Genomic DNA, 45,958 nt, shown 5'->3' with positions numbered 1-45,958 from the left:
GCGGAGTGCTTAATGCGTTTGCTGCAGCACTGAAGGGCGGAAACCCTCCAACACTTAGCACTCATCGTTTACGGCATGGACTACCAGGGTATCTAATCCTGTTCGCTCCCCACGCTTTCGAGCCTCAGCGTCAGTTACAGACCAGAGAGCCGCCTTCGCCACTGGTGTTCCTCCATATATCTACGCATTTCACCGCTACACATGGAATTCCACTCTCCTCTTCTGCACTCAAGTCTCCCAGTTTCCAATGACCCTCCCCGGTTGAGCCGGGGGCTTTCACATCAGACTTAAGAAACCGCCTGCGCTCGCTTTACGCCCAATAAATCCGGACAACGCTTGCCACCTACGTATTACCGCGGCTGCTGGCACGTAGTTAGCCGTGGCTTTCTGGTTAGATACCGTCAAGGGATGAACGTTTTACTCTCATCCTTGTTCTTCTCTAACAACAGAGTTTTACGATCCGAAAACCTTCTTCACTCACGCGGCGTTGCTCGGTCAGACTTCCGTCCATTGCCGAAGATTCCCTACTGCTGCCTCCCGTAGGAGTCTGGGCCGTGTCTCAGTCCCAGTGTGGCCGATCACCCTCTCAGGTCGGCTATGCATCGTTGCCTTGGTGAGCCGTTACCTCACCAACTAGCTAATGCACCGCGGGTCCATCCATCAGTGACGCAAAAGCGCCTTTCAACTTTCTTCCATGCGGAAAATAGTGTTATACGGTATTAGCACCTGTTTCCAAGTGTTATCCCCTTCTGATGGGCAGGTTACCCACGTGTTACTCACCCGTTCGCCACTCTTTTTCTTTCGGTGGAGCAAGCTCCGGTGAAAGAAAAAGCGTTCGACTTGCATGTATTAGGCACGCCGCCAGCGTTCGTCCTGAGCCAGGATCAAACTCTCATAATGATTTGTTTGAATGACCATACGGTCATTAAGCTCATAAAAATTAACTTTGCTAGCTATTGCTTGCATGTATTTGTTTCAATAAATTGAAACGTCCTACACATTGGTTCGTTTGCTTGCTTTGTTCAGTTTTCAAAGGTCTACAGTGCTGTGTTAGCAACTTTTATATCATATCAGAGCGACGTTTGATTGTCAACTCTTTTTTAAAAGTTTTTTTCGCTCGTTGTTTTTCAACTTCGCAGCGGCTGTCTCAGCGACTTCATTAGAATAACAAATGATTTGTTATTTGTCAACAACTTTTTTTAATTAATTTTGTTGATTTATCAACATCGATTAACTATTTTAAAATTGCGACTTTGTTATAATATCATCTGTTTCATTTTTGGTCAAGTCTTTTTTGAAGTTTTTTCAAAAGCTTTTTTGACCCGCTGGCTCAATTGCCAACGTTGAATACTTTATCATTCTAAGAATGAAAGAGCAAGCTTTTTTCTGAAATATTTTCAACTAAGTCGAGATAAACAAAAAAACTACCCAAAATAGGTAGTTTAATCAATATCGATCGTACGAAAACGGATCTGATTTTGATCGTCTCGTTTTAAGGTTGTTTCTTCTTTCAGATAAGAAAACTTCTTCTCATTGATCGCTGGATTCTCAAGCATTTCTTCATAACCCGCAAAAATATCATGGATATATTTTTTATAAGCTTTTTTCTTTTTGATTCTTTTCTTCATTTGGCACCGTCCTTTACGTGCTTATCTTAGCAAGCCGAAAGGATTCTGACAACCATTATCCGCATTTTCATACCAAAAATTCACTTTGACACAACTATTCCATTAATTCAGCCAAGTGACACTAATGGAATAGAATGCTTAGCTTGCGGTCAAACGTTTTTGAAAAGCCAATCGCTCTCCGTTCGGAAAAGGGAATGTTACCTCTCCTTTGTATTGATAGCCAGCTGCTTGAATATTCTTTTGCATACCAATATTAGCTTTATACGTATCGATACGTAAATCAACGATTCCTTGCTCTAATGCAACCACTTCAAGAGCTTGCAGCAATTTGGCGCTTAACTTTTGCCCTTTAAAATGAGAACTGACAACGACGCGATGAATGGATAGATATGGACCGTTTCCATCCCACCCTGCGCCGGTAATTGCGTTGTAGACAGGATCATCACCAGAAACCAACGCTGCAGACGCTGCGATTTTTCCATCTTTCACCAACACATAGCTTTCACCATTGGCAATATCTGCTTTGATTTGATTTTCTTTAGGACCGTACCCATCTTGCCATTGCGGAGATCCTTGTGCTTTTAAGAAAGCAATGCCTTCTTCAAAAAGCGCCATCAACTCAACCAGATCATCCTCCGTTGTTTTACGAAACTTCTCCATTAAAAACCACCTTTCTTCTATAAAAAGAAGCGGATAGTAAAGCATTCAAAGTCGTTCTTAATCAATCGTTTTTAATTTCCCCTGGAACTCACTGATTGATTGATACCCTTTTTCTTTCATGATCGCTGCTAATTCTTTCGTCAATCGTTCAAAGATCACCGGTCCTTCTTTTTGCAGCTCTGTGCCGATCTGCAACATAGAAGCGCCACATAACAAATGTTCGTACGCATCTTGACCATTACGAATCCCACCAGTACCGATAATTTTGATTTCTGGCTTGAGACGTGTATAGAAAGCCCGCACATTGGCTAATGCCGTTGGTTTCACATATTCGCCTCCCAAACCGCCAAAACCATCTTTTGGTTTGATAACTACTGAGTCAGTAGCAGGATCAATGAATAAAGCATTCCCAATACTATTGATTGAATTGATATAAGTTAACGGATACTTGTTCAATATCTTAGCCATCTCATCAAAGTGCGCCAAATCAAAGTATGGCGGCAATTTGACACCTAAAGGTTTTGTGAAAAAACCAAAGACTGTTTCCAGAATTTGATCGGTCAAAGGAAAATCATAGGCAACTTGGGGTTTTCCTGGCACGTTTGGACAAGAAAGATTTAACTCTGTGATTCCTTCAAAATCACTTTCTTGGATTTTCTTCAATAACTCAATGTTTTCAGCCACGCTCATACCAGCGACAGAGAAAAAGAAGGGCGCTTGCTGGGTCATTTCCTGCTGTTTTTTGATGGCATAGTCTAAGTAGTAGTCCACCCCTAGATTTGGTAATCCCATCGAATTGATGCTTCCTAACGGTAAATCGGTATAACGTGGTTCTGGATTTCCCGCACGTGCTTCTAGCGTTGCACTCTTCGTGACAAATGCCCCAGCTGCTGATGCCGCTAATTCATCTAATTCCTCGATCGTCATACAATGGACTCCTGAGGCGTTCATAAACGGATTTTTGTATGTATATTTCCCAAAATTCGTAGCTAACATTGATTCATTCCTCCAATCTTTTCAACTAGTTTACCGTTTCATTTCTGAAAATGCAACGATGTCTTTGAGTGGGACAGGTTTTAGAAGGAGCAACCTCTGTAATCAGAGTAGCAAATCAAAAAAACCATATCCATACAGCTTGTTAAAACTTACTGAATAAATATGGTTTTGAAAACAATCGGTTTATATTGTACTCAAATGTTTTTTTAGAGCATGATCATTATTTTATTAAAGCTTTCACTTCTATTTACCGCTAAATCAAATGCTCTTTGAAGATCCTCTAATGGAAAGCGATGGGAAATCATATGACTGACACTCAAGCGTCCGCTTTCTAAAAAGGTGATTGAATCAAACCATTCTTTACCTGGGAAAGGCGCAGAATAACTATTCCAAAAACCCTTAATGGTTAATTCACTGCGAAAGATTTTTTCAAATGCCCGTTGTCTAATCAAAACATCAGAATAAGCGATCCCTTGAAATCCAATTTTCCCGCCTTTTTTTGTCACTAAGAGACATTGCTCTTCGGTTATTTTAGTACCTGCACATTCCATTGCAATATCCACGCCTAAACCATCCGTTATTCGGGAGATCTCTGTTTCAAGATCTTGAAGACTAGGATTAATCGTATCGGTGACACCTAAATCTATTGCTTGTTCCAGTTTCTCTGATTGAATATCAATGCCAATGATCGTTTTCACACCCGCAATTTTTAACCATTGGATCGTCAGCAATCCAATCGTTCCTAACCCAAAAACTGCAACGACATCGCCCACTTTAGGTTCGATTCCATAAACACCATGCGCTGAGACAGCAAGAGGCTCAATCATGGCCGCTTCTTCAAAAGACAACTTAGTCCCTATTTTCACGATATTGCTCGCTGGCACGGAGACGTACTCTGCAAATCCCCCAAACCGTTGCGATCCCATCATGATATAGTCCGTACATAATTGATACTTCCCGATAGCACAGTATGCACAGTTACGACAAGGAATAAACGGGACAACAGCGACCCGATCGTCTTTTTTTAAATGATGAACAGAACGACCAACTTTTACAATAGTCCCAGCCATCTCGTGCCCCATGATCATGGGTAACTTGTATTTCCAGCCTTTACTCATTTTGTGGATATCTGACCCACAGATTCCTGAAGCTTCTACTTTTACAATCACTTCATTCTGATGGCATTGTGGAACATCCATTTCTCGAATCTCAAATTCATTCAGTCCAATTAAGAAACCAGCCCTCATCCACTCTCCTCCAATCTTCATTCATGGGATTCATAGGTAACGTTTGTTTTGTCAGTATAATATTCATAGCCCTGCTGGAGAAGCGCTTGCGAATGTAAATGCACATAAGCATTTGTTTCTAGTCTTTCCAGATAATCATTTGCAAAAGCCAAATTAGTGGCTCCAACAATTACCCCATGTTCTCGCAATAACATTCCATAAGGTAGTTTTTCTTCATTTGTCACCATGTTTTGAGAGTAGTCACCAACCAAGTGTGCTAACTTTTCAGTTGTTGCAGGTGCATAATCCAAACAACGGATCGCATCCGGTCCGAGACGAAGGTTTTCACAGACGATGGGCATATCAGTCCCTATACAACTGTAAACCATCAAATTTAATGGATGAGCATGAATCACTGCTTTGATCCGTGGATCTGAGTGATAAAAACTCATATGCATATTGATTTCCCTGGTCAAGCGACCAGTACCTTCGATGAGGGATAGTTTCTTATCTACCAAAAGAATTTGCGCTGCCTCTAATTCCCAAAGATACTGAACAGATGCCAAAGTAGGTGTCATCAAGAAATGATCTTCTGAAACTTTTATAGAGATATTGCCACCAGCAGCATCCGTTAGCTTCCTGTCAAATAAAGATTTGGCAATCTTACATATGAATTTCCTTTCTTCTAAATAATCCATCGGCTTCCTCCTGTCTAAAACGTAAATATTTTTCAATTAATCCATATTTCCCAAGAAACATAATATCTTCAACAATTTCTAAATATTCTTCACTTCTTACAAGAGCGACGAAGAAAACATAAGTCACTTGAAAATAATCCTCAGATCCGTAAGAGATTTTTTGTTTATTCGTCAAGAGGCTAATCGTGCTACGGTGGACATTTCCCCGATTGTTCGCATGAGCTAAAGCAACACCTTCACTTATTACGATATAAGGTCCATTTTGTTTCACATTTTCAACGACTTCTTCTACATAGCTCTGCTCAATACACTCGTTTTGTGTCAACACTTTCCCTGCTAAGCGTAAAGAATGCTCCCAAGAACATTTTTGGTCGATTCTGATAACATGCGAATTTAACAAGTAATCATGCAATTTTCTTTGTGGTTGTTGGACAAATTGATCAAATTTTTCTTCAGTCTCTTCTTCATTAATCGTAAACAAACGGTCAACCGTCTTTACTATATTTTGGATATCTTCTTGAGTCACAAAAGGTGTTATCCTTAAAACATCCTCTTCCAAAAAAGGCAAAGGATCAGCAGTTAAGATTAAACGATTGGCTTTTTGACGGAAGCACATCTTACGATAAGTAGCAAGTGTTAGCACATTCATAATTTTGAACTGCTTGTATCGACTAATTTTCATAGCAATCATTTTCGCTATCGATAAATTTTCACACACGATCCAGATATCGATTTTGCTCATCTTATATTCTTGTCGGGTTAAGGCAGTTGCGATATGAATAGCGATCGTAGTAATAAATGATTCATTGAAGGATCGGGACAGGTAGTTTTCAATGACACCACTATTAGCCCTTACAGCTACGATAATATCCATAAACTGATGCCGCAAAAGACCGATATTTTCAATATCCAAAATAATGTTCTCTTCTTCAATAATTTGTAAGTGATTGTATAGATCAGAAATTAAGTCAAATTCGTACTTTAGAGTCGTCCCTAAATCTTCATCAATTTTATTCAGAAAATAGATGACCAAATTATACAATTCAGCATCCTTCACATTTTTTCGCTTTTTCAAATGACAAAATTCTGCTATTGCCTGTTTGTCTTCGAAAGAGATCGTTCGATCAAATCTTTTTTCAATTTGATCGATGAGTATGCTCAGGTTTTCCGACATAACGACAAATTTGGGAGATTCATCTTGTTCTTTGCGGGGCATATTGATAACGATAAAAATATAGACGAAAAGATCAAACTGCTGATACTTTTCTGCATACTTTAACTCGTTAAAAATGAATCCCAGAAAGTCTAAATACTCCATTGACCCGTCAAATGCCCGAAGGATTTGCATCCCGACATAATTGATGTATCCTTTTGCGTCTATATTTTCTAAAAACAATGTAAACAAATACTCTCTTTTCTCCGATTGATTCATCTTAAGGATAACCCCTTCGCCCCTAAGCGTTTCGATATATTTACTCATGATCACTTCTTGTTTTTTCAACGTATTGATATCGCGGATGATTGTTAATCGACTGACGTAAAACAAATCAGCAAAATGATCCATCGTAAGAACATCTTCTGTTATCAATAAATTGATCAGAAGTAATGTGCGTCTTTCATCAGGATTCAAGGAATAGTCGTAAGGGGACAATTCTAAAACAAGCTGATAAGCTTCTGACAAATCTAGTTCATCAGGAACCTGTAAGTATCCGCTTTCAATTTTCACTTGCGGCATATCGTGAGTATTTAGAAACGAGTTCAAGACTTTGATTTCACTCGTGAATTTCTTTGGCGAGAGATTCAAGTTTTTATAAAGTTGCTCCAATCTAATTTTCGTTATTTTGTTATATAGTAGGAGATAGATGATTTCAGCAGTAATTTTCCTCACAGCACTCCTCCTTAATGAATAGACAAATTCTCTCTTAGAAAATCAACAAGTTTTTCAGGTTCACACTTGCTTAATTGAACAATAAAATTTCGAGATTGGATGCTTAAAATCAATTTTTGAAGAAATTCAATATAGGTATGCTCATCTTTTAGTGCCATGCAAAATACATGTTCGACTGCTAAGTCATCTACTTGCGTATCCATCTGTTTAAAAGTCACAGGCTTTTTTAGTCTTGCGTAACAGACAGAAGATTCTTTCACAGAGAGATCGAAGGTATGCGGAATCGCAACTGGCGGGTCAACTGGCAGACCAGTAGGAAAATGATGTTCGCGTTCGATACAAGACTCGATAAAACTATTCCCGACGAGCCCTTCGTTTAGCAGTTCAAGTCCGCATTGTTTAATCACTTCTATATTGGAGCGCTCATTCAATTCGATTGCTTTAAATTTCATACACTATTTCTCTCCCACTAAGCCATTTATTTTGTCAACAATTCGTTTATTCATTTGGTCAATTACCCAACGATTCGATGAAATAAGCTGATTATAATATTTGCTAAATTGTAGCCCCAGAAACTATCTGTCACAACCCCTTCCACAGGTACACCGGTCGCATTCATCATTTCGGTTGCTTCAGGTGCAAAGGTGTTTGTTCCAATTAGAACGATAACTAAGAAGAAAAAGCCAGTGACAAGCGTTCGAAAAAGATTGCCATTTGATGCTAATGCTAGTAGTGGAATCATATATACGATTACTGTTAAAACACCAACTGGAAAATAATGCATACCAGGGATAATAAATGCTAAGAATATTGCTATCGGAATCAGAATCACTGTCGTTGTGATCGCTGTCGGATCTCCAAGACCAAGAGCAATGTCCATGCCGATATATAATTTTTTCCCTTCGCCAATATGTTTCTTCATAAATTCTTTGGCAGCTTCCCCGATCGCAGTCAAGCCTTCCATCATAACAGAGACCATTTTGGGTATCAGTACTAGCACCGCTGAAACTCCAACCCCTATAGAAATCGCTACCGTAAATTCTTGGCGTGTCAATACGCCTAGAAAAGTTCCAACCAACAAACCGATAACTGCTGGATCTCCAAAAAAACCAATTTTACTTTCGACTTTTTCCAAACTGATATCGATTTTGTTAAGACCAGGAATCAGATCAATCAGTTTATTTACTAATAGTCCAAAAGGATAAGCGAAAGTAATAAATGAAAATGTCGTACAAGTCGTGCCTTCCAGTCCGTAATACGCCTCCCATCTAGGAGCAAACCACTGAGCCACGAATAAAGTGACAATTGATAAGCCAACCGTAACAGTCAAACCTAGCCAAAAACTATCAAACAAGGCATACGCTAATGCTCCAGGAATCAAAAAATGAATATAGTTCCAAATGTCGACATTCATAACCGTTGTCCATTTCAAAAGAATAAACAATACATTTAATCCTACGATCATCAAAATAGCAATCGCTGCAAAAGGTACTGACCACGACGCCGCTCCCACAGCAGCCCAGCCAACATCCATCGTGGTATATCCTGATCCCATTTCCTGATAATAATCGATGGCTGGTTGCAAGGAAGTACCCAGGAGTCCTACAACAAGCCCCAACCCTTGAAAGCCGATGCCGACTAAAAGCCCAGTTTTAAGTGCTTTGCCAATTTTCATCCTAAAGACACAGCTTAAAATAAAAATGACAACGGGTAGCATAACCGATGCCCCCATATCCATGATGTTTTGAATAACTGATAATACAGCTTCCATTTTTATCCCCCTTTAATAATTCGATGGCACTCTTCAACGATTTTCTGCGCGGTCTGCTCTTCGTTGATTCCCGATATCAAACTGAAAACAGGAAGAATCGGTACTTTTACTGGCTTGACATATCGAGTAGTCACCAAGATTAAATCCACTGTTTCTGCTTTTGAGGGAATTTGATTAATATTCCCTTTGGTGATGGAAGCCTGAATGTTGCTCTGAGCTAAGATTTGTTTGACTTTCTCTTGAACAACCGTGGACGTGGCGATCCCACTACCACAAGCAATATAGATCTCAATTTTTTTATTCATTTTCTTTCTCCTCCTTTCCTTACTCTATTTTTGAGATTTCAATAAAGAATGAATTTTATACTCTTCTTCTGGTAGTAAAACGACTTTTAACGCCTTCCCTTCTCTCGTCAATTCGATGGCCTGATTGATGTCAGCTAAAGGCAAAACATGAGAAATAATTTTTTCAGCAGGAAACTGATCAGATAAGGATAAATGGAAAGATTTTTCGACTTGAATACTATTTGCACCATAATGACCATAAATCCAGAGATTGTTATAATGAACTGCATTCGTATCTATAGGCGTTAATTGATTCTTTGCTACACCACCAAAAAAGACGACAATTCCACATTTTTTAGCCATAAAAATACTTTGTTGCTGTGCTTCTATTGATGGATTAGCTGAAATCACTTTATGTGCGCCATGTCCATTCGTATACTCTTTCACCTTTTCTACAGGATCTTCTTTGGAAGAATCGATCCTATGATCTACATTAAACGCTTCCATAAGAGCTAGTCTGTCAGCATTTTTATCAATCACGATTACCTTGCTTGCTCCGCGAATCCTTGCTAGAATCGCTAAAAAGACCCCAATTGGACCTGCACCAATAATGACGACCGAATCGCCTAACGAAACCTGAATATTCTCCATGCATGCATAAGTGGAGGATAAGGGTTCAGCTAATGTTGCCGCGATAGGCTCTCGTCCTTCTGGCACTTCAAAAATCGCTCCTCGTTCTACTCTTGTTGCACTATATGCTATATACTCTGCAAAACCGCCTTGAAGATCGGTGTAACTTTCAGCTTCCGTACAACATTCGTGCTTCCCATTACGACAATTTTCGCAACGTAGGCAATGAGCCATAGGGTATACATAAACCATCTGCCCTCTTTGATACTTCGTCACATTTTCATCAATTTCGACGATCTCACCAACGATTTCGTGTCCATAAATATGAGGGTAGCGCCCCGCTTTTGAATCGGTCAGCAAATTGCGAATATCAGAGCCGCACAGACCAACTGCCTTAACCTTCAATAGAAAACCTCCCTCTGGACAGCAGGGTCGCTCTACTTGTTCATAGCGAATATCTCCTGGTCCATACATCAACGCAGCCTTCATTTTTTTCACAAACGTTCAACTCCATTCATTCTTTCTTATTTTACATGTTCATTGTAAGGTGCGTCGGATGTACCTCACAAGTAACACTTTTTGCATTTCAAGTTCTATATTTGTTACTTGAATGAGAAAATGTTTGTGAAAAACCATGAACGATTTTTCCTTCTTGGAATTATTTTGAAGCCACGTAAAAACAAAAAAACCTCTTAGCAATGAGCCAAGAGGTTTTGGTGAAGCAAACTATTCTATTTATGAGTATTTAAAACTATAGGTAGCTCATCACTTCTTCCATTCGAACGGATGAGTGAACTAAATTGAGCCGTTCCTCGTAGGAATTTTTCCTCGGTCTTGGTTTCAATTATGCGACCTCAGTAAGGAGAAATTCTCAAGTGTTACTCGATGATACTTGCGTTTTCCATTAAAAGCGTACAATTCAAATCATTTCAAATGATAAGACACTTGAATAGGAGTTTTTTAATTGACTGTTCAACTTTTTTTGAAATTGAAAACGAATAAACACATACTATATACATACAAATTTTTACCTATCAAGTGAATTAAACCTTTTTCTTTGATACCTCAATACCCCAGTATCTCCGATGACGTATAATTTGTATTTTCCATACCCTACTTTAAATTCTAATCTTTCGCCACTTGCGATTTCAAATAAAAGATAATAGGTAATGGATTGATTCGTAAAGCCGTTTGCAGCAATATTCGTGCTACTTGTCATTCGTTTGTCAACTAGCGTGGCAAGTATTGACACTTCTGGCGTAGATTGATCCTTTAAGAATTCGACAATATGATATAAGATAACTGCGACGAAAATAAAAGCAAATAAAGTAAACAGAAAATCCACAAAACACACTCCTTTTTGTTTTTTATGATCAAGGGAATCAAGCAAATCATTTTTACAACTTAACTATAATTATACATTAATTAAATTAATTAATCTCGAAACTCTAATAAAATATGTTGCTTGCTAAATGATTGACCGAAACTGTAACTGGGCTATCGTTTTCATGTATGGATTGTTGCATACAATACATTTGTATATTTGTTAGCCAAGAGTCATTTGAAAGGATGATATCACGTGACCTTTGAAAAAGCATTTCTAGAATCATCCTTTTTCTTTCTACATTGACTCCTTTAGGAAAAACCATCGTATCCCAAAGTCTCTGACTAAATTCAGTTACTTTTATTTAGACATGTTTTCTCGGATGCACCATAAGGTTATCAATGTGGATGAATAAGAATTTAATCTATGCTCTCTTTTTGTCAAAATGATTGAAGGTTTATTGAAAGTATTACTATTTCGGTAAAGTTAAATATTAACTCACTTTCAGTTGTCACATGAATGGAAAATAAGCTGAGCTTTCAGGTTCTAAAATATCTTGTATTCCTTAATGCTTTTAGTAAAAAAGCTTAACTTTTTCACCAAGTAACTGTTTATTTAATAAAGTATTCTAAAAAAACTCTTCTACCAACTATTTTCAAAGTTAATAAAAGAGTTCTGTGTTTATTTTCTCATTTTGCCAACTGTCCACCACCTAAGAAAACAGCTTGTTCCAACTAGTTAACAAATATGAAACACAATTGTATGATTGAAAATCCTTAACGAATCCCCAAAGCAATCCGTGCATAACGACTCATTTTATCAGTCGTCCAAGCGGGATACCAGACTAGTTTTACTTCTGGATTTTTGACTTCTGGAATATCGCTTAGTGCTTCGTGTATCGATTCAGTCAATACGTCGGCTAAGGGACAGCCCATTGTTGTTAAGGTCAAGTGCTGTTATATCAGCATTTCTATCGCTTTTTCCTGCATTAAAGCGATAGTATCTCCTCGATTCTAGCGTATCTTAGAAACCAAAATTCTGTTCTTTTTATTAACTTTTATAAATTCATTATACCTCAAAAAATGGTTGAAATGTCCCTTAAAACGGCTTGGACTACATACTCAATGAGGATTTTTTTACGCATCTTGTCTGTAGTCCAATTAAATTTTCTCAAAAAAACAAACAATTCATAATCTCAAATACTTTCAGAAATATGTCCTTAAATACAGCTCAAAATCATCGCTAATTTTTCATTTTTTTATAACAAAGATACAGATTTAAAATTGATAAATTTTATTTTAATGGATGAACTTTCTCTTTTTCTTAGGGATTAAGTCTATCAATAGGATTGCTGAAGGATAATGCTTCTGCATATATTCCACAGCAACTAGCTCGTGTGAATCTTCAGAAGCATACAATTCATCTTTTAATTTCCCCATATCTATTACAATACTTCCACTTAGAAAATCAACTGCATCTGGAAATTCTATATTTTCATGCATAAACATCAAAAAATTCGCAAGTTTCTTACATATGACTTTTCCATCAATGGAAAGCACTATTATCTTACTTTTAATATTCAAATTTTTGTCTAATACTCATTGATTTTAAAATAACTCTATCACAAATAATTTACTCTATTTAAAGCTATAACTTTCTGATACCGATTGAATAATATCATTTCAATTTTATTTTCAAAATCGATTCATCTTTGTTACCATTAGCTGTCTTAATGTTTTCTATTACTTTCTTTTCTGTTTCTGGAGTCCAATATATTTTTAAATTTTTTTTTGTCCTTGTAATAGCTGTATAAAAAATATTATGCGTTATTAATTCATCAACTTCATCTGTTATTATTAATTTTACTGAATTAAACTCTAAGCCTTGAGCTTTATGGATAGAAATAGCATAAGCTATTTGGAATGGGACAACTGTGTCATCACTATCATTATCAGTCTCACTCATATTTGGATACTTATAAACACTTAACCGAACTCTTGAGCTATTTTTAGATGATGAAATCAGTTCCAAATCCAAATCTGAAATATCAATCTCATTAATCACCGTCTCTATTTCAATATCAAAAATAATTTCAGTATCTAATTTCTCAATATTAGAAATTTTACCTTTTAAATTATTGAATAGTACTGGAGAAAATCTTGATGTTTCATTAAATAGAACAGGGTCACCAATTTTATATGATACTACTCCCCAGCTCACTGATTTATTATAGTTATTGCTTTGCAGAAAACGATTAATATTATTTATTCCGTATAAACCATCATAATTTAAACACAAAATTATTTCATCTAAATCATCATTAAAAAAAACACTTTCATCTAGTCTAACGGAATAATTATTAGCAGTCAGATATTCAATCAAATCATCTTCATTTTTTCTTACTTTTGTCCATAAGTTTAATAAAGGCTTATCTTTTGTTCTATAAGGTTCTGTCAATTCAAACACAGACGTTTTTGGAACGTTATCTTTTGCCAATTTAAACCAATTTCCAAAAGTAATTGATTCTATTTGATAAATATCACCTACAAGGATTAACAATTTAAAATCTGCCTTTGATAAAATTTTAATCATATCAGAATTACTAACAGTACTACACTCGTCTATTATCAGCAAATCACAATCTTGGTTCTCTTTGCAGTATAAATATTTTGCAATAGTTTTAAATTCACAATTAGGAGCAGAAACTTTCCTTTTCAGATTATCTACTGCCGGATTTGTATTAGCTAACAGTAATTTTTTTTGATGTACAAAAAAATTACTAGCATGGTTAATCATTGTTGATTTTCCTGTACCTGCCGCACCATAAATTAAAGACACCTTAGAATTAGAAAACATCGTCTTCAAAATTTGGTTTTTATCCTTACAATCAATAATATAGCTTCCTGTGTTTAACCAAGATTCAACTGAGTTTCCATAATTCTCTATTCCTTCTTTCGAAATTTCTTTTAATTTCTTTAATATATTAATAACATCATCTTCGAAACCTTTGATATAGTAGTTTTTCCCAACATTACCTATCCCTCTATTTGCCCTATGCTTCCAATATAAATTGGAATTATACTTCTCTATTAACAACTGGATATCTTCAAAAGATTCAAGTTCGTCAATTGAGGTGTATAGTTTACCATTAGTTTGAGAATTGATTTGAATTTTTCTAGCCAACAGTTCATGTTCTCTACCATTTGTATCTATACACCATAATAAATCATATACCTTAGGATTATGACGTATTAGTGAACTGACAAATGGCATATCATCAAAAGGTATACATCCATATTCTACTCTCAAATTTGATAATCTTTCACAATAATTTCCATACACATTTTTTTGTAACTTCATAATTTTATTATTTAGATTGTAAGAAAGATACCTAAGCAAATTGCTTCCAGGACGATTATTAATAATAATTTCTCTACATGTATCAAGCGTTTCAAATAAATAGACTTTTTTTGATTTGGAAGTCACATATTCTTTTACTTTTTCGTAACTACTCTTCTCTAATAAAAGAATATCTAATATATTAAATCTACTTTTTTTTATGAATTCCATTAACCTTTTATATTCACTATGATTTGATTGAATTTTTGTGAAATTATTCAAAATTTCACAAAAAACATTTAATTCACAAGGTCGAATGGAAACTTCCCAGTCATTAATGATAAGAATTGGCATATTTTTACCATACATATCTACCGTATCATACTTAATTGATAATTTTACAGCATAATTTGCTAGGATATCTTGTTTAGTGAACGCAATATTTCTTTCAAATTTACTTGTTTTATCATTTGCTTCCTTAAATGTAATTTCATAATAGATTTCATTGTCAATAAAAAAAGGTTTTGTTTTTTGTATATAGTATCTATCCTCAGACATTTCAGAGATAGAAGTCATTTCTAATTTATCAACTATTTTTTTATAATAATCACTCAACTGATTATCTAAATTAACTGGAAACCTATCAATATTTGAAAGAACATTTAAATTAAAATCTGTTTTCAAATTTTTCTTTATTCTCAAAAGGTATTCATAATACTTTAGCATTAAACGCTCCGAGTTTTCTTCACTCATTGTATAATGTGAAGCAGATTTTTGAAGCATTTGGTGGAATTTAGCTAAGAAATATAGTTTAGAATTAGTTTTGATAAAACTTAACCCCTTTTTAATTTCATTGTACATATCCTCTGGAATACCACTTATGTCTCCACTAATCGAATCAACATAATACTTAATTGATATATGTTCTATAAAATTCCTCAATTGTGCTAATATATTTTGAGATAAATGACCTCTATCATCTTGATTTTTCTCAATATTCTTACATATATTATTATCTATATCTAATATAGCTTTATCAATCTTCTTCAAAAAAATCATCCTTTCTTAATCAAACTATTTTAAACACATTAATTTATCAAAATAACAATTTAGCATTTAATTAAATTTAAAATCAATTTCTATTTATAAAATCAATAGTCAATAATATATTTCCAAATATTTACTACAAAAATTCTCTTAGTATTTCTTCGGTTACAATTACAAAGCAATGTTCATTTAACGTTTCAAAATCATTAGTTTTTTAATATTCTAAATAACTTCATTTTTAAAACTATTTCGAGGATTAAGTAATACTTCCCTAGCAAAATTCAATTTTTTTCATTAACAACAGCAGGAAAGCAGTTATTTATATTCAACCCTTCAATAAATACTATCGCAGGTTCAGGTAACGCTTTCAATAATAAGTAGATTGGAATGGAATATATTTCTCAAAAATCACCTAATACTTATCACAGCAATCAAATCAATCTTGTTCAATCAGCAATCAGTAAACATATAATTAAATTGTTTTCTTTTATTTATAGTTTTCCCCAACGTTCGTCTATCAGCATAATATAGTAGGAAATTGTCATACGGTATTTAAAAGTAACCTTTACTTATACAATTAAGCTTTGGTATAAGTACCTACTCTGTAATATGTATCTACTCTTTTTTCTTTAAAGCAAAATTAGATATTTTTACAGAAATAACCTCTACTTCACGTCTATGATTAAACGCATCTTGTATTTTTTCTGTTGCTTTGTTGCTTTGTTACCTTCTTATCCTTTCTAGAAAAATTTTTTCCACAATTTTCACACCCTTAATTGAAAAATCTACATTCCCATTATATTATGTTAGTCTTTTAATACCAAGAAAAAATTAAAATTAATGCCCACTTATCAAAAAAGAAATGAAAGAAAATTCTTTGTATATATTTCAAGAAAATTTTTTCTCAAAATTATTATCAAAAACCACTTTAAAAATGACCTCTAAAAAAGTCAGTATTATCAATAGTTTTATACTTGTTTACAGAAATACAAAACTACTGTAATATCAACGATTTTTTAACCTGTTTTTGAAAAAACACCTCTCAGATTCATTAAAGAAATTTTGATGGGGAATTATCCCCTAACTTTTCTCTGAGAGATGTTATTTATATTAGATGTAAAATTCAAATGCACTGAAATGCTGATATACCAACCTTTTTAAATATTCTTGCTTGAAAATCTATCATTAACTATTTCTATTAAAATATTTTCTCTTTCTTTGATAGAACTCGTCACATTCGCTAAAAAATCTTTAATTACTATGTCACTTTTAGGGAGTGAACCTGCATTGCCGTCTAAGTGACCAGTCCATAGTGAAACCGGAGAGTTTTTTTCACTCTGATTCTCATTTACATTCAAGAAAGGCTCTAAATAAAACCTCGTTACATAATCTTCCCAAGCGTTAAATGTTTCCAAAAAGGTTTTTAAACTTTTTAATGCAAAATCTCCATAGTCATTCGCTCCTCGCCCTCTATTAAATCCTTTAGGAACAACAATAATATTTCCTATACTGTGGGTTAATCTTGCAAAATCTTTTAGTTTAGGATACTTTTTATACACTTCAATAAATTTATCATTGTTGTATAGTAGAAAATCTATCCATGTGTATTTTTTAGGAACTTCATTGGGTAAATACTCTGGAAAATAATGCTGATAGTATTTAATATATTTTTTGTGAATAACTAAATACTTATCAGAATCATACGGTGGGAATCGATTATCAATTTCAGGTGGATTCGTTTTATCTGGTTTTTCTAAAGGTATAACATTGCCCTCTTTTAAAGAACCTGAAGGTCTGAATAAATCTGGTCTTTCTAATTGCATCAATGCTTTATAGGTATGCCAAAAAGAGTGCAATACATCAGTATGTTCAATGGTTTTATTGTTCGTCAGATGTGTAAACACTTCATTAACTACTCGATAATTTTCTACATGACCTCTATCACCTCTGCAGTAATCACTATTTATTCCTACTCCTTTAATATCTTGATAATATTGTTTTTCCTTTGCCATGAGTATATTTTTGATAGGACTATTCTCATCATCAATATAATTGCTACCTAATAGTTTTTTCTTCAAGTCTGTAAGACAGTCTAAATTTTGTTTATCCATTTTCCGACTCCTTTTTAAAATTTTAGCCATTACAAATTTCATTATTAAGGATAGCACTTAACATCTAAAATATTTTTAAATTGTATATAACGTTATTTATTAAGCACTAATACATAAAAATTTCATGATGCTGTTAATGTTTTAAATTCTAATTTAGAATTTAAAGTCGTTATTACTACAAAGTATTTAGAGAGCAATTAATTGGTTATATTTACAGGTAATTTGATAATATTTGAGTTTTTCATGTTAGTATTGTAGTAACGATAAAAAATAGAAAGTTGGGACTCAAAATGAACACTCACCAGATGCAATTTGGATGGACTATCGAAGCACCTAAGTATTTGTCTATACTAACGAACAAAAATGGCTTAGTTGCTATTGTCTCGGAATATGCTACTTTTGGCGACAATCAATCATTATTAATTACGTTATCAGAAACATCTGCTGAAGTGGCAGTAACTCCTCACTATATTTCATCTTTAACGATTTCAACAGAGAAAAAGATTAAAATAGCTACCTCGCCATTTTATGAACAACAAATGGTTGAAATTGAAAAAATGAACTCTGATAGTCAAATCACAGATTAATACTTCTCAAATCTTATTGACTACTAAAATCAATGGTACTTTCTTTGCTAAAATTCAAAATAAATTCTATGCTGCTTAAATTGCGTTCTAAGCGATTATAAATTTTTAAGTATAATTCATCGAAAATCATTTCCAAGACACTCAGGGATGAAGATAGACTGTTCAAAACGCTTTTGTCGTTATTTATACACATGGACATTTAATACACAATAAAATATATCATTAAAGATATATTATTGGTTTGATGATGTTTAGGGATGCTTTCCTCAAAATATATTCAGACTAGAATTCATGATTAAAAATCGCTAACTTGTTATACTAATAAATATAAAGAGCAATATTGCTGGAACTCAAAAATACGAACACTGGTATATCAACGTTTTATAGCTATGTCAATCACACTACTACCAAGTGTAAAGTTATTTTTGCGTAAAGATATATGTGAAAACAGGTAAATCCCCCTAGATTCTATTGACTTTTTTTGACATTCCCATTATACACATCTAGAGGGAATATCCTTATAGATGTGTATAATGATTTCTATCAATTATGCCAGTATTTTCTAGGGAAAAATATACGTATTTTTCTTTTTCAATACGCAGTTTTGAAGTGATATAAAAAGAGATAATATTCTTAATACATAGAAGTAATCCTTTACTATCATAGGTTATTAACAAAAAAGACAGATAGAAATACTACCTGTCTAATATACTAACTTAATTTATATATAACATTCTTAGATGAATACTTCTCCTTGATTCCTAACTGATTATACAGTTCTTTATTTAGTCTACACGTGTTTAATCCATATTTATTATATATATCAGCTCTTAGTTTCTTGAACCTTTCTGTATTATCACGAACCTTTAATCTCCTTGCTTTATCTACCTTAGAAATAACATCCTTTTCGTATACATAACCCTTTTCTTCAATCTCTCTCATAATTATACTAACTGCTGATTTTTCTAACTTCTCACTTGCTTGACTTAGGTTAATGTCTGTTTTACTCATCTTTATTTTTTTCTGTTCAACAAGTGGTTTATAGGATTGTGGAAAATCCTGATTAGCTTTTTCTTCTCCGAATAGTCAGCGAACCAACGCATTGCGAATTGGTTCTCAAACAAGAACGATGGCTGGTCGAAACGGTCTTTCGCTAAAATGTTACGACTGGAGCTCATACGCTCATCCAAGTCTTTCGTAGTAAATATATTGATTTAACAGTATTTAAATGAATATATTGGTTAAAAAATTAGAATTACTTCGGATTTGAATTACTTTTTTATAGGTCCCCATCTTACACAGTTAAATTTGTTTATCAACAACTTTTTTAGACAAACCAACGCATTATTGATATAGTTTTTCTCCAGTTTAAACTAATGCCCCTGTCAATATCTTTTTGTAAAAAGTATTTATTCTTCCAGAAACGCATATTATAAATTCGATATCCGTTTGTTATTAAATCAAATCATATTTATTGGATAAAGAATATAAAATTTGTTGGGCATAAGTTGCCACATGTCCATTTCCTTGATATATTTGAAACCTTTTATTGTTACTATTATATTTACTATCCATGAGTTCATTTTTTAAATTTGGCAAGCGTAGTAACAAAGAGATTGCACTTGAATAATGTTTAGATAAGTATTCATCAACAGTGATAAAATCTTCCATTAAGTAATTTTGTTCATATTCATCACTTAACTGCACGATGTCAATCGCCTTATCAGAAAAAACATATTCAATCATTTCATCTGAGCATTCTATCAATTTAGATGCCCATTCATTCAGTTCATTAAATGTTAAATACGAATTCATATGATATATAAAGTCAATTAAATGCTTATCATTTATAGAAACCATGAAATCTCTCCTATATAATTTTTTACAAGTGCTACCAACATCTACAATAATAACTCTACAAATTCAATTATCTAAATCAGAAAAATTTTACAGATTAAAAGCTGCTACAATTATGCCTATATAAATTCATATTCTATTGATAGGTAAAATTTCTTAGGGTCTTTTAACCCAGCAATCTCTATATTCATATATATTAACAACTTCAAAACTCTCATTAAGATTACTTACCGCAGTAATCAAGTCATTATTATCGCAATCAATGTTTGCTACTAGACATAGCTCATCCGTAAATCCAAAACAATCTTTGTATTCTATAACGTAGGATATCACATCCCCCCAGTAATGTTCCAATTTAACATAATCATGAATGTCTTCTAATTCTGAAATATTTACAATACTGTATATATCCTTTGTTGTATAGTGGATAATATTTATATTGTCTATAGACTCTTCTAAGTAATTCATTACATCTTCTATTTTCTCGTCCATATCTATTATCAACGCTCGTTCTAAAGTATTTCCAGCTTTATCACTAAAAAATCTTACATTAACCATTCTAGCTTTTCTGATTTTTTCTAATGTTTGTTTGTTTGTTTTCAAATTTAACATCTCCTATATAGTTTCTATTATTTCAATATTTATTCTTGATTTTACTTTCCAATCATTGTTAGATTTTTATATATACATTTTTCCATGATAAGAGATTGGATTAGTAAATTTAATCTCTCCCAATTCTCTTTTTTTTGTATACAATCCATAAAAACAACATTTACTTCTTTTGATGTACTTCCTATAGCACAATCTGATATTACGATATCAGCTTTTACAACATTAGTCGTGAATTGGATAAAATTATGAGAGTACATTTTAGACAAAATATTCTTAACAACGTTGATATATTCTGGCTGATTAATTCCAGTCACTGCTATATAAATTAAATCATCCTCTTGAAACAAAATATTGGATGCAATAATTTGTGTTAGTTTCTTAATATAAATCATATCTTTTTCATCAAGGATACCTGTTTCATTTGCTGATTCTAAGACTATTTGTTCTATATCCGTCATTCTTTTTTGAGTACTGCTTAGAATTTCTCTTGACAAAAAATTCTCTGTAAATAAATGAGTGTAACTCCATGTATTTATAACAATCTCATAAAAGATAATATTTAGCGTTTTAGTGTCTACAAAATATTTATTACGAAGTTTGTTAGTTACTTTTTCAGAAAAGTCAACAATGGTAATATGATTAAGCGATTTTAACTTTTTTCCTCTGTTACATTTTTCATCATCACTAATGAACTCAGGAATAAATATATATCCCCAAAAACTGTAATACACTAGCTCTTTTTTTATTGTATCTGTATTTTTAAGAGGTAACTTTTCTATAATTGGAAGACTATCATCTACATTTTCCATACAGCTTAAAAGCTCCAAATCATGATTTTCCACATTCTCCACAAAATACCCCTGAGATATTGCATTTTCCATTATAGAAAACATTAGTTGGTGCTTTGCTCTTGTTGTATCCATCGCGTCATAATTTTCAGAAACAGGGTCTTTAATTGAAATAAAACTGTTGTTCAAATAAGTATCGCAAGCCATCAATTCAAATAGATAGTGATACATTCTTATGCACGCTTCAGCCCCTGAAATATGTATCCAATCTGCATTCTTCTTTATGAAAATAGGAATCTTTTGTGTAGTAAATACCCTTTTTATATATTCGAGCAATTTGTAACAATACGAAACACTGAACATCAAATCTTCTGATATATCTACAATCTTTGTTTTACGATGTTTAAATAAGTAATTTATCAACTGATAATATTGAGAGTATTTAAAATATATTTTTTTTATTTTTCCGAAAACCTCAATTTTTTTCATATTATCTGAAGCTAATTCAAAGTATAATTTGCCATCATTTTCTTTCAAAAAGAAAATATCTTCCTCAATAAATCTATCAGCATCATGATTTATTTCTAAAACCAGATGTTTAATTTGTGTGGTACTCTTATTCAGTTCTTCACATAAGCTTTTGACAGAAACCTCATCATTAATAAGTGTTTTCTTCAATATGATTAATTTGTTTACTTGCTTCTTTGTTATGAACAAGCTATAGACTTTTTCAATGTAATACATTTCAAATCCTCCGATTATTGTAATTTCCTTATCAAAAAAGAACTTAAAGCTTGTAAGGAATATAAGATTCAAATAATTATTAGATTTGTCATCTTAGGCACATACACTCCACTACTAAAAAAAAGCAGCTATACAATTAAATTTCAACAATCCATATATCTTTATCATCCAATCTATAAAAATTATCTTCTTAAATACTATAACACTATAAACAACCTATGGATTATCCTCATTTTTATGATTTTAAACAAAACATAATAAAATAAAAAGTTGACAAAAAAAAAGTCTGAATATTTATTATTCAGACTTTTTTTGTTTGCGATACAGCAAAATAATGGTGATAATAAGAAGAGCAACGATTGCTGTTAATAAAACAATTACCCATATGTTTGAGTCTTGACTTACAACTACATTATTTGAATCTTCTACTTGCTTTGATATTTCTTCCAATTCTTCCTTTGTGTAATTAAATTTAGTAATTTTTTCTTCACCATCAACAGTTATTATGAACTGATATTCTCCAGACATTAATTCCGCATCACTAACTAAGGGAATGTTTAATTTCGTTTTTGTAACAGGAGTTAAAGTAAGTACTTCTTCTTCAAATTCACCTTCTGAAATTATATCTCCTTTTGGGTTAATGACTTTGTAGGGACCACTTTCTGCATATTCCACTATGGGATTATTATTAATTACAGAGAAACTTAAAACTATAGAATTCTGTGAATTGATAAATTCAAATTCACCATAGTCTTGCTCTTTTTCAGAATCTAACTCATTCATTTTGAGGCGAAACAAGACTACCTTTTCATAAACATGGACAATATCTGCAGAATTCTCGTTTTTTTGCTCACTCAGTGTTTGAGAAAAATTTAAACCACCTAGAATTTCTCCATCAAGTTCTTTGTTTAAGTTAACAACAACGGATATATCTTCACTTTGATTAGCCTTGACTTGGACTATACCATCTTTTAATTCACCGTTATCATTAGTTATCTTCACATACTTACTAAAGTCATAATCTTTATCCATTAGATTTTCTGTATTTTCCACATAAGTTATTCCAGCCATCGTCGATATAGCAACTGATGGATATACATTAACGTCTAAATCTTTATTACCAATATTGGTAATCGTCGCTGTAAACTCATAATTGTTGTTAAGTTCAGGAGTAAATTGCATATAGCTATCTCTATACTCATATTCTTTAGGATGAACATCAATTAATATTGATGCATCAGTATCCTCCGAAGCAACAACTTCCTGTATGTAAAATAAACTACCTATTACTAAAACGAATATAAGAGAAAACACGTTAACAAAAACGCGTTTTCTCATTTTACTTTTATTTTCCATCATGACTCCTGTTTTCTTATATCTTTGTTGTATTAATCATTTCAATCCTCAGGGCGTTACTGTGGTAGAATCAATTAAACTTACTGTAATCTTATACGAATCTGAATCCGAGGCATTATACAATGTTGGGTCAAGAGTAGCTTCAATAATAACATCACCTGTATTTCTAGTTCCGCTATTTGTTTCAGAAATATTTGAATCACCTGCATTCACAAAGGCTGCATCTAAACCAGCACCATCAGTTGATACGTCTATTGTGAAACGCCCTGCAATATTTGCAAAAGTTCTATTTTGGATATCATACGTAACAGAAAATGTTTCAGGGTTAAGTGGCTTTTCATTCTCGAAATCAATTTGTGCAAAATCGAAATCTACAGAAGTAACATCTGGATTAGTTAATGCAAGACTTCCGCTTACTCGACCTTCTTCAACGTTTACTGCCTTTGTTGACTCCTCAGTTGCGTGAACTGTATTCGTAAATCCGATTGCTGATAGAACAAGTATTGCTGTTGATGCTAAAAGAGTTTTTTTCATTAATGTATCCTCCTAATTTTGTAATTGTGAAATCTATTACAATTAAAATTATACAGGAAATCTCTAAGCTATCTTATCTAATATTTTCGCAATCTCAAAAAAAAGGGATAATAACCTCTCATAGCGTTATTCATTAATACATTTACTTCTTTTGATTCATTTAATAATGATAAAATTCAAGAAACCTATCTTATGAATTTTCACCAGAATTATCTTGGTCTGATATATTTTGATTGTCATTGTTATCTTCTTCATCTAAGTTACTTTCATCATTTTCACTTTCGCTCATATCCTTAACATCTGAATCATCTGGTTTTTCATCAATAATTTCCCCAGATGAACTAGTTGAGTTATCGTCCTTTTTATTATTGCTCAAAGTGTTTTCATCAAGAGAGCTACTTGTTTTGTCATTTTCAAACTCTGAAATATCATCAAAACTATCTACATTTTTTTTCACAAAAGTAAATGTAATGGCAGTTTCATTCTCTGGTGAATGTTCATATTCATCCATGCTCAAAACGACTTCATAATTTAAATATACTTCTCCTTGGTTTGATGTTGGTAAAAGGATTCCAGAATAGGTATTGCTTAAAGTACCTATAAACCTAGCAGTAAGCCCCTTACCTTCAGTGGATATTACCAATGAATAATCTAAAGAAGAATTTACATCATATTTTATCTTCACAGTTTCAATTTGTTTTACTGTTCTAGTTGAAAAGTCTAAATCGTTCAATGATAAAGTAACTTCATCAGCCTCAATGTTTATCTCATCTTTAATTTCATTAGCTAAACTTTGTGTGCCGAAAATTATTAACACAAATAGTATGCAGCAATTAAGAAATATTATTTTACTTTTTTGTAAAAACATAAAAATAGTATTCATATTGATTCTCCTTTACCAATACTACTATCTAATTAAAGGGACGATTTTCTATATTGTTTGCTATTATCTCACAGGTTTTTTCTAATAAAATAAAATCCGCTCTATTTTTCCTAGCTATTTTCACTTTTTTCATAAAGACTGATTTTTTCTTAGATTCATTCACTGTTTCACGAACATTATTTTCAACTAGATATTTCAAGTTATTCAAGTCACATTCCCTGAGTAAATTTTCACTTGTATTGTCATTTATTGTCTGAAAATGATACTCGAGAAATCTACTATTATTCATGACTTTTCTATATCTGTTTCTACTTACTAACAATTTCCCCCAACTTTCTTTTGGTAACCTAGATTTAAAATATAAAATTTGTTTTAATGAAAAAATATTTTAATATGATTAATAGAAGCTATTTTCTTAATCTCTGCACATAATTATTCCCCATGCTTTTCACATTAACCACATCTCCAATTTATACTTTTAAGTAATTCACATCCTTCTAACTTGGTAGAATCTATATTCTATAGTTTAAATGACAAATGTTAACTAAAACCACTTTAATCTCCTTTGGGAATTATCTCACATTTATAATACTCCACCTTTATATTGGACACTTATCTTCTTTTATTTATAATATTTAAATATTAGAGAATTATAATCTTTTTTGCGTACTCTTAAATAGAAAATTGTAAGTTGTCAGTATTTAATGTAAAAACAAAGTTATTCTTCCATGTCTTTTGAACTCAATGAATTCTTCAAATTTTAGATTTTTTTCAGATATATGAGTTTGTACCATAAAGATGTTATTTCCTAATCCTGCACATATTTTTAAGTTTGTATTTAGTCTAAATATATTATCCTAGTTTTGATATAATTCTTGCTTGAACCACTGAATTTAAATTATCCCAATGGTCCTTATTATGTATATCCCTAAAAAAAGCAAAATCCTGCGAATTGTCATGGTTTAGAATACCATCCGAGACTAATATATCTGCTTCATTATGATTAGAACTAAATTTAATGATTTTCTCATTGAAAATTGCAAGCAATTTATTTTGAATAACAGGTACATATTCAGGATGATGTAGCATAGATATGGCAATAACCACAGTTTCTTTATTTTGAACAGGTAAAAAATAAGATAAGATGTGGGATAATTTATTTGCAAAAAGTTCTTTATCTCCAACTTGTAATTCGAAATTTAAGACTGTATTTAAAATAATATTTTGAACTTCATGAATTCTGTTATCATTACTATATTGACTAGTGGTGCCATTTAGATTTTCAAAATAAATATTTTGATAAGCCCAAGTATTAATAATACATTCATATAAAATAATATTTTCAACGTCATATTTTATATGAAACTTCTCCGACAATGCCTCTAAAACAGCAACTGAGAAATCAACTATTTTGTTACCTTTTATAGATTTAAATTTCTCCCCTAAAAAAACTTTGTCTCTTTTACTTGTAGTTTCTGGAATTAAAAGCTGTCTGCAAAAATAAAAAAAAGCAAGCTCGTTTTCTTTTTCTTCCATATTATTAATTGGAATTAATTTTGTTAATGAAATATCTTCATATAATTCCTTCATAATATTAAATATTTCGAGGGATTTTTTATCTATATCTTGAATTAAATACCCACGAGAAACGGCATTTTCTAGGATTGATAAAAGAATTTCATGTTTCACTTTTGTAGTTTGTAGACTTTTATAATTTTCACCAACTAAGTCGATATTCACCCTTGTTTGTCTATCAGCAAAAACATTATATGCCATCACTTGTACTAAATAATGATAAGTTCTTATATACTTCTCATTACCTTCCAAGGAAATTGATTCGAAATCGCTGTTTATAGTGATTGGAATTCTTTGTGATTCAAAAATATCTCTTAAACGGCTAATCAATTTATAGCTATATGATTTACTAAACATTAATTTTTCTGAAATATCTACCACACGTGTCTTGCGATATTTTAATAAATAGAGCAATAAACGAAAAAAAGGTGATTCATCAAAAAACTTTTTCTTAAGATTAACAAACACATTCAGTAAAAGTTCTTGACTAAATCCTTCGATTAATCCTATAGTATTTTTTTCTTGAAAAAACAATGATGAAAAATCATACTCCAATTGTCCAACATTCTCTTCTAATTCAACCAATAATATTTTTGTTTGATACATTGTTATGTTTAATATTTCACTTAATTTATTCAATGAAATATATTTTTCTGTTACTACAACCGTAAATAATTTCAACTTTTCATTTTGCTTTCTTGTTAGATAGTGACTGCTAAAAGTATTCATTATATATTCCATTCATTTTACCAACCTTTATTTAAAAGAGACTGTATTATTAAGCTTTTGTTTAATTATCTGTATACTTATTTCACGATTTTACATAACGATTTCACAGCGTTAAAATCACATTAGTTATATTTAAGAATGCAATATATTACAAACCATTTGAAAATAAGGAATCATTATAATCATTATCATATAAATCTTATTATTTTTATTAAATGTATTATTTATCACGTTACACTATGTGATTTTTTCAGCAAATCTTTTTAGCTATTCATAATTGTGTTTAATATTAGAAATACTATTATCAAACATCAGACGTTGTAGAAATCTCGTTTAACTCTAGAATTCACAAAGATAGTGACCAGATTAATGGCTAATTTTTTCATCTAAATGAAAAGAACAAAAGAAGGAACACTAATTCAATAATCAAAAACAGAAATTGTTATTGATTCGATTAGTGTTACTTCTTCTTCAATATTCTATGTGCTGTCCAATTAAACTACATTCGTTTTGATTCACTGTATAGCAATCTAACTCATTTTGTAAAAATTTGCAAACTTAAACTTTTTTTCTCTATTAAAGATGGACCATAGTCTATAAATTTACTTGTTAACTATTTCTCAATTCTAATTAAAATTATATTACTAAGGATTGGGTCCTTCTTGAGCTTTTAAAATAATATTCGCACTATTACTTCCATTATTACTCCAAACATAAGTATCAGCATCAAGCGTAACATCGAAATCTTTCTCAATTTGCTTAGAGGACATTCTTTGTACCCTATCTGCTTGCATGTATGGATTTGAAGGTTTAATTTCCAACCCAATACTATAATTGTCCAGTTCCGCAAAAATATTTACACTAACATCCTCTGATTTTGTGTTATTCACGGTAGCTACTGCCTTCAAGGGTTTCGTTTGTTTTCGAACACCTGAGTTTACGTCGAAATCAGATAATTGAAAATCAACTTTACTTGTTGTTCCCTCGTTAAAACTTATATCTACTATACCTTCTTGAATTTCTACAGGAACTTCTTTTTCACTACTTAATTCTGTTGCATTTGATAAAAGCGGGTTACTACCTACTAACAACAAAGTTGATAAAAAAGTTGTCGCTAATATTTTTTTTTTCATTGTTCTAATACCCTCCAAATTTAAATAGTATTGTTACAAAAATAGTTTACAATATAATATTGGTGAGTGATTATCCGAACATTCGATTTTATTTCGAAAAAAGGGATAACGATTGTATTAATTTGTTGTTTTATGACTTAAAAGCATCTGATTATTTAAATATCTATTGTTCTAAAAAGTATCCAAGACTCAATTAAATATTGATGATTCAAATTCATTGTCTAAGATGATGTTCAAATCCATCGTATTATTTTATACAAATAAAGCTTAGAAAAATCAAAGGTTTAAAGCACTACTGTCAAATTCCCCTATAAAAACAAATGCCATTGCAACTAATATTTTAATAATTTAAATAAAGATTAGATTTGAACAAATAAGAACAAAAAGCATCTTTCATATAAATATATGTACTAAGCCATGTACACCAAAAAAATATCTGCTAATCAATATTGAAAAAAACATACGTAAGAATCAAGTTTTATCCAGTTTAATAAATAGTAAAGAGCTTTCAAATTAAGAAAAAATTAATGTTAAATAATAATTTAAAATATGGTTTACACTCCAAATAACGAACTTTTCTATAATTACTAACAAAGGAAAACGACTTATAAACGATTGTTCTATTTTCTTGAAACATTGGTATAGTCAATTTTTGTAGAATTAGATTAATGATTACACAAGTATAGGTTAGTAACGTTCAACAATATATTTCCATGAATTTTAATACCGACAGTATTTTTTTATTTATTAGAAAAAATAGTCATTTAGATAAAATCCTAATAAGTGGAATGATTTTATCTGAATAACCTAATTCATGAATTTTTAGTTATTTCCAAGACTCTCAATTTGCTTTTGTTTTAAAAATAAGCGTAAGTACTGCAACATTTTAAATTTTATCAACCATTGAATTAGAAGACAAATGTGAATTCTGCTCCTAATTCAACTCTAAGATAATTTTAGATACCACTTCTAATAGTTCCGCTCTATCCCGAAATTATCGTCAAGTATCACTTAAAAAATGACCTTAAAAAAAGTCAATAAAATCAAGGGTTTCCTACTTGTTGACAATAATACAAGATTATTGTAACATCAACGATTTTTATATCTATTTTTCAAAAAACACCTATCAGATGCAATGAAAAAATTTTTGTGGGGAATTAACCACTATCTTTCATCTGAGAGAGGTTTTTGCATTTATAATTTAACTAAATACTGATTGAACGCTTATATATCAATGTTTATATGTATATTCTAAAAGTCTAAATCTAGCACAACTAAAATCTATTAGTTTCCAATTTAACAATGAATAAAAATAATTTTAGTATTTAAAGGCTTTGAAGTATTTGCTCTATATTTAAAATCAATCCTATGCTGCCTAAAATGCGTTCTAAGCGATTTTAATTCTTTGTGTATAATTTATCGAAAATAATTTTCAACACTCCGTGGGAATAAAACAGGCTAGCCAAAACGAATCACAAGTTATTTTAATATAATAATTATAGTTCGGAATAAATTATATAGTTTATGACATATTCTTGTTTTGATGATGTTTATAGATGATTTTCTCAAAAGATTTTTAAATTACAATCCATGAATAATTATCACTGTTTTGTTATATGTTAAATTCTAAGCAGCAAACTTTCGCTATTTTACTAAACCTATTCAAATATTCTAATAAGTAAGTAATTTAGAGACATGCTTATTTCCAATAACAAAAAGTGCGTATTAAAAGTGAGATTTTCATTCAAATCCTCCTAGAAAAAAGGCAAAAATTTTAAGGTCGGTAAATATGAGCCTAGAGATTTTTATAAAAAATGCGTATCAAAAGTGTATTTTTCATTTATTTTCTTCTAGAAAAAGGGGAGATATTTTAGGGTAGGTAAATATGACCCTCCATAAGATATTATATCTAGTATCATATTTGCCTACCCTCAAATAACCCTTGAATTTACTATCCTTTTATCATCAATTTCTTACTTTCAATACGCACTTTTTATACTTCATTTATTACTTATAGAATATTACCTTAGAAGAATATTGCTCTGTTAATCCTAATTCTTGATGTAATCCCTTAGTTAACTTTGTTCGTTTTAAAGAATATTTATTTATAATATCTGCTCTAACCTTATTATACTGTGGACGAATACTAGCTATCTTTTGCTTTTTATTTCTAGCCAATTTAGATATGAGTTCTTTTTCAAACATATATCCTTTAGAATCCAACTCTTTCATCAAGATTTTTACGATTGATTTTTCTAATTGAATACTTTTATTTGTTAGATTTGTGTCTTGTCTACTCATTTTTATCAAGCCTTTATTTACCAAAGGTTTATAAGATTGAGGAAAATCTCGATTTGCTTTTTCTTCCCCAAACAATCGATAAATCAATTCATAACCTAAACTATCAATAGTGACATTGTTACGTTTTAAAATTTTCCCAATTTCTCCCATATAATCTTTATGCTCTTCTACAAGTAAATTGGGCTGATATATATTGCTGGTTCTTACTTTGTTATCATCCTGTTTTTGTTCTAAAATCACTCGATTGTATATTTCTTCTGCAATCAATTCTTCCGGAACTTTTTGAATGATTTCTGTTACTACAATCACATTCAGAATACGTTTTGTTTTATTTATAGAAATTCTCTTATTCAAACTTCTTGATAACATTTTCGTCAACGTTTCAATACTATAATAATTTTGGATTTTCAAATTACCCTCAGAATCCTCATAAACGTAATCAAACATATATTCAAGCACAAGTGGAATTTCAAGAATATATTTCTTCAAATAAAAATATAGTTCGGGATATTTTTCCGCTATTTTCCCATTCAACAATTCCTTTTTAAATAAGTTAGCATTCAATTTCATTTTACCTAGGTCAGAATCCATAGTAATTTTTGAATTTGTGATGTAAGTCAACAGTTGAATCACTTCAAAATTGTCTTTTTTCAGAAATTTACAAAGTAATCCCTTAATGTCAGTAGTTATCTGGTTATTTTCACTGAAACATTTATAAAAGTAACTGCCTGTTGCTTCAGAAAAATAAATACTTGCACTAGGGTTCTCCTCATCGTGTAGAATATCTATAAATGGGTTATCTTCTGGCAATTCTAATAATTCTCTTAAATCCAGTGAGCAAAAATGATTGACAGCACTATATTCATCAGGAAAAACCCCACTGTAATTATCCCCAAGTTTGGCTTTCACAATGTCGTATCTGCCTAACTTTAATAATTCATAATTCGATATCGATTCATCAATTATTTCGCCACGTATAGCTTCTAAGCCTCTAGGAATAATTGTTTTTCTTCCCTCTAACAAATCAGTAGTATCTAACCGATTCCCCCAGTCAATGACCTCAAATCCACTATTGCTTCCGAAAAATATTCTGCTCGTTTGCCCAACGCTACCATCAGCTTGCGGATATTTTTTAAATAGCTCTTGATAAATTTCTTCTATTTCATTATTTGAAGTAATCAACCTATCAAGATGAAATACTACTCTAAATTTATCAACCTTTGAATCAGCATCACTAAAGGTTTGATAGATAAAACAAGCATTATTTTGCATAAATATATCTTGTTCTAAATCGTCAATGGTATAGATACTATTTCCATCTTTGTTATCAAAATCAAGCATTACTAACTCTTGACCAACAATTGGTGTATATTTTGATAATTTTTGTTCCGATAATTCAGCTAACACCACTGTTTTTCCTTTTTGAGTTAATTCTATTGCAAGTTCTTCTAAAGAGATATCTACTAATTCTTGTAAAATTGTTGCAGAAATTGCTTTAATCAGTGTTGCATCAGGTTTTGTATCATTTACAATACTACTTACATATAATCTCATATTCTACTTATTCTCCTCAATCAATAACTTCCCATATTTTTCAATCAAAAATCGTTCTAAAAAAAAAAGTTTCTCCACACTAAGTGTTTGTTTCCCTTTTTTAAAATTATGTAGGTTTTGAATCTGAATATCTAATTGCCTTGCAATAAACGTCATTTTTACACCATACGTTTCATCTAAAATATCCAACCAGCCCCTCAAAATCCCCCTTTTTTCTTTCAGTTTCAATTCGATTATTTTTTCTTGTGTCATTAAGAAACCTCCTAGACCTATCTATTATTTTATTAATAATATTTACCGGGACTATACCATCCTCAACGACTGAAGTAAAGTAAACATCTCACTTTCTGACAATAAAAATTAATTGGTGTATTTTTTAAAAAATATGCTTTATTTTATATGATTCTTTCCATAGTCTTCTCAGAGAAAAAAATGTTAAAAACGTCGTTATATCAGCGTTTATCAGAACTTTAGAAATATGCATATACTAAAAAGCACTCCTCAGATTCATTTTAGTGGGTAATTCCCCATAAAAAAAGTTTCGCTTCACCTGAGAAGTGTTTTTTCAAAATTAGTGCTTTAAAATGTTGATATAACAGCAATCTTTTAATTTTGTCAACAAGAATGAAACCCTTGATAAATAAGGGTTTTTTGAAGGTCATTTTTTAAGTGGTTTTTATTGTAAATTTTGAGCAAAAAAAGAGACATGATTTTACTCACATCTCGTCCAACATTTCTTTATTGATTTTATCCATGTGTTTATTCCATAAATTAATCACTAAATCCTCTGAAAACAACAATTTTTCCTGTTCTTTATCAGAAAATTTTTCAAATTGACTATAAAGCTCATTAGACAATTTGTTTAAAACAACCTGAGGTATAGTTACGTGGGCTTTCACAAACGTTTGTTTTACTTTATTTTTCACATACTTTTTCATGGCTATTTTAGTAAACATCTGTGTCTTCTTTTATCTCCAATCGTTCTCCTAGTTCATTCGTATTTTTGTAAGAGAAGAGTGCATTATCTATTAGTCCAACTTTTTGAATACTTTTATCTAATGTCATTGTGTTAGATTGCTCTTCAAATTTCGTTTTATCATCAATAATTCGTTGATTCCAGTCCTTCATATTTTCATTAAGTTCCTGTTCTTCATTTGCAGGAACACTATACGTTCTTAAATATGCTGTCACTGGGCTGTATATTCCAATACTATAGTCTTCAGCTACCACATAACCCAATCTTCTATAATCGTAATTTCCTCTAGCAAAGTAACCGTCTTTTAGGCGTTCAGAAAATTGTCCTTCGAATAAGTGCGACTTTAGAATTTCAATTTGTTTAGGAACATTTAGTTGCACCGCTTTTACTAACTTCACAAATTCTTCATTAGATAAGTCTCTCGTTACTAAACTTATGACGTATTCTGTATAAGAAGTATACCTAACAAAGTCAGGCTTCAATCCTCTATTCAATAACTCAATATAACCACTCATTCCAATGGAATAAAAGCTATGTTCTTTTGCAAATTTCTCTTTATTTAGGTTTCCTAACCGTTTTTCTTCTTTTTCTAGATAGCCTTTTGGAACTGCCAAAAAGTAAATTTCATCATTTTTATACACATCGTTTAGTAATTGCTCCATCCTATCTTCATCTGGTGTAAATTGTCCATTCTCACCTTCACGGATGTATTGTTGAATCTTTCTCTCTGCAATTTGTTTAAAATCAATTGTGTATTCTGCACTATCTTGACTATTCAACGGTAATTCTATTTGTTGATTTGTATGCGAATCATAAATATAGTAGTCCATTTTTTTACGTTTATTCGGATTTAAAAATTCATCGATTTCAAAAGTTAGAGTTACTGTTCCGTCATCTTTCACTTTTGAGTTATGAAATTCAGAAAAAGAGATAGGTTTCAAATCAGTTGTTTCTTTTATTGTCAATTCTCTATTCTGCTCTTTTTGATACAGTCCATATCCAATCCCTACACCTATTAGGACAACTGCACCTAAAATACTCACTCCAACTTTCATACGTTTATTTATTCCCATTATTTCAATCCTTTCTCACCATCATTAGATGTAATAAATCAAGGTTTTTGCCAAGACAAAAAAAGCCTGCTTTATCAACTTCAAATCATTGATAAGACAGCCTTTGCCTGTTCGTTATTTTTTTATTTGTTCATCGGTAAAAAACCTTGATTTATTACCGGTCATATTCTTGCTTCCCTCTTCTATGTTACCTTCAGTCGAAAAATTATTCAAGGTTTATTTTCTTGATAACCCTTCTTTTTTCGCTACATTATAAACAGTTTTCACGCTAACATTACATTTCATAGCAATTTCATTCAGTGATAGTTCTTTTTTATCATACAATTTAATAATTCTCTTTTTTACGTTATTTTTAATAGGTGGTCTGCCCAATCGTTTATCTGTATTCGCAAGTGCTTCTTTTGTTCGGCTGCTGATATTTTCCGCCTCAAATTCTGCTATTGCTGCAAGCATCGTATAAAATAATCTACCTTGAGCAGTTTTAGTATCTACATTTTCCTGAATACTTTTTAAGTAAACACCCCTTTCGTTCAGTTCCGACATTAAATTAACTAATTGTCTTGATGACCTGCTCAATCTTGATAGATTATATACAAGTAACGTATCTCCTTCACCCAAACTATCTAGAGCTTTTTGAAATTCACTTCGATTCTCTTTTCTTCCAGATATTTGTTCTGCATAAATAATGGACGGTGAAAACTTTTCTATCGCTTTCTTTTGGACCTCCAATCCAAGTTCTTGTCTATTTGTTGACGTTCGAATATAGCCGATAATTCTATTATTCATATATATCCCTCCTTTTTTGTTCCTAGTTTAGTTCAAATTAATAACTTTATATACAAAAATACCCTGACTAACTGGGGAATAGTCAAGGCAATTGAAAAACACTTAAAGATTTAGAGGTCATTATAAATGGTTTTCGTCAAGGTAACTATATTATCTCATCAAATATAACGATTGTCCAAAAAATGAATCATGCCTTTACTTTTCTATTATATCCCCTTAACCAAAGCATTATTTGCTTATTTATCAACTTATACACAGCATTTCTATACACTGGAAATTTGTAAAAAAACTCAGAGTTGATATAATAAAGAAGTGATTAAAATAACATAAAGGAGGTATTATTAATGACAAATGGAAGCTCACAAGGACTATTTGTAGTTGTAGCAATCATAATATTCGGTATTTTTGTATTCTTGAGTTATTTACTGTTTAGGGACATTATGAGTCCTAGTTTATCAGGGATTTTCAAGGATGGTTTAGAGCAAGCTGAAAATAATTTGATAAATACGGCAACTGACAATCCCATAATAAATTCTGAAATATCCATTGAAATCAGCGACTTGAATTTCAATTTTAATAAATTGGATTTTGATAGCCCTACTTTCCCGAGGCTATCAGAGAATATCAATGTGACAATCAAAAATCTAACAGACAAGGAATTATCATATAAAGTAAAATTTTCAGCTGAGGGTAAAGGTTTATTTATCGGAGATATAGATACAACTGATATTAATTCAATTTATGCAACCGAATTAGAAAAAACAATAAAATTAAAGCCAAACGAAGTACATCAATTTGATTTTATTGGCATATTAAATGCTCATGAATATGAGTCTAGTAGACCTGAAACTTATAGTATCAACTCCTCAGCAACCAAAATATAAATTATTAAATTTTTTTTGGCTAGTAAAGGAGCCGTTATGCTAGACAAACTCCAAAATCATCATGTCGGTCAATTTTTATAAATAACAATAAAATAATCAACACAATTTTTTTATACAGAGAAAGGAGGTTAATAATGTCAGATGGGAGTTCACAAGGACTATTTGTAGTCGTAGCAATCGTAATATTTGGTATTTTTGTTTTGATAAGTTATCTATTATTTAAAGATACTTTAAAGCCTAATTTAGCAAATATCTACTGTGATGCATTTGAACAAGTTAGTGGAAATACTCATTTATTAGATGGTAATGAAGGGAACTGCGTAGGGAAATTTCATAATTCATTTGAAGTTAAAGGTTATATAGGTATTTGGTTTCAAAACGTTTATAGGTGTCCAGATATTTGGACACCTGATAATACAGGTATGAGAACAATTAATTTGAAGAAATTGAGTAGTGTTGATATGCCTATTGTAGAAGATGGTTATGTATTTATAGATGCTATTTCAGACGATAACGTTGGCGTTAAACAGGAAGCAATAGACAAAGGTTTTGGAAACAGACGAAATAGAAGCACCACAATTGAGATGAATGGTGTTAGTTATAGATTTAGTGAGGTATCTTACGGTAATGCTTATTATAAATTGGGTGAAGGTGCTAAGCTGAAGGTTAATGCAATAAATGATATTAAGATTACTTATACAAATGTTCATGGTGGAAAAACTACCTATAACATTCAAGTTAAAATAATAAACGAGTAAAATCTGTTAATAAGCTAAGACGAGCAAATAATGTGTATAGGGGTATGAATTATTTGTTCGTCTTTCTTGTCCCCAAAGTCGAATACCTTTCTTTCATATCACCATTTTCTTTGTCAACAATTCTAACTATGTCATTCAAATTTCCATCATCAGTTTTACGATGATATAATATGGATAGGAGTAAATTGAAAATGGATAATTACGAGATGGATACTTGAGAGAAATTTCTCGATTTTTTCTCTCAATTGTCTGCCCCTACATCGTCAATTTCCATACCCTACATATACCCTGCATCAACCCTACATAAGTTACTTTTTTAATATTGTAAACGAGAACTTTTCGAGAACTTTCATGCGAACTTTTTTAAAACTCGGTCATTTTTGATGAAATTTTACAAATTTTGAATGGAAACCTCCGTGAATTTTTCAAAACAGCAGCTACCTAAAAAAATTTCTAAAATTTCAACAAGAGATTCCCTACTATGTAGGGGTCACAAAATTGGATTATTTCGGCCTTTCTTGACTATGCAAAAATGGATACTTTTGAGAATGAAAATTATTGAAAATAATATGTAAAAAATTATTGGAGGGAGTGAATTTGAAAAAATATATTGTCAATAAAAGAGCGATTGATAGTGATGAATTATTACAACTAGCTATAGCATCTAATGGGATTTATGAATCCACCTTAGAAAAACTACTACAATGTAACAGAATTGGCTTGGAAGCCCGTTTAAAAACGTTAGAAAAGCATAAGTGGATTTCTAAAAAGAAGTTATCTAAGCACTTCTACTACGCTAAAAAGTTTGATTTAGACAATTTAAAGCACTTGGACTTACAAGCCAATGCCTTACAAAAAATGTTGACACTAGGATTTAGAACAGCTAATCTTTCAATAGCTACGAATCAACAAAAACAAGTGACTGCTTTTTTTTATAGTTCTGTAAGAAATATCTATAATCATAAAAATTTCAGTCAGAAGCCACAAGCTTCCCAATTGTTTAATCAATGCTTATCCAATGAGAATAAAGAATTTTATATGAAATTCACAGAATATCAGCACGTTCAAATACCGATTCAATTTTCTAGTGCTTTTGATGAGAATCAATTACCCCACACTCATTCTTTAGATACTTTAGATATTATTGCAATCCCTACTAAAGAACAATTAACTGCTATTAGAAATAAACTCAGAGATTTTAATATGTATAAAGTGCAGAATAATATAGAATTTATTCGTGATGACATCCTAATCTATATTCAAAGCGAAGACTGCTTCTTTTTCTATGCGAAAAACGAACAACGACAATGGATATTATATAGAATTGAAAGACTATTTGCATTCATTTATTATTTGTCTAATTATTTTAAATCCAATGAGAAAATTACTTTTTCAAATGATGTAGAAAAATATACCAAGTTAGAAACTTTATATGCAAAAAGCAGTGAAAATAGAAAACAATATAATACAATTGCTAAAAAGAAAGCAAAAAAGAAGCACAGTCTTAGTTGACTGTGCTTTTACTTTTATAACAATACTTATTGAAATGGATTAAAATTATCAAGACTAGATTGAAGTTCTTCTTCCTCTATACCAATATATCGGAGAGTAACACTCTGAGAGTTATGGTTCAAAATCTTCATTAAGCTTGTTAAATCCTTTGTTTTTTTATAGTAACTATATCCAAACGTTTTCCTTAAGCTATGCGTTCCGATATAATCTAGATTGAGTGATTCAGCAGTCTTTTGCATAATCTTATAGAACTGATGTGTAGCTAAATGTTTCGTATTATCCCTAGGAGATGGAAATAACCACTCGCTTTGTCCATCGTGCTCTTCATCTAGATATATAATGATTTGATTAGTCAATTGCATCAAGTTAAGTGTTCGCTTCTTTCCTGTCTTTTTCTCAATAATATCAGTCTTGAGCTTTCCTTTCACGTCATTAACTTTTAGATTGAGTATATCCGAAATTCTTAATCCTGTAAAAACACCAAACACAAAAATCGTATAATCTCTTTGTCCATGTTTATTTCTTAGTAATTCAGATGCAAAATTCTTCAATACCTCTTTATCTTTAATTGGTTTGACATTAATTTTTCTTTGTGCCATTTTCCTCCCTCCATAATTTAATAAATATGGATACTTTCACCATCATACACCCTTAAATCATCCAAATTTAGAAAATCACAGTCTTAACTATTGGTAGAATAGGATTTACAATGGATAGAAATTACAAAAGTATCCCTTATAAAGACCTTTATAGCATCTTAAATAGGAAGGTGCAAATTTGTAGAACATGAAAAGCTTATTTAAAAATATTTTTCAAGTTCAAATCGATAGTATCCCGATTGAGCAACAATAAAACTATTTAAATCATTATTAGCTTTTAGATTTCCATTCTTGTCAAAATAGATATTTTTCAATTGTTTATCTTCTTTTAATTTTAAAATTATTTGTGGGGACAGCCCTGCTTTATGAAGTAAAACTACTTTTTCATCAACAGTACCATACATAAATTCATTGTATTCCGTTTCAGTAACAAGAGTTAAATCAACCATAATCATTAACAGTCTTTGTAAATAATAACTTATAAATTTATCTTCTAATGAAAGCTTTATAACTGCATAGTTGGTTATTTCAACATCGTTTTTCAGAGATAAATCAATGTATACTTTACTTAAATAGTTTTTATACTCTCCACTCTCTCTTTCAATTTCACCAAAAGCACTTCCAATGTAGAAATAAAAATTTCCCTCTTTCCTTTGATTAATTAGGTATCTTTTCATCATCTTAATTCTATTATTAAATGAGTTATTCACCTTTATTTCACAATATTTTTCGTAGAAATTTATAGTCTCTTTTTCCTTTAGCCTCATCAATTCAAAGTTGCGTTTTTTTGTGTTATCTATTTCCAAACTAGAAAAAAATAAATAATATATTTTTTCCAATATTCCTAAGTGTAGAAATTCAATTGCTTCAATTGAGTCATTAACTTTAATCTTATTTAATTTTTCACCAATACATGTTAGCTCATCGTCAGAATACAAAAAATCAGATTTCAAATTATTCTGAACTAATAATCTTACGAATAAGCTCATATTATTACTGGCTTCAAATTCTTTTAACAATAACTCTTCATCCTTAATAACTTCTTCAATTTCTGTTTTTTTCACTTCACTATTTGTATTTTTATTGATATCAAATTCCTCTAACAAAGGGTTGAAAATTCCATCGTGTGTTACATCTTTTCTTAACATCTTAACTTTTTCATGTAAATTTCCATTTTTTGAATTATACTTCTCACTGTTCACAAAATGGACTGGAGCTAGTAATCTACCTAATTCATTTTTAGATGCTCCAAAAATCATGTTTAATCTATTTACCCTACCTATTAAATTCAAAAGTTTACTTTGTGTCAAAAGCCTACCATTGAAAATATATAGATTATCTATAGGCATATTCATGCCTTCTAATATAACTGAATTAGCAACTAGATGTTTTAGATTTTTAATTCGTTTGAAACAATATTCTAAATAATCTTTTATTCCATCTGGGATTAATCCATGTAAGAATACTATACCTTTATCAAGTAACTTAATCTGTAGATAATCTTCATGAATTAATTGTGCTAGTTCTTCTTTCAATATAATTATTTCAGAGTCACTCTCTAAATTAGCCTCAATATTCTCACTTAACTCTCTCGAAAACTCTTCTACCTTTACTGGTCTAAAATGATAATAGAAATTTTTTTCTTTACTCGTTTTGTTAATATACTCAAAATAGTTCTTTGAACTATCAATTTTTACTTCTTTGTTAAAATATCTATTATAATAATATATGCTTTTATTTTTTTTATATTCAAATATATCTAATTCTTTGACATTATTATAAATTTTATACTCAACAATGTCACTTTGTCCCTTTACTCTTAAATTTTTCGAATCATAAATCATTGGAGAAAAGTAAGCAATCTTAGATTTTTCAGATTTAACTAAGTTCATTTTTATAAGCCTAGCTAATGATACCGAACGTTTACTTTTATTGAAATCTAAAATATTGTGTGCTTCATCAATATACATCGCATCAAAATATATTTTGTTTTTTTCTATTAATCTTAAAGCTCTTTCTTGTGTAACAACCGCAATGAATTGACTTTCCCCATTATACATTTCATCATGAATGATAATTCGTCTATCTAATATTTCTTTTTTTAACATTAGATACGTTTGATTAAGTAACGATTTTGTTGGTACAATTACTGCTATTTTTTTCAGAAATTTATTTTTTTTAATATGTTCGCTAATAATTTCACTTTTTCCAAACGACGTAGGAGCTACAAATGAAAAAAATTGATTTTTATCTTTTAGTATTGTTTCATTAATATGACTTTGCTCACGTGTTCGAACCATGCCATTACTCTCAAATAATGCCAATGATGCATTTGAAATAACATCAAAAAAATTTGTATCTTTTAATAAATTTAATTCCATAATTTTTCTAGCAACTGGATAGAAGCCAGAATTAATAGTAAAATCGTAAAGAGGTCTGTAATCCAAAGTTTTTTCTGTATATTTTAAAATTAAGAAATATGCAAAATCTTTATACGACGATTTAGAAGGTACTTTTTCATACTCCCTAAGAAAGATGCTGGCTATTATTAAAATGAATTCCTTCTCGTTATCTGACAATTCATAATTCGGTAACGAGAGTTTTTTTACTATAATTTCATTTATAAGTTCATTTTCCTTTACTATTTTTGTAAACTCAGTTTGCTCATTGCTTTTCATTTACATCCCCATCCAATTCGCATAACAATTCTTCTAAACATTCAATAAAAATGTTAACGCTTTTGTTCATTACACATAAAATTACCTCTTTATTACACACATGTTTATTAACAGATTGAAATATTTCGTCATGACTAGATTCGTAAGTTTTACCTGAATAATCTTCGATAAAGATTGTTGAACAAGGAATAATATTATATTCTCCCAAATCTAACTCAATATTGTTCACATATTTATTTGATGCTGATAGTAATTTATCTCTTAAACTATCAGTAGCATCAGATTCATTTGATGCAATATATGTATGATTCAAGGCATTAGACCAAGAATTATTGCCACTATTTCCGCTTCTTTTCATTGATTTTTTTAAGCCTTGATATGCTTTACTTAAATTCTGATTGTGTTTTCCAGATGATGTTTTATAAGCAGTTGACTTACTCTCCATAATCCAAGTTTCACCATCATGAGTGTACAATCCATCGAATCCTTTTTTCATTGAGTTTTCTTCTAAGTTCATAAAGCAACAATGTTGTTCAAAATCTTGGCTTCTTAGAAAAAGATGAATAAAAAATTCTGCAACAGTCCCTTTGACTTTATTCTCATCTTGTCTTTCGAGAAAGTTTAACAAGTCTTTTATAACTATTGACATAAGTTCCTTTTTCCCACGTTTAGCTCCTCTGGATATCTCATTTATAGAACTTTTAATAATGTCTTTTGTTTGAATATCCAGTTCCAAAACATCTAAAATATAAACCGCTTGATGTTCTCTTTGGCTCAATTTATTATTAAATATTTCAATCAGTCCTCACATCTTCAAATAACTACTTATATAATTGTACCATTTAATTGTGAAAATGTTTCAATATAATACTAAATCATTAAAAAATATTCTGGTTAAAAAGTTTGCAACATATTATTTTTGAAGCTCTAGTATATAAATTTTATAAGAACTTAACTACCTATTCTTACAAAAAAAATGACTTTTTCAGAAGTCATCTTATTTTTTCTTTGTCTATATCTTGTTTATCTCTGTTGTCTATTTCAACATCATGACCAACAGAATCAGTTAATGAATGCAACATATGATAATAAATTTGCACGTCCCGCATCTTGTAAAGTTTAAGTAAATTTTCCAATACGTTTTTGAGAACTTTCTTTAATAGTGGTTTCCAATTGGACTATAGAAAAGGAATACAAGAATAATTATTCTCGTATCTCTTAAGTTTCAGAGTAAATAAACCAAAATGTTCTATATATAAATTCTAATAATAAAAGAAATATAAATAGATTAACCCATCCATGATACATTATATAGTTTGTTACAAAAAACATAAGTATCATAATGTTAAATTTGTAAATATGAAAAATACTACTTAGTAATTACTAAGCAGTATTTATTTAATAGACTCTCTCTATTACTTATTATTAAATCTCTAAATCACCTAAACCTAGTAAATCCTCAGCAGGGATTGCTGATTCATCAGCTACTGCAGTGTTTTCTTTAACAGGTTTTTCATCTGGAACTACTACTGTTTCAGTAGCTTCAGCTCCCTCAACATCTTCTTTCTTAGCGAATTGGTTATTACCTTTCGCAGTTTCTAACACTTTATGAGCAAATTCAACATCGTTTTGAGTTAGATATTGTTCTTTCAATGAAGTAAAGTAAGCTCCTTTATCTTCCATATAAGATTGGTATTCATCATTTGTAAACTCTTGTAAGTTTGCATGTGATTTTTCCCAAGCCAAGTCTGCTTTCTCGATTAAATCTTTAGATTTCCCTAAGATTTCATCTACAAATGCTTGTGTAATACAAGATTTTTCAGTAGACATTGCACGAATTTCTAAGTCTGCTGCTGAATTCATTTTTTCATTACGGACAGGGAAGTCTAATTCAAAGTCAATAAACGCTGTTTTAACTTCTTGACCAGTAGCATCAGTAAATGAATGAATCATTTCAGGTGCTAATTGACGATTACGTCCTGCATCTTGTAATGCTTTGGTGAATTTTTCAATACGTTTTTGAGATACTTTCATTAATAGTGGTTTCCAAATTGGTAAACCGTTTGTTCCTAATTTTACAGTAGAAACTTTTTCTATACCGAAATCTCCTGCAACTTCTTTTGTTTCAGATTCAAAACGCAACACTAACATGTATGTTTCATAGTTTGTTTCTTTACGTTGGTTATTGTAAGAAGCACGAACTCGGTCACCTTCATTTAAAGAATCAATGAATGCTTTTTTCTCAGCATTATCTTTAGGAATTGCTTTAAACTCTTCCACAGAACCATATTTTTCTTCAATTTTAGCGAAACGAGCAGTTGTTTGCAAACTTGCTAGAGTACATAATGCACAATATTGACCACGTTCAGCAATTTCTTTACCTTTTTCAAAGTCAACTTGAGATAGTGGGTTCATACAACGGATAGAGTATGGAGAATAAGTTCCACCTTTAGGTCCTTGTAATTTAATAAATCCACGTTTTTCAATGTAATGAATTGGTGCTGAGTAAATCAACATTTTGGGTTGACCGTTTTCATCTAACACATAAGGAATTGTTAAACGTTGTAAATCTCCCATTTCATAATCTAAATCTCCACGAACAAAAAATCCTCCACCAGTTCCACCTGAACCAGTTCCTTTAGCACGTTTGTTTCCTTTTGCAACTTCTCCCCAAGACCATGTTTTAGCCATGTTGTGTGTCCTCTAAAAAAATGAATTTTAAGTTCTTAAATAATCTAAATCTACATTTCTTTTGATTTCTATTAATTGATATTAAAACTACCAGCAACACTTTTAAATCGTTTGAAGTGGTGAAAAATTGACCGCTTTACTAATTTCATCTTCAATATTTAAACTTCTCAGATACACCTCAGTCGTTTTTATTGAAGCATGCCCTAGTAGTTTTTGAATTCTATAAATATCAGTCCCATTCCGAACCAATTTTTGGGCAAAATAATGCCGAAAACTGTGTGGGCTTACCCGAATTGACTTTCTAATCTCACATTGATTCCCAATTTTTATGATTGCTCGTTCAGCTAATATATAATTGTATTGTTTGCCTTCTCTTGTCAAAAATACATAATTGTCTATATTCTCTATTTCATTATATTCAAAAAAGGAATTTGCTACTCGTTTGTATTTTATATATTCTTTGTAAATCAACGGTGAGCAATGAACAATCCTATCTTTCTTCCCTTTCCCATTTTCAACAAATAACTCTTTATTAGTGACGTGAACATCTTTTAAGTTCATTACCTCACTGATTCTTAATCCTGTATCTATAAGAATAAGTAAGAGCAAATAATCCCTTTGATTCGTGAATTTTGTTTGATAGCCAGTGTGTTGCTTATCCATTTTCTGAGGTTTAAAGAAAGTTAACTTCTTTGCTACTTTCAACATTTCTTTGATTTCCATATCATTAAATGTCTGAATAATTACCTTACGCTCTCTAACCCATTTAACACGCATACAGGGGTTTCTATCGTATCGGACATAATCTTCATCTACACAATACTTAAAATACGCTCTGATGCTTCTTAGATGGCTATTCACATATGTTTCAGCACATCCCTCTTCTAATTTCATCAACATGAATTGCCGAATGCTTTTTGGTGTCACGTCTTCAACAAAGTATATCTGCTCTTTTTTCAAAAATTCAAAGAACAGATTCAAAAACTTCTGATGCTTCTTTATCGTTTTTTGTGAGATTCCTCTGGCTTTTTCGTTGAATAACATTTCTTCTAATAGTTCCTCTAACCTGAAATTTTGCAAAACAAAAACTCCCTTATCAACTTTTTCTAAAAGTTAATAAAAGAGTTCAGAAATTATCGTCTCATTAAGTATGGTATCCGTATCGAAAATACCCTCATTTCATCTGGTATCCGAAGTCCGAAAAAATGGTTCAGACTACATACTAAATGAGTGAGAAACGCTGTTAAATCAACACAAATCCTTAACGAATCCCCAAAGCAATCCGTGCATAACGACTCATTTTATCGGTCGTCCAAGCGGGATACCAAACTAGTTTTACTTCTGGATTTTTGACTTCTGGAATATCGCTTAATGCTTCGTGTATCGATTCAGTCAATACGTCGGCTAAGGGACAGCCCATTGTTGTTAAGGTCATTTTGATTACGGTATTGCCTGTTTCTGCATCAAATTCGACTTCATAAACTAAGCCTAGATTCACTATATCAATCCCCAACTCAGGGTCAATCACGGTTTCCAAGGCAGCCAAGACACGCTCTTTGATTGCTTCTGCTTCTACTTCAGTATATGCCACGGTTGAAGACCTCCTTTAATTCTTGTTTCAAATAATACCTTCTTTTGCAAGATTTGTAAATGGACGATCCTTGATTATGGACGGCTTTTCTTGTGTATTTTCAGTTCTGGGAAGACCCCCGTCGTTTTAAAGGTCCGTTGTTCATCATCTGTCGC

At 31.2% G+C, this 45,958-nt stretch carries 39 protein-coding genes, 1 rRNA gene and 2 pseudogenes (2 of these 42 cut by a window edge); 4 read left to right on the top strand and 38 right to left on the bottom strand.

What is annotated here, in order from left to right:
- From IGJ42_RS07530 to IGJ42_RS07455, 16 genes and pseudogenes are all read right to left on the bottom strand, one after another.
- Positions 1-900 (bottom strand): 16S ribosomal RNA (locus tag IGJ42_RS07530); it reaches 660 nt to the left of the window's first position.
- Between the two features lie 542 nt (positions 901-1,442).
- Entirely contained in the window at positions 1,443-1,628 is a 186-nt protein-coding gene (locus tag IGJ42_RS07525) for a hypothetical protein (protein WP_005236216.1), read from the bottom strand.
- A gap of 138 nt (positions 1,629-1,766) precedes the next feature.
- Complete coding sequence (locus IGJ42_RS07520) at positions 1,767-2,288, bottom strand: GNAT family N-acetyltransferase (protein WP_086332346.1); 522 nt, start codon at positions 2,286-2,288, stop codon at positions 1,767-1,769.
- Between the two features lie 57 nt (positions 2,289-2,345).
- Positions 2,346-3,284, bottom strand: coding sequence for a dihydroorotate oxidase (locus IGJ42_RS07515; protein WP_005236221.1), 939 nt, complete (start codon positions 3,282-3,284; stop codon positions 2,346-2,348).
- 206 nt (positions 3,285-3,490) lie between these two features.
- Positions 3,491-4,531 carry a galactitol-1-phosphate 5-dehydrogenase gene (locus IGJ42_RS07510; RefSeq protein WP_008381339.1) on the bottom strand — a complete coding sequence of 347 codons (1,041 nt, stop codon included), beginning with the start codon at positions 4,529-4,531 and terminating at the stop codon, positions 3,491-3,493.
- A gap of 17 nt (positions 4,532-4,548) precedes the next feature.
- Entirely contained in the window at positions 4,549-5,208 is a 660-nt protein-coding gene (locus IGJ42_RS07505) for a class II aldolase/adducin family protein (RefSeq protein WP_008381340.1), read from the bottom strand.
- Entirely contained in the window at positions 5,174-6,772 is a 1,599-nt protein-coding gene (locus IGJ42_RS07500; RefSeq protein ID WP_430616074.1) for a PTS sugar transporter subunit IIA, read from the bottom strand. Before IGJ42_RS07500 ends, IGJ42_RS07505 begins: the two co-directional genes overlap by 35 nt.
- Before the next feature lie 335 nt (positions 6,773-7,107).
- Entirely contained in the window at positions 7,108-7,548 is a 441-nt protein-coding gene (locus IGJ42_RS07495) for a PTS sugar transporter subunit IIA (protein WP_008381342.1), read from the bottom strand.
- A gap of 62 nt (positions 7,549-7,610) precedes the next feature.
- A complete protein-coding gene (locus tag IGJ42_RS07490) occupies positions 7,611-8,867 on the bottom strand; it encodes a PTS transporter subunit IIC (protein WP_430616072.1) in 1,257 nt (418 codons plus the stop codon).
- A gap of 2 nt (positions 8,868-8,869) precedes the next feature.
- Positions 8,870-9,172, bottom strand: coding sequence for a PTS sugar transporter subunit IIB (locus IGJ42_RS07485; RefSeq protein WP_005236235.1), 303 nt, complete (start codon positions 9,170-9,172; stop codon positions 8,870-8,872).
- A 24-nt stretch (positions 9,173-9,196) separates the two neighbouring features.
- Positions 9,197-10,270, bottom strand: a complete 1,074-nt coding sequence (locus tag IGJ42_RS07480; protein WP_034878878.1) for an alcohol dehydrogenase catalytic domain-containing protein — start codon at positions 10,268-10,270, stop codon at positions 9,197-9,199.
- A 538-nt stretch (positions 10,271-10,808) separates the two neighbouring features.
- Positions 10,809-11,126, bottom strand: a complete 318-nt coding sequence (locus tag IGJ42_RS07475) for a DUF2500 domain-containing protein (RefSeq protein ID WP_005236239.1) — start codon at positions 11,124-11,126, stop codon at positions 10,809-10,811.
- A gap of 755 nt (positions 11,127-11,881) precedes the next feature.
- Positions 11,882-12,055 (bottom strand): annotated as a pseudogene (locus tag IGJ42_RS07470) (iron-sulfur cluster assembly protein); the annotation flags it as partial.
- Between the two features lie 348 nt (positions 12,056-12,403).
- On the bottom strand, positions 12,404-12,688 hold the full coding sequence (locus IGJ42_RS07465) for a hypothetical protein (RefSeq protein ID WP_347483735.1): 285 nt from the start codon (positions 12,686-12,688) through the stop codon (positions 12,404-12,406).
- Positions 12,689-12,782: 94 nt separating this feature from the next.
- Positions 12,783-15,503 carry an ATP-dependent DNA helicase gene (locus tag IGJ42_RS07460; RefSeq protein ID WP_428220283.1) on the bottom strand — a complete coding sequence of 907 codons (2,721 nt, stop codon included), beginning with the start codon at positions 15,501-15,503 and terminating at the stop codon, positions 12,783-12,785.
- A gap of 1,145 nt (positions 15,504-16,648) precedes the next feature.
- A complete protein-coding gene (locus IGJ42_RS07455) occupies positions 16,649-17,602 on the bottom strand; it encodes a hypothetical protein (RefSeq protein WP_428220284.1) in 954 nt (317 codons plus the stop codon).
- A gap of 305 nt (positions 17,603-17,907) precedes the next feature.
- On the opposite strand from IGJ42_RS07455, the gene IGJ42_RS07450 reads away from it, so the two are divergent.
- Positions 17,908-18,189 carry a hypothetical protein gene (locus tag IGJ42_RS07450; protein ID WP_229080291.1) on the top strand — a complete coding sequence of 94 codons (282 nt, stop codon included), beginning with the start codon at positions 17,908-17,910 and terminating at the stop codon, positions 18,187-18,189.
- A 711-nt stretch (positions 18,190-18,900) separates the two neighbouring features.
- On the opposite strand, the gene IGJ42_RS07445 is transcribed toward IGJ42_RS07450, so the two are convergent.
- The 15 genes and pseudogenes from IGJ42_RS07445 to IGJ42_RS07375 form a co-directional block, all read right to left on the bottom strand.
- Positions 18,901-19,200, bottom strand: a complete 300-nt coding sequence (locus tag IGJ42_RS07445) for a hypothetical protein (RefSeq protein WP_086338178.1) — start codon at positions 19,198-19,200, stop codon at positions 18,901-18,903.
- Between the two features lie 2 nt (positions 19,201-19,202).
- Positions 19,203-19,385 (bottom strand): annotated as a pseudogene (locus IGJ42_RS07440) (hypothetical protein); the annotation flags it as partial.
- A gap of 259 nt (positions 19,386-19,644) precedes the next feature.
- The gene (locus tag IGJ42_RS07435; protein WP_086338177.1) at positions 19,645-20,049 is read right to left on the bottom strand and encodes a hypothetical protein; all 405 of its coding nucleotides are present in this window, start codon (positions 20,047-20,049) and stop codon (positions 19,645-19,647) included.
- Positions 20,050-20,202: 153 nt separating this feature from the next.
- Complete coding sequence (locus IGJ42_RS07430; protein WP_086338176.1) at positions 20,203-20,658, bottom strand: hypothetical protein; 456 nt, start codon at positions 20,656-20,658, stop codon at positions 20,203-20,205.
- Between the two features lie 41 nt (positions 20,659-20,699).
- Positions 20,700-22,190, bottom strand: a complete 1,491-nt coding sequence (locus IGJ42_RS07425; RefSeq protein ID WP_015509819.1) for a helix-turn-helix domain-containing protein — start codon at positions 22,188-22,190, stop codon at positions 20,700-20,702.
- 297 nt (positions 22,191-22,487) lie between these two features.
- Complete coding sequence (locus IGJ42_RS07420) at positions 22,488-23,546, bottom strand: WxL protein peptidoglycan domain-containing protein (RefSeq protein WP_430616069.1); 1,059 nt, start codon at positions 23,544-23,546, stop codon at positions 22,488-22,490.
- A 48-nt stretch (positions 23,547-23,594) separates the two neighbouring features.
- Entirely contained in the window at positions 23,595-24,080 is a 486-nt protein-coding gene (locus IGJ42_RS07415) for a hypothetical protein (RefSeq protein WP_086338174.1), read from the bottom strand.
- Between the two features lie 190 nt (positions 24,081-24,270).
- The gene (locus IGJ42_RS07410) at positions 24,271-24,963 is read right to left on the bottom strand and encodes a hypothetical protein (protein WP_430616067.1); all 693 of its coding nucleotides are present in this window, start codon (positions 24,961-24,963) and stop codon (positions 24,271-24,273) included.
- Between the two features lie 852 nt (positions 24,964-25,815).
- A complete protein-coding gene (locus IGJ42_RS07405) occupies positions 25,816-27,279 on the bottom strand; it encodes a helix-turn-helix domain-containing protein (RefSeq protein ID WP_430616066.1) in 1,464 nt (487 codons plus the stop codon).
- A 632-nt stretch (positions 27,280-27,911) separates the two neighbouring features.
- On the bottom strand, positions 27,912-28,400 hold the full coding sequence (locus tag IGJ42_RS07400; protein ID WP_086338171.1) for a hypothetical protein: 489 nt from the start codon (positions 28,398-28,400) through the stop codon (positions 27,912-27,914).
- 2,007 nt (positions 28,401-30,407) lie between these two features.
- Complete coding sequence (locus IGJ42_RS07395; protein WP_086338170.1) at positions 30,408-32,255, bottom strand: hypothetical protein; 1,848 nt, start codon at positions 32,253-32,255, stop codon at positions 30,408-30,410.
- A 3-nt stretch (positions 32,256-32,258) separates the two neighbouring features.
- Entirely contained in the window at positions 32,259-32,507 is a 249-nt protein-coding gene (locus tag IGJ42_RS07390; protein ID WP_430616064.1) for a hypothetical protein, read from the bottom strand.
- A 464-nt stretch (positions 32,508-32,971) separates the two neighbouring features.
- Complete coding sequence (locus tag IGJ42_RS07385) at positions 32,972-33,211, bottom strand: hypothetical protein (RefSeq protein WP_086338167.1); 240 nt, start codon at positions 33,209-33,211, stop codon at positions 32,972-32,974.
- A complete protein-coding gene (locus tag IGJ42_RS07380) occupies positions 33,201-34,304 on the bottom strand; it encodes a hypothetical protein (protein WP_086338166.1) in 1,104 nt (367 codons plus the stop codon). The genes IGJ42_RS07385 and IGJ42_RS07380 overlap by 11 nt, the downstream gene beginning before the upstream one ends.
- A 216-nt stretch (positions 34,305-34,520) precedes the next feature.
- Entirely contained in the window at positions 34,521-35,090 is a 570-nt protein-coding gene (locus IGJ42_RS07375; RefSeq protein WP_086338165.1) for a recombinase family protein, read from the bottom strand.
- Positions 35,091-35,434: 344 nt separating this feature from the next.
- Here IGJ42_RS07375 and IGJ42_RS07370 point away from each other — a divergent pair, with 344 nt between their 5' ends.
- The 3 genes from IGJ42_RS07370 to IGJ42_RS07360 all read left to right on the top strand — a co-directional run bounded on the left by IGJ42_RS07370 (position 35,435) and on the right by IGJ42_RS07360 (position 38,244).
- Positions 35,435-35,974 (top strand): hypothetical protein, encoded by a 540-nt coding sequence (locus IGJ42_RS07370; protein ID WP_086338161.1) that lies wholly within the window; start codon positions 35,435-35,437, stop codon positions 35,972-35,974.
- A gap of 134 nt (positions 35,975-36,108) precedes the next feature.
- On the top strand, positions 36,109-36,732 hold the full coding sequence (locus IGJ42_RS07365) for a hypothetical protein (protein WP_086338164.1): 624 nt from the start codon (positions 36,109-36,111) through the stop codon (positions 36,730-36,732).
- A 597-nt stretch (positions 36,733-37,329) separates the two neighbouring features.
- Positions 37,330-38,244, top strand: a complete 915-nt coding sequence (locus IGJ42_RS07360; RefSeq protein WP_430616061.1) for a hypothetical protein — start codon at positions 37,330-37,332, stop codon at positions 38,242-38,244.
- A gap of 26 nt (positions 38,245-38,270) precedes the next feature.
- On the opposite strand, the gene IGJ42_RS07355 is transcribed toward IGJ42_RS07360, so the two are convergent.
- From IGJ42_RS07355 to IGJ42_RS07325, 7 genes are all read right to left on the bottom strand, one after another.
- On the bottom strand, positions 38,271-38,843 hold the full coding sequence (locus tag IGJ42_RS07355; RefSeq protein ID WP_086338163.1) for a tyrosine-type recombinase/integrase: 573 nt from the start codon (positions 38,841-38,843) through the stop codon (positions 38,271-38,273).
- 200 nt (positions 38,844-39,043) lie between these two features.
- Positions 39,044-41,521, bottom strand: a complete 2,478-nt coding sequence (locus IGJ42_RS07350; protein ID WP_430616058.1) for a DEAD/DEAH box helicase — start codon at positions 41,519-41,521, stop codon at positions 39,044-39,046.
- Complete coding sequence (locus IGJ42_RS07345; protein ID WP_086338159.1) at positions 41,508-42,299, bottom strand: hypothetical protein; 792 nt, start codon at positions 42,297-42,299, stop codon at positions 41,508-41,510. The genes IGJ42_RS07350 and IGJ42_RS07345 overlap by 14 nt, the downstream gene beginning before the upstream one ends.
- A gap of 647 nt (positions 42,300-42,946) precedes the next feature.
- Positions 42,947-44,212, bottom strand: a complete 1,266-nt coding sequence (locus IGJ42_RS07340; protein WP_430616057.1) for a hypothetical protein — start codon at positions 44,210-44,212, stop codon at positions 42,947-42,949.
- A 102-nt stretch (positions 44,213-44,314) separates the two neighbouring features.
- Entirely contained in the window at positions 44,315-45,292 is a 978-nt protein-coding gene (locus IGJ42_RS07335) for a tyrosine-type recombinase/integrase (protein ID WP_430616055.1), read from the bottom strand.
- Between the two features lie 181 nt (positions 45,293-45,473).
- Positions 45,474-45,803, bottom strand: a complete 330-nt coding sequence (locus tag IGJ42_RS07330) for a metal-sulfur cluster assembly factor (protein ID WP_005231940.1) — start codon at positions 45,801-45,803, stop codon at positions 45,474-45,476.
- Between the two features lie 74 nt (positions 45,804-45,877).
- Positions 45,878-45,958: the final stretch of a YitT family protein gene (locus IGJ42_RS07325; protein ID WP_005236241.1), read on the bottom strand. The gene runs 855 nt beyond the window's last position; the window shows 81 of its 936 coding nt (coding positions 856-936); the start codon falls outside the window, past its right edge; the stop codon is at positions 45,878-45,880.

It is taken from the genome of Enterococcus sp. DIV1067f, assembly GCF_050543505.1.
In the GTDB taxonomy this organism is placed as follows: Bacteria; Bacillota; Bacilli; order Lactobacillales; family Enterococcaceae; genus Enterococcus_D; species Enterococcus_D entomosocium.
Note: the sequence above shows the minus strand (reverse complement) of the source record. Positions and strands in the feature narration are given on the sequence as shown.

Bases quoted from the DNA above. Each gene is read 5' to 3' on its own strand.
- IGJ42_RS07340 (WP_430616057.1), bottom strand. From the start codon at position 44,212: ATGGCTAAAACATGGTCTTGGGGAGAAGTTGCAAAAGGAAACAAACGT.
- IGJ42_RS07430 (WP_086338176.1), bottom strand. From the start codon at position 20,658: ATGTTAAATTTGAAAACAAACAAACAAACATTAGAAAAAATCAGAAAA.
- IGJ42_RS07425 (WP_015509819.1), bottom strand. From the start codon at position 22,190: ATGTATTACATTGAAAAAGTCTATAGCTTGTTCATAACAAAGAAGCAA.
- IGJ42_RS07400 (WP_086338171.1), bottom strand. From the start codon at position 28,400: ATGAAAAAAAAAATATTAGCGACAACTTTTTTATCAACTTTGTTGTTA.
- IGJ42_RS07350 (WP_430616058.1), bottom strand. From the start codon at position 41,521: ATGAAAAGCAATGAGCAAACTGAGTTTACAAAAATAGTAAAGGAAAAT.
- IGJ42_RS07395 (WP_086338170.1), bottom strand. From the start codon at position 32,255: ATGAGATTATATGTAAGTAGTATTGTAAATGATACAAAACCTGATGCA.
- IGJ42_RS07450 (WP_229080291.1), top strand. From the start codon at position 17,908: ATGCAATTTGGATGGACTATCGAAGCACCTAAGTATTTGTCTATACTA.
- IGJ42_RS07365 (WP_086338164.1), top strand. From the start codon at position 36,109: ATGTCAGATGGGAGTTCACAAGGACTATTTGTAGTCGTAGCAATCGTA.
- IGJ42_RS07375 (WP_086338165.1), bottom strand. From the start codon at position 35,090: ATGAATAATAGAATTATCGGCTATATTCGAACGTCAACAAATAGACAA.
- IGJ42_RS07435 (WP_086338177.1), bottom strand. From the start codon at position 20,049: ATGGTTTCTATAAATGATAAGCATTTAATTGACTTTATATATCATATG.
- IGJ42_RS07460 (WP_428220283.1), bottom strand. From the start codon at position 15,503: ATGATTTTTTTGAAGAAGATTGATAAAGCTATATTAGATATAGATAAT.
- IGJ42_RS07510 (WP_008381339.1), bottom strand. From the start codon at position 4,531: ATGAGGGCTGGTTTCTTAATTGGACTGAATGAATTTGAGATTCGAGAA.
- IGJ42_RS07385 (WP_086338167.1), bottom strand. From the start codon at position 33,211: ATGTTTACTAAAATAGCCATGAAAAAGTATGTGAAAAATAAAGTAAAA.
- IGJ42_RS07495 (WP_008381342.1), bottom strand. From the start codon at position 7,548: ATGAAATTTAAAGCAATCGAATTGAATGAGCGCTCCAATATAGAAGTG.
- IGJ42_RS07445 (WP_086338178.1), bottom strand. From the start codon at position 19,200: ATGAGTAAAACAGACATTAACCTAAGTCAAGCAAGTGAGAAGTTAGAA.
- IGJ42_RS07500 (WP_430616074.1), bottom strand. From the start codon at position 6,772: ATGGATCATTTTGCTGATTTGTTTTACGTCAGTCGATTAACAATCATC.
- IGJ42_RS07370 (WP_086338161.1), top strand. From the start codon at position 35,435: ATGACAAATGGAAGCTCACAAGGACTATTTGTAGTTGTAGCAATCATA.
- IGJ42_RS07405 (WP_430616066.1), bottom strand. From the start codon at position 27,279: ATGGAATATATAATGAATACTTTTAGCAGTCACTATCTAACAAGAAAG.
- IGJ42_RS07390 (WP_430616064.1), bottom strand. From the start codon at position 32,507: ATGACACAAGAAAAAATAATCGAATTGAAACTGAAAGAAAAAAGGGGG.
- IGJ42_RS07505 (WP_008381340.1), bottom strand. From the start codon at position 5,208: ATGGATTATTTAGAAGAAAGGAAATTCATATGTAAGATTGCCAAATCT.
- IGJ42_RS07355 (WP_086338163.1), bottom strand. From the start codon at position 38,843: ATGGCACAAAGAAAAATTAATGTCAAACCAATTAAAGATAAAGAGGTA.
- IGJ42_RS07490 (WP_430616072.1), bottom strand. From the start codon at position 8,867: ATGGAAGCTGTATTATCAGTTATTCAAAACATCATGGATATGGGGGCA.
- IGJ42_RS07485 (WP_005236235.1), bottom strand. From the start codon at position 9,172: ATGAATAAAAAAATTGAGATCTATATTGCTTGTGGTAGTGGGATCGCC.
- IGJ42_RS07420 (WP_430616069.1), bottom strand. From the start codon at position 23,546: ATGGAAAATAAAAGTAAAATGAGAAAACGCGTTTTTGTTAACGTGTTT.
- IGJ42_RS07410 (WP_430616067.1), bottom strand. From the start codon at position 24,963: ATGAATACTATTTTTATGTTTTTACAAAAAAGTAAAATAATATTTCTT.
- IGJ42_RS07380 (WP_086338166.1), bottom strand. From the start codon at position 34,304: ATGGGAATAAATAAACGTATGAAAGTTGGAGTGAGTATTTTAGGTGCA.
- IGJ42_RS07480 (WP_034878878.1), bottom strand. From the start codon at position 10,270: ATGAAGGCTGCGTTGATGTATGGACCAGGAGATATTCGCTATGAACAA.
- IGJ42_RS07520 (WP_086332346.1), bottom strand. From the start codon at position 2,288: ATGGAGAAGTTTCGTAAAACAACGGAGGATGATCTGGTTGAGTTGATG.
- IGJ42_RS07415 (WP_086338174.1), bottom strand. From the start codon at position 24,080: ATGAAAAAAACTCTTTTAGCATCAACAGCAATACTTGTTCTATCAGCA.
- IGJ42_RS07515 (WP_005236221.1), bottom strand. From the start codon at position 3,284: ATGTTAGCTACGAATTTTGGGAAATATACATACAAAAATCCGTTTATG.
- IGJ42_RS07525 (WP_005236216.1), bottom strand. From the start codon at position 1,628: ATGAAGAAAAGAATCAAAAAGAAAAAAGCTTATAAAAAATATATCCAT.
- IGJ42_RS07455 (WP_428220284.1), bottom strand. From the start codon at position 17,602: ATGGATAAACAAAATTTAGACTGTCTTACAGACTTGAAGAAAAAACTA.